33 protein-coding genes (2 of these 33 running past the window's edge) are annotated in these 57,671 nt (G+C 52.8%); 25 read left to right on the top strand and 8 right to left on the bottom strand.

What is annotated here, in order from left to right:
• On the bottom strand, positions 1-641 hold the 5' end (the start) of the coding sequence (locus FH871_RS01700) for a PAS domain-containing sensor histidine kinase (protein WP_138989601.1). It extends 688 nt beyond the left edge of the window; the window shows 641 of its 1,329 coding nt (coding positions 1-641); the start codon lies at positions 639-641; its stop codon lies beyond the left edge, outside the window.
• Positions 642-644: 3 nt separating this feature from the next.
• Entirely contained in the window at positions 645-2,030 is a 1,386-nt protein-coding gene (locus FH871_RS01705) for a sigma-54 dependent transcriptional regulator (RefSeq protein WP_138989602.1), read from the bottom strand.
• Positions 2,031-2,372: 342 nt separating this feature from the next.
• Between FH871_RS01705 and FH871_RS01710 the strand changes: the two genes are divergently transcribed.
• The 12 genes from FH871_RS01710 (at position 2,373) to FH871_RS01765 (ending at position 27,143) form a co-directional block, all read left to right on the top strand.
• A complete protein-coding gene (locus tag FH871_RS01710; protein WP_138989603.1) occupies positions 2,373-3,620 on the top strand; it encodes an efflux RND transporter periplasmic adaptor subunit in 1,248 nt (415 codons plus the stop codon).
• Between the two features lie 128 nt (positions 3,621-3,748).
• On the top strand, positions 3,749-4,426 hold the full coding sequence (locus FH871_RS01715) for an ABC transporter ATP-binding protein (RefSeq protein WP_114403935.1): 678 nt from the start codon (positions 3,749-3,751) through the stop codon (positions 4,424-4,426).
• A 71-nt stretch (positions 4,427-4,497) separates the two neighbouring features.
• Positions 4,498-4,692, top strand: coding sequence for a hypothetical protein (locus FH871_RS01720; RefSeq protein ID WP_138989604.1), 195 nt, complete (start codon positions 4,498-4,500; stop codon positions 4,690-4,692).
• 33 nt (positions 4,693-4,725) lie between these two features.
• Positions 4,726-7,146: an ABC transporter permease gene (locus tag FH871_RS01725; protein ID WP_138989605.1), complete on the top strand. Its 2,421-nt coding sequence runs from the start codon at positions 4,726-4,728 to the stop codon at positions 7,144-7,146.
• Between the two features lie 89 nt (positions 7,147-7,235).
• A complete protein-coding gene (locus FH871_RS01730) occupies positions 7,236-9,653 on the top strand; it encodes an ABC transporter permease (protein ID WP_138989606.1) in 2,418 nt (805 codons plus the stop codon).
• A 69-nt stretch (positions 9,654-9,722) separates the two neighbouring features.
• A complete protein-coding gene (locus FH871_RS01735; protein ID WP_138989607.1) occupies positions 9,723-12,101 on the top strand; it encodes an ABC transporter permease in 2,379 nt (792 codons plus the stop codon).
• A 21-nt stretch (positions 12,102-12,122) separates the two neighbouring features.
• Positions 12,123-14,573, top strand: coding sequence for an ABC transporter permease (locus tag FH871_RS01740; protein WP_138989608.1), 2,451 nt, complete (start codon positions 12,123-12,125; stop codon positions 14,571-14,573).
• A gap of 84 nt (positions 14,574-14,657) precedes the next feature.
• Positions 14,658-17,075 (top strand): ABC transporter permease, encoded by a 2,418-nt coding sequence (locus FH871_RS01745; protein ID WP_138989609.1) that lies wholly within the window; start codon positions 14,658-14,660, stop codon positions 17,073-17,075.
• A gap of 98 nt (positions 17,076-17,173) precedes the next feature.
• Positions 17,174-19,582, top strand: coding sequence for an ABC transporter permease (locus FH871_RS01750; RefSeq protein WP_138989610.1), 2,409 nt, complete (start codon positions 17,174-17,176; stop codon positions 19,580-19,582).
• Positions 19,583-19,698: 116 nt separating this feature from the next.
• Complete coding sequence (locus tag FH871_RS01755; RefSeq protein WP_138989611.1) at positions 19,699-22,107, top strand: ABC transporter permease; 2,409 nt, start codon at positions 19,699-19,701, stop codon at positions 22,105-22,107.
• A gap of 80 nt (positions 22,108-22,187) precedes the next feature.
• A complete protein-coding gene (locus FH871_RS01760; protein WP_138989612.1) occupies positions 22,188-24,563 on the top strand; it encodes an ABC transporter permease in 2,376 nt (791 codons plus the stop codon).
• Between the two features lie 120 nt (positions 24,564-24,683).
• Positions 24,684-27,143, top strand: coding sequence for an ABC transporter permease (locus FH871_RS01765; protein WP_138989613.1), 2,460 nt, complete (start codon positions 24,684-24,686; stop codon positions 27,141-27,143).
• Positions 27,144-27,415: 272 nt separating this feature from the next.
• Here FH871_RS01765 and tnpA read toward each other — a convergent pair whose 3' ends face one another.
• The 3 genes from tnpA to FH871_RS01780 all read right to left on the bottom strand — a co-directional run bounded on the left by tnpA (position 27,416) and on the right by FH871_RS01780 (position 29,603).
• On the bottom strand, positions 27,416-27,886 hold the full coding sequence (gene tnpA / locus FH871_RS01770; protein WP_306439224.1) for an IS200/IS605 family transposase: 471 nt from the start codon (positions 27,884-27,886) through the stop codon (positions 27,416-27,418).
• A gap of 256 nt (positions 27,887-28,142) precedes the next feature.
• Positions 28,143-28,559, bottom strand: a complete 417-nt coding sequence (locus FH871_RS01775) for a hypothetical protein (protein ID WP_138989615.1) — start codon at positions 28,557-28,559, stop codon at positions 28,143-28,145.
• 126 nt (positions 28,560-28,685) lie between these two features.
• Complete coding sequence (locus FH871_RS01780) at positions 28,686-29,603, bottom strand: AraC family transcriptional regulator (protein WP_229316940.1); 918 nt, start codon at positions 29,601-29,603, stop codon at positions 28,686-28,688.
• Between the two features lie 184 nt (positions 29,604-29,787).
• On the opposite strand from FH871_RS01780, the gene FH871_RS01785 reads away from it, so the two are divergent.
• From FH871_RS01785 to FH871_RS01820, 8 genes are all read left to right on the top strand, one after another.
• On the top strand, positions 29,788-30,198 hold the full coding sequence (locus tag FH871_RS01785) for a heme-binding protein (protein WP_138989616.1): 411 nt from the start codon (positions 29,788-29,790) through the stop codon (positions 30,196-30,198).
• 43 nt (positions 30,199-30,241) lie between these two features.
• Positions 30,242-31,432 (top strand): formaldehyde dehydrogenase, glutathione-independent, encoded by a 1,191-nt coding sequence (fdhA, locus tag FH871_RS01790; protein WP_138989617.1) that lies wholly within the window; start codon positions 30,242-30,244, stop codon positions 31,430-31,432.
• Positions 31,433-31,618: 186 nt separating this feature from the next.
• A complete protein-coding gene (locus tag FH871_RS01795) occupies positions 31,619-33,994 on the top strand; it encodes an ABC transporter permease (protein ID WP_138989618.1) in 2,376 nt (791 codons plus the stop codon).
• A gap of 90 nt (positions 33,995-34,084) precedes the next feature.
• Positions 34,085-36,508, top strand: a complete 2,424-nt coding sequence (locus FH871_RS01800; protein WP_138989619.1) for an ABC transporter permease — start codon at positions 34,085-34,087, stop codon at positions 36,506-36,508.
• A gap of 29 nt (positions 36,509-36,537) precedes the next feature.
• Positions 36,538-38,988: an ABC transporter permease gene (locus tag FH871_RS01805; RefSeq protein WP_138989620.1), complete on the top strand. Its 2,451-nt coding sequence runs from the start codon at positions 36,538-36,540 to the stop codon at positions 38,986-38,988.
• Positions 38,989-38,992: 4 nt separating this feature from the next.
• The gene (locus FH871_RS01810; RefSeq protein ID WP_138989621.1) at positions 38,993-41,416 is read left to right on the top strand and encodes an ABC transporter permease; all 2,424 of its coding nucleotides are present in this window, start codon (positions 38,993-38,995) and stop codon (positions 41,414-41,416) included.
• A gap of 84 nt (positions 41,417-41,500) precedes the next feature.
• Positions 41,501-43,933 carry an ABC transporter permease gene (locus FH871_RS01815; RefSeq protein WP_138989622.1) on the top strand — a complete coding sequence of 811 codons (2,433 nt, stop codon included), beginning with the start codon at positions 41,501-41,503 and terminating at the stop codon, positions 43,931-43,933.
• Between the two features lie 25 nt (positions 43,934-43,958).
• Complete coding sequence (locus FH871_RS01820; protein WP_138989623.1) at positions 43,959-44,252, top strand: hypothetical protein; 294 nt, start codon at positions 43,959-43,961, stop codon at positions 44,250-44,252.
• A gap of 109 nt (positions 44,253-44,361) precedes the next feature.
• Here FH871_RS01820 and FH871_RS01825 read toward each other — a convergent pair whose 3' ends face one another.
• Together FH871_RS01825 and FH871_RS01830 are read right to left on the bottom strand one after the other, a co-directional pair.
• Positions 44,362-45,942 (bottom strand): SusD/RagB family nutrient-binding outer membrane lipoprotein, encoded by a 1,581-nt coding sequence (locus FH871_RS01825; protein ID WP_138989624.1) that lies wholly within the window; start codon positions 45,940-45,942, stop codon positions 44,362-44,364.
• Between the two features lie 50 nt (positions 45,943-45,992).
• Complete coding sequence (locus FH871_RS01830; RefSeq protein ID WP_138989625.1) at positions 45,993-49,112, bottom strand: SusC/RagA family TonB-linked outer membrane protein; 3,120 nt, start codon at positions 49,110-49,112, stop codon at positions 45,993-45,995.
• Between the two features lie 404 nt (positions 49,113-49,516).
• Between FH871_RS01830 and FH871_RS01835 the strand changes: the two genes are divergently transcribed.
• From FH871_RS01835 to FH871_RS01845, 3 genes are read left to right on the top strand one after another with little or no spacing between them, the layout of a single operon-like run.
• Positions 49,517-50,017, top strand: coding sequence for a hypothetical protein (locus FH871_RS01835; protein ID WP_138989626.1), 501 nt, complete (start codon positions 49,517-49,519; stop codon positions 50,015-50,017).
• A gap of 17 nt (positions 50,018-50,034) precedes the next feature.
• Positions 50,035-51,198: a serine protease gene (locus tag FH871_RS01840; RefSeq protein WP_171062728.1), complete on the top strand. Its 1,164-nt coding sequence runs from the start codon at positions 50,035-50,037 to the stop codon at positions 51,196-51,198.
• Positions 51,199-51,210: 12 nt separating this feature from the next.
• Positions 51,211-52,110, top strand: a complete 900-nt coding sequence (locus tag FH871_RS01845; RefSeq protein ID WP_138989628.1) for a winged helix-turn-helix domain-containing protein — start codon at positions 51,211-51,213, stop codon at positions 52,108-52,110.
• On the opposite strand, the gene FH871_RS01850 is transcribed toward FH871_RS01845, so the two are convergent.
• A complete protein-coding gene (locus FH871_RS01850; protein WP_138989629.1) occupies positions 52,103-52,579 on the bottom strand; it encodes a Uma2 family endonuclease in 477 nt (158 codons plus the stop codon). The genes FH871_RS01845 and FH871_RS01850 overlap by 8 nt on opposite strands.
• A gap of 59 nt (positions 52,580-52,638) precedes the next feature.
• Between FH871_RS01850 and FH871_RS01855 the strand changes: the two genes are divergently transcribed.
• Positions 52,639-55,059 carry an ABC transporter permease gene (locus FH871_RS01855; protein WP_138989630.1) on the top strand — a complete coding sequence of 807 codons (2,421 nt, stop codon included), beginning with the start codon at positions 52,639-52,641 and terminating at the stop codon, positions 55,057-55,059.
• Between the two features lie 238 nt (positions 55,060-55,297).
• Positions 55,298-57,671, top strand: the 5' portion of a protein-coding gene (locus FH871_RS01860; protein ID WP_138989631.1) for an ABC transporter permease. Its footprint extends 35 nt past the window's final position; only the first 2,374 of its 2,409 coding nucleotides appear in the window; its start codon is at positions 55,298-55,300; the stop codon falls past the right edge of the window.

The raw sequence follows: 57,671 nt of genomic DNA on the forward strand, positions 1-57,671 counted from the left end.
AGTTCGGAGCGGATGTTCTGAATCGACGCCACCGTGACCGGACGACCCCGCAGGCTAACCGTGGCACAGCGCACCGAAAGCTCCTGCTCGAAGCTGGTCTGGTAAATGGCGGGTGTACTGCTGGGTGTTCCGGTCAGAATATCGTATAAACCGGCATGAACCGACTGTAAATCAGAAAGGTTACGGAGCCGGTAAATACCCAGCAAACGCAAAGCGGCCTGATTCGTCATCTCGACGTTGCCGACCATATCGAACGAAATCAGCCCTACGCTCACCTGCTGAACGATGGTGTTGAGGTAATGCAGATTCGCTTCTTTCTCGGCCCGCGCCTGCCGGAAAGCTTCCAGCACTTCGTTGAACTGCTGGTTCAATTCCTTAAAACTGGGACCCAACTCACTATCGGCTTTGAAGGCCACAGCAAAATCCGAATACCGTACCGACTCCATAAATCGGGTCAGCTTGCGGTTCAGGCTGGTGATGTAGCGGTGTAGGTTGGCCGTTTGTATCGTCAATAGAATAATCCCCACCCCCACCAGCAGCGACCGGCTGGCCGGAACCGTCCACCACGCATACGCGATTAGCAGACAGGTAGCCAGGATAATGGTAATTCGAATAAAAAGGCCGGTGGCAAATCGTTTCATAAATTAGAGTCCGTATTTCTCCAGACGGCGGTACAGGGCCTGCCGCGACAGACCCAGTTCCCGGGCGATGTCGGTGATGTTGCCGTGGTACTTCTGCATGGCCTGCTGAATCATTTTCTTCTCCATGTCTTCAATCTGAAGATTTTCCTGAAACGGCAAATCCTTGTCCGTCGGAATGGCCGCCGGGGTGCTGGTGCCGAAGTAAAAATCTTCCGGTTCGAGCACATTGCCTTGGGCCAGAATAACCGCCCGCTCAATGGCGTGCTGCAATTCCCGGATGTTTCCCGGCCAGCGGTACTGCTGCAACTGCCGCGTCAAGGCCGGACTGATCGAAGCTACTTTGCGGTTATATTGTTTGCGGTATTGCTTCAGAAAATGCTCAGCCAGCGGCACAATGTCTTCGGGCCGTTCGCGCAGGGGCGGAATGTGAATCTCGATGGTATTGATCCGATACAGCAAATCCTGCCGGAATGACCGGTCGCTGACGTGCTGGTAAATCGGTGAATTCGTAGCGCAAATCAGGCGGACATCGATGTTTTTGGGTTTGTTCGTTCCCAGGCGGGTCACCACCCGCTGTTGCAAAACCGTCAGCAGTTTGGCTTGCTGGGGCAGTGAAATATTGCCGATTTCGTCCAGAAAAATCGTTCCGCCCTGGGCTTCTTCAAACCGCCCGGTGCGGTCTTCGCGGGCATCGGTAAAGGCGCCTTTCACGTGGCCGAACAATTCACTCTCGAACAAACTGTCGCTCAAAGCACCCAGATCTACGCTCACAAACGGTTTGTCACGCCGGAGCGAGCGCTGGTGTAACGCTCTGGCTACCACGTCCTTCCCGGTTCCGTTCTCGCCCAGAATCAGCACATTGGCATCCGTTTCGGCCACGCGTTCCACGGTGGCAAACACCTGCCGCATGGAGGGACTGACGGCTATGTAGCTGGATTGGTTCTGCGACTTGCCGCCCACCGACGCCGATCCGGCCGGGCTACCGGTTTTCGACAGGCCGTTGCTGTCGTCCTTCCGCCCGTCCAGCGCGCTTTGCAGGGTGGCCAGCAATTTATCGTTTTCCCAGGGTTTCAACACAAAATCCCGGGCACCGGATTTAATGGCCCGCACCGCCATTTCAACGTCACCGTAGGCCGTGATCAACACAACCGCCGTGGTGGGTTTAATGTCGAGAATCCGGTCGAGCCACAGAAAACCCTCGCGGCCACTGCTGTTGTCGCGCTGGAAATTCATGTCGAGCAGCACGAGATCGTAGCTTCCATTGGTGATCAGGAACGGAATTCTCTCAGGATTTTTTTCAATATCAACCTGGGGATAATGGCGTTTGAGCAACAATTTGGCTGCGCTCAACACATCGACGTCGTCGTCGATAATCAGAAGTTTCGACATAGAATTTTCAGGACGGTGCTAGAAACAGTGCGGTTTTTCCAGTCAGGATGCCCGTTTACCGCCTAAAGATAGGCAGTCTGTTGGTTCGCTGCAAAACAGCTTGTCAGGAAGCCCTGACACGACAATATTCAGCGGTTTTACCCGTGTCCGCTTTCGGACAAAACTTGTCCGCATGTGGACAGGAATTAGCCTTCAAAACCACCATAACCTACTGTCTATCAGCACATGTAAATTACTGGCACGTCAATTGGCATTAGACTGTCCAAGTGGATGATGCTGAAAAATCATTTTATTGCAGCCTTATTCAAGAATCAATTAGTCAACCAATCAATCAACGAATTAATGGATCGCGTATTACCTAAACGATTTTGGACAAGCCAGCGGATTGCCATTGCAATTGGCGGAGTAGCCGTAATCGGATTACTGGCTTACAACTTTCTATGGGCCGATCACCGTTCGAAACTGAACGTCGAAAAGGATAAAATTACGATTTCAACCGTTTCAACCGGCACTTTCGACGATTTCATTGTCGTAACCGGTGTGGTTCAGCCTCTGAAAACCATCCGGCTCGATGCCATCGCCGGGGGGTATGTGACGGAGAAACTCGTAGAAGGTGGGGCAATGGTGAAACAGGGCGAAGTATTGCTGAAGCTGGAAAACCAGAACCTGCGACTCAACTTCCTCCAGTCGGAAACCGAAGCCAACCGATTGGTCAACGATTTGCAAAATACCCGTCAACGCCTGCGGGTGGAACGCTATACGCTGCAAAAAACACTCTCTGATCTTGATTTTCAGCTCGATAAGGCCAAAGATGCGTATGATCGCCAGGCGAAATTGTTTAAAGACAAAGCCATTCCTGAACAGGATTACCTGACGGCCAAACGGGATTATGACCGGCTGGTGGAGCAACGCAAAATTGAAGTGGAATCGCAGAAATACCAGCAGGAAAACTCCCTGATTCAGATCAAGCAACTGGAGGAAACGCTGGCCCGGACCCAGAAAAACGTGGCCCTCTGGCAGCAAACACTGAATAACCTGGTGGTCAAAGCACCGGTTTCGGGTCAGTTATCGTCGATGGACGTGGAAGTCGGTTCCAACATCAACCAGGGCCAGAACATTGGCCAGATCGATGACCTCAACGGGTTTAAAATGCGGGTCGGCATCGACGAACACTACAACAGCCGCATCTTCGCCGGTTTGAACGGAACGTTTGAATACAGCGGCACCAACAACGCACTCCAGATTACCCGGGTTTATCCCGAAGTGCGGAACGGACGGTTTGAGGTGGACATGATTTTCCCGAAAGGTGCTCCGGCGGGGATCAAACGTGGCCAGTCGACGCCCATTCAACTCGAACTGGGCAAAGCTTCGAAAGCGACGTTGTTGCCCGTGGGCGGTTTCTTCTCAGATACAGGTGGCAACTGGGTCTATGTGGTAGACAAAGTGGGCAACCGGGCGGTGAAACGGAGCATTACACTGGGTCGTAAAAACCCCGAATATTTCGAAGTGCTGACCGGCCTCGAACCGGGCGAACAGGTCATTACGTCATCCTACGAGAACTTTGGTGATAACGAAGTATTAGAATTTTAACTCCGCTCAACTCTGCTATTCTCTGCTTAACTCCGCGAAATAGCTTTTTTGTATCGCGGAGTCAAGCAGAGAATAGTTGAGTTAAGCGAAGACTATCAGAGTTGTAAATCAGAAACCAGTCAGACAATATGATACGTACCGTAAACCTACAAAAAGTTTTTGCGACTGAAGAAGTCGAAACCACCGCGCTGCACGGCATTTCCATGGATGTCAAGGACGGCGAATTTGTGGCTATGATGGGTCCGTCGGGCTGTGGAAAGTCCACGCTGCTCAACATCCTCGGCCTGCTGGACAACCCGTCGGAAGGCGAATACCACTTCTACGGCACCGAGGTGTCGAAGATGTCGGAACGCCAGCGGGCGCAGTTGCGGAAAGGCTCCATCGGCTTTGTGTTTCAGAGCTTTAACCTCATCGACGAGCTAACGGTTTACGAAAACGTCGAACTGCCGCTGCTGTATCTGAAAACCCCCGCCGAAGATCGCAAAAAGGCGGTCGAGGAGGTGCTCGAACGGATGAACATCATGCACCGTCGCAACCACTTTCCGCAGCAGCTATCGGGTGGTCAGCAGCAACGGACGGCCATCGCCCGCGCGGTGGTTGCCAAGCCCAAGATGATCCTGGCCGATGAGCCGACCGGTAACCTTGACTCCACCAACGGGGAGGAAGTGATGAAATTGCTGAACCAGTTGAACACGGAAGGAACGACCATCATCATGGTGACGCACTCACCCTACGATGCCGGTTTCGCCCACCGCATCGTCAACCTGTTCGATGGCAAGATTGTGACGGAGAATTTCCACGTGTAATACATCCGAACCGGCATTAAGCTGAGTTCACTGATTAGAACTCAGCTTAATACCGGTTCGGAAACCTTTTTATGAAAACGCTGATCCTTTTGTTTCTCATGGTGTGCATCGGCCAGTCGGCTTCGGCCATTGGTCATCCACACAACCTTTTTTCGGCCCACCGGAAGGTGAAACAGTACGTCCCAAAGACGAAGGATAGCCAGCGAACTCCTTGCCAGTTATCCCAACCAATGCTGGTGAAGTTCGTGCGGACTCTGGCACAGTAGTACGACGGCTCACCGACGATTCCGCTTTTTCTTATGCTTCTCAACTACACTAAAATAGCGCTGCGTAACCTGTGGAAACACAAAACGTTTGCGCTGGTCAATGTCATTGGCATGTCGGTAGCGTTTGCGAGCTGCCTTTTGCTGTTTCTGGCGGCCTGGTCGCACCTGACGTTCGATAATTTCCACACCAACGGCAAGCAATTGTTCATGGTGTATGAGCAGTCGGGACCCACGAACAAATCGGCGACGATGCCCGCTCCCCTGGCACCGTCGCTCCGGAAAGAACTCCTGCCCGAGATTGCGCACATTACGCGGGTGGTTGATGGCGGTGGAGCGGTTCGGTACGGCGATCAGGAATTTGACAAGAGCGTCCGCTTTGTCGATCCCGATTTTTTCGAAATGTTTTCGTTCCCGATGCGGAAGGGCAATTCCCTCACCGTTCTGAACAGCCTGAGTAACATCGTCATCAGCGAAAAAACCGCCCAGTCGATTTTCGGTTCCACCGACCCCATCGGAAAAACCCTGTCGCTGCGGTTAAACGAAACCTGGAAACCGTTCGTGGTGTCGGGCGTGGTTGCCGATGCGCCCACCAATTCCAGCCTGAAGTTCGATCTGCTGGCCCGGTTTGAAGCCTACCCGGAATACCAGCAGAACAAAGACCAGTGGGACAACCGGTTTCATTCGGTATTCGTCCAGGTCGACCCGAAAATCAGCGAAGCCACGTTCGAACAACGACTCCGGCCTTTCGTCACCAAATACCTCGCCAATTCGATTCTGAACCTTAAACGCGACGGCGGTCAACCCGACGAAAACGGCGACCTGACCAGCCTGCGGTTGTTGCCGATGACCGATATGCACTTCGACACCGAGGTGGGCGGAGGCAATGGTTCACCCGTCAAACGCTCCTACCCGATTCTGCTGCTGGTGGTGGCCGGTTTTATCGTGCTGATTGCCTGCATCAACTTCATCAATCTTTCTACGGCCCGGTCCATGACGCGCTCCCGCGAAGTTGGTATGCGCAAGGTGCTGGGGGCCTTAAAACAACAACTGGTCTTTCAATTCTGGGGCGAAGCCTTCATTCTTTGCCTGATTTCGCTGGTCCTGGGCGGTTTGCTGGTCACGGCTCTGGTCGCCGAGTTGAACAGCATTCTACGAACCAAAGCGTCCCTCTCCTCCCTCGCCGACCCTACCGTAATCATCTCCATGCTGACGGCTTTCCTGGTGATCACCTTCGTGGCTGGCGGCTATCCGGCGCTGTTTGTGGCCCGCCTGAACACCACACAGATTCTGAAAGGAAAAGTTTCGCTGGGGAAAACCGGAGCGGTTCGCAACACCCTGCTCATCGTTCAGTTTGCCATTGCCACGTTCCTGATGGCGTGTACGCTCATTGCCTGGCAACAAGTCAACTTCCTGCGCACGATGCCGCTGGGATTCAATGAAAATCAGGTCATTAGCATTCCCATTGGCAGTTCGATCAATGGACGGCAGGCGTTAAACCTCTTCCGGGATAAGCTGGCGCAACAGCCCCGGGTGCTGAGTGTGACGGGCGCGTACAAGAACTTTGGCCGTGGTCTGGATGGTTCCAGCGTGACGTCGATTGTGGGCTTTGACCACAAAAACCGGACGATTCGGAGCCACTGGCAACCCGTCGATTACGACTATCTGAAAACCCTGGACATCAAACTATTGGCCGGGCGCGATTTCTCCCGCCAGTACGCGACCGATACCACCACCAGCGTCATCATCAACGAAACGATGGCAAAAGAACTGGGCGAGAAAAACCCGGTCGGCACCTTGCTGAACGTGAACGATGGCGAACCTCCGCTGGTAGTCATCGGTGTGGTAAAAGACTACCACCACGAATCGCTCAAGAAAACCGTGCAGCCCAATACCCTTCTGATGAGCCACGACTGGCCGATTGGCTACGTGCTGGTCAAAATTGCTCCGGACAACGTGCCGGCCACGATGGCGGTTTTGAAAAAAGCGTGGGAGGAAGTTTCTCCAAAATCTGAATTTGAAGGCAGTTTCCTCGACGAAAATACCGACCGGCAATACCAGTCGGAAGAACAAATGGCGAAACTATTCATTACGGCCGCCGGGGTGGCCATCGTGCTGTCGTGCATGGGCCTGTTTGCCATTGCCATCATGATCATGGCGCAGCGGATCAAAGAAATTGGCGTGCGTAAAGTGCTGGGTGCCAGCGTCACCAGCATCGTCATCCTGTTGTCGAAAGATTTCCTGAAACTGGTCCTGATCGGGATTGTCATTGCGTCTCCGCTGGCGTGGTGGCTGATGAGCCAGTGGTTGCAGGAATACGCCTTCAAGATCGAACTGGCGTGGTGGATGTTCGCCGTCGCGGGCTTGCTCGCCATTCTGATCGCCTTTGCCACGGTCAGTTTTCAGAGCATCAAAGCGGCTTTGACCAATCCGGTATCCTCACTTCGTTCGGAGTGAAGAGTTATGAATTATGAGTGAAGAGTTAAAATGGATGTCTGCATTTCTAACTCTTCACTCATAATTCATAACTCATAATTTCATACAACATGCTAACGAACTATTTCAAAATCGCGTTTCGGAACCTGGTGCGCCATAAGGTTTTTTCGGCCATCAACATCGTCGGGCTGTCCATCGGGATTGCGGCTTGTCTCCTGATTCTGCAATACGTGGATTTTGAGCTGAGCTACGACCAGTTTCACACGAAGGGCGATCGGATTTACCGCGTCAAACAGGACCGGTATGATAAAGGCAAACTGAGCACGCAATGGGCCGGGGGTGCTCAAGCGGCTGGCAACTCGTTCAAAGCGACGTTTCCGGAGGTGGAAGATTACGTCAAAGTGCTGAAACGCCGGGCGTTGATTGCCGATTATGGCGAAAAAAGCCTGAAAGTCGAGAAAGTCTTTGTGGCCAGTCAATCGTTCTTCAAAATCTTCTCCTATCCCCTGTTGGCCGGTGATCCTACCACCGTGCTGGCCGAACCCAATACCGTCGTTCTATCCGAAACCGTTGCGAAAAAGCTGTTTGGGAACGAACAACCGATGGGCAAAACCATCCGGTTCAACCAGCGGAAGGCGGTTAAAGTAACGGGCGTTTACAAGGATATGCCGGCCAATACACACCTGCACGCGGATCTGCTGATTCCGCACGTGACGTTTGTGAAAGAGATGGGGCCGGACAACAACCCGGACAATGCCTGGATGTGGGACGGGGCGCTGTCGTATTTGCTGCTCCGCCCCGACGCGAATCCCAAAGCCCTCGAAGCCAAATTTGTGCCGTATATCGAAAAAACCATTGGGGCCGAACTGAAAAAATACGATGCCGGTGCGGTCTATACGCTGCAACCCCTGAAAGACATTCACCTCTACTCGCACCTGATGGAGGAAGCCGAACCCAATGGCGACGGCAACACGGTGTATCTGCTACTGGCGATTGCGTTTTTCATCGTCGTCATTGCCTGGGTCAACTACATCAATCTGGCCACGGCGCGGGCCATCAACCGGGCCAAGGAGGTTGGAATTCGCAAAGCCGTCGGTTCGCAGCGCGGGCAGTTGATCCGGCAATTTCTGATCGAATCGGTGTTGCTGAATGGCCTGGCGGTGGTTCTGGCGCTGGGGTTTGTCGTGGCCGTGATGCCGCTGTTCAACGCACTGTCGGGCCAGCACCTGACGTTATCGCTGCTGGGAAACGGGTCGTTCTGGCTGGCCTTAACCGCGTTGTTCGTCATCGGAACCTTCTTTTCGGGTTTATACCCGGCTTTTGTTTTGTCCGGTTTCCGGCCCGTAACGGTATTGAAAGGCAAGATGGTGACATCGCGGCAGGGCATCATTCTGCGGAAATCGCTGGTCATTTTTCAGTTTGCGGCTTCGCTGTTTCTGCTCGTCGGCACGCTGGCGGTTTTTCGGCAGATCAGCTTCATGCAGGAACAAAGTCTGGGCATCAACATCGATCAGACGCTGGTGGTCAATCCGCCCATCATCCGGCTGGATTCCACGTTCATGCGGCAGATGGTGGCTTTTAAAGAGGAATTGCTGCGCCAGCCCGCCATTCGGCACGTGGCCGCGTCGTCGGTGGTGCCGGGTCAGGCGTCGGACTGGAATGCGGGCGGCATTCGATTGAAAGGCACCGACGAAAGCAAGGGAAGTCAATACCGGGTGATTGCCGTCGATTACGATTTTCTGAAAACCTTCGACCTGAAACTGCTGGCCGGGCGCGACTTCTCGAAAGAATACGGACTGGAAAAGAAAGCCGTCATTTTTAACAAGATGGCAATCAAACAACTGGGTTTCAACAACCCGGAAGAGTCGATTGGCAAAGAAATTGATTTCTGGGGTGAAACGTTTACCATCGTGGGCGTCACCGACAATTTCCACCAGCAATCGCTGCGGGATGCTTTTGAGCCCTTGATTCTCCGACTCATTCCGGACGCAGGCGGTTATTTTTCGATCAAAATGGCGTCCAGTCAACTGAACACCACGATTGCTACCGTCCGGAGCGAATGGAACCGGTTTTTCCCCGGCAATCCGTTTGAATATTTCTTTCTGGACGAACACTTCAATGCGCAATACCAGGCCGATCAGCGGTTTGGGCAGGTGTTCGGGCTGTTCACCGGTTTAGCCATTCTGGTGGCCTGTCTGGGCTTGTTCGGTCTGGCGTCGTTCACCACGGCCCAGCGGACCAAAGAAATCGGTATTCGCAAGGTGCTGGGGGCGACGGTGCCCGAGATCGTGCGGATGCTGTATAAAGAATTTGCGATTTTGATTCTGATTGCCTGCGTGGTAGCGACTCCGCTGGCGTGGCTGGCCGTGAGCCAGTGGCTCAACACGTATGCGTTCCGGGCCGATATAAACTGGTGGCTTTTTGCACTCCCGTTCGTGCTGGTGCTGGCGATTGCGTTGCTGACGGTTTCGTTTCAGTCCGTAAAAGCGGCTCTAATGAATCCAGTTACTTCGCTGCGGTCGGAATAATGAGTGAAGAGTTGGCTGATACATTCAACTCTTCACTCTTAATTCTTCACTCTTAACTAAAAAAAGGGTATGATTCGCAATTACTTCAAAACCGCCTGGCGGGGTCTGCTCAACAACAAAGGCTACTCGGCCATCAACATTGGCGGGCTCGCCGTGGCGTTGGGAATCGGTATTCTACTGCTCTGGTGGGTGAAAGACGAAACGAGTTTCGACCGTTTTCATGCGAATGCGGATCGGATCTACCGCGTCAACGGCGGTTTTGGCTCCGGCACGGCGCAGCAGTTTTCGGGCCAGATCGTGGCTCCCGTGGCGGCTCATGCCAAACAGCAAATGCCGTCGGTGGAAGACGCCGTGCGCATCGTCGGGAATTACGACGTTTCACCTTTCAAGGTGCAGGACAAAACGCTGGTGGAAGAAAAAGCCGTCTACGTCGATCCGGGTTTCTTCACGTTTTTTAGCTTCGACTGGGTGAAAGGCAACCGCGAGCGTCCTTTCCCCGACCTGCAATCGGTCGTTCTGACGGAGTCGGCGGCTTTGAAATACTTTGGCTCGGCGGAACCGGTCGGGAAGGTGCTGTATTCCGTTCCGAAAAAGCAGAACTTCGTCGTGAGTGGCGTCATTCGTGACTTTCCCGACAACTCCAGCATCCGGTGCAATATGCTGTTTCCGTTGCAGCTTCTGGCGAATCAATACAGTGGTGCCCCCGGTGATTACTGGAAAACCATGGATTCGGATTGGGGCAACTGGTTCGCCCAAACGTATTTCCGGGTCGATCCGCACGCCAATCTGGACAAGATCGTAAAAACCCTGAACGACGTTCACCATGCCAGCAACAAATATGATCAGGTGACGGTGTACCGCCTGCAACCGCTGACCGACATCCACCTCTACCGGCCCGACGGCACACCCGGCGCCATGCAGGAAGTGAAAATGATGGGCATCGTCGCGCTCATTCTGCTGGCCATCGGCTGCATCAACTACGTCAACCTGGCCACGGCGCGGGCCACACAACGGGCCAAGGAAGTGAGTGTCCGGAAGGTGGTCGGTGCGGGTCGCGAACACCTGATTGGCCAGTTTCTGGCCGAATCGCTCCTGATTTTTGTCGTCGCGCTGCTGCTGGCCATCGGGCTGATCAAAGGACTGGAATCGACCTATCAGGAACTAACCGGCAAAACCCAGCCCTTCTCGCTGGCCGATCCGCAGACCTGGCTGGTGCTGGTGGGCGCTTTGGTATTTACCCTGGCCGTTGCAGGCATCTATCCGGCGTTGGTTCTGTCGTCGTTCGAACCCTTGAAAGTGTTGCGCGGAAAAATGGCAACGGGCGGCAAAGGTGTTACGTTCCGGCAAACGCTGGTGATCACCCAGTTTGCCTTTTCGACGGCTTTGATTGTGGGAACCCTGGTCATCGGTAACCAACTGCGGTTTATGCGCGAGCGAAATCTGGGCTATGACCGGGAAAATGTCTTCGCGTTCTGGATGACCGGCGATATGTTAAAGCATTTCGATGCGATCAAGGCCGAGTTGTCGCGCCAGCCCAGCGTCCGGAGCGTAACTGCTTCGAATGGAAATCTGCTCAATTTAGGCAATTCAACCGGCGATACGGACTGGGACGGAAAGCCCAAGAACAGCATGTTTATCATTAACCGGATGCAGGTCGAGAAAGATTTCATTTCCACCTTCGGCCTGAAAATGGTGCAGGGCGAAACCTTTACCGGCTCCCCCGCGGACTCGATGCACGTCATCCTGAACGAAACCGCCGTAAAAAATACGGGCATTAAAAATCCCATCGGCAAAAGTTTTACGCTCGGTCAGACGAAGGGAATCATCATTGGTGTCGTGAAAGATTTCCATTTTGCCTCCCTGCGTCAGAAAGTGGAACCGGCGGTTTTCTTTTACCGGAACAACACCAATTTGGGGCGGCTTTACGTCAAAACCACGGGCCGGGATGCGTCTAAAGCCGTTGCGGCCACTGAAAAACTCTGGAAAAAGTACAGCCCCGATTATCCGTTCGACTACCAGTTTATGGACGTGCAATACAACGAGATGTATAAATCGGAACAGCGGACGGGGCAGTTATTCAACTTCTTTGCGGGCATCGCCATTCTGGTTTCCTGCCTTGGTTTATTCGGGTTAGCAACTTTTACGGCCCAGCAACGTACCAAAGAAATCGGCATTCGCAAGGTCCTCGGCGCGTCAATTACGGGCATTGTCGCGCTGCTTTCCAAAGATTTCCTGAAGCTGGTGCTGATCGGAATTCTGATTGCCTCACCGATTGCCTGGTGGACAATGAGTCAGTGGCTGACCGCCTTTGCCTATAAGATCGACCTGGCGTGGTGGGTGTTTGCGCTGGCGGGTCTGCTGGCCGTTCTAATTGCCTTTGCCACCGTCAGTTTTCAAAGTATCAAAGCCGCGTTGATGAATCCGGTGAAGTCACTGCGTTCGGAATGAAAAAGTTAAGAATGTAAAGTTATGCTAGCGAACTACTTAAAAATCGCCATCCGGAACCTACTGCGAAGCAAGACGTTCTCGGCCATCAACATTCTCGGTCTGTCGGTTGGCATGACATGCTGTCTGTTGCTGTTGCTCTACATCCGGAGCGAGTTATCGTTCGATCAGCACCACCAGCACGCGAAGCAATTGTATTTGATGTCGAGCGCCGTCAAATCGCCTGGATTAAATGAAGAATACCCCCGCCTTTCGGGGCCGATGGCAGCCGCGATTCAATCGGAATTTCCGGAGGTCGAAAAAGTCGCGCGGCTTTACGTCAACATCATGGATGACAAAACGTTGCTGCAGGTGCAGGAAACCGGCAAACCCATGAAGTCATTTTACGAAACCCAGGGCTATCAGGTCGACTCGACGTTCTTTGATCTTTTTTCCTACGAATTCACGGAAGGCAATTCTAAAAAAGCCCTGTTTCAGCCCAACTCGATTGTGTTATCCGAAGAGGTTGCCCATAAACTTTTCGGAAATGCACCCGCCTTGAACAAAACCGTCCGGATTAGCGGATCGACAGGCAACGGCGACAATTTCCGGGTGTCGGGCGTTTACCGCGATGAAAGTTCGCGTTCCCACATCGATGCCCGTTTTTTTGTACCGATGTATGTCGGCATGATCGGCAATTACCTTCGGCAACCCAATCTGGATTATACCAATAACAACCTCTTTACTACTTACCTCCGGTTAAGACCGGATGCCGACGCACAGCAGTTGGAACAGAAAATACCGGCATTTGTCGAAAAATACATGCGCAGTGAGCTGAAACGGTACGGTTACGATAAACGACTCTTCCTGATTCCGGTTCCGGAGCTTCATTTATACAGCCAGATTCAGGCTATTGTGACGCCGACCAACAGCACAACCTACCTGTACATCCTGGCATCGATTGCGGTTTTCACACTGTTGATTGCCTGTATTAATTTCATGAATCTTTCAACGGCCCGGTCGGCCAAAAGGGCGGCTGAAGTCGGTATTCGGAAGGTGATGGGCGCGGAACGGGGTTCACTAATCGGGCAGTTTCTGGGCGAGTCGATGATCCTGTCGTTGCTGGGGCTTGTCATTGCATTGGGGCTGATTGCCCTGCTTCTGCCGGTATTCAATCAACTGGCCGGCAAATCCTTGCAGGTGTCGGAATTGCTGGAACCGTCAATTGCCCTATCCTTCATTGGGTTGACGCTGCTGACGGGCTTGATCGCGGGCAGTTACCCGGCGTTTTTCCTGTCGATGTTCAATCCGGCTCAGGTGCTGAAGGGCAAGTTTGTCAACAGCCTGTCGGCGGTGGCTTTGCGTCGCGGGCTGGTGGTTTTTCAGTTTGTGGTCGCCATCGGGCTGGTGCTGGCCACGTTCGTGATTCAGGAACAGATGCGGTTTTTACGGAATCAGTCGCTGGGTTTTACGCAGGATCAGCAAATTGCCATTCCGTTGCGGAGCAGTGAGTCGCGCGGGATGTATACGGCGTTTCGGAATGAGATTTTACGGAATAACCAGGTGGTTTCGGCGGCCGGAACCCAGTATTATCCCGGCATTATGAACCCCACGGATTTTGGTTTGTATCGCCCGGATCAAACCGTCAATGAAATGCAGAATGTCAAAAACAGCGAGGTCGATTTTGAGTACCTGCAAACGATGGGTTTCAAACTGGTAGCCGGACGGCTATTCTCACGGCAATTTCCCGGCGATACCAATAACCGGCTCGTTGTCAATGAATCAACCCTGCGAAAACTTCAGATTCCACTCCGCAAAGCCATTGGGCAAAAACTGAATTTTAATTGGCACGGGCAGACGTACCAGTACGAAGTGATTGGTGTCTTGAAAGACTTTCACCACGAAAACCTGCATCAACCCATTGAGCCCTATGCTTTTATGCTGATGACCCGCCCGAATTTCAACTACATCATTGCGCACGTCAATTCAGACAACATGGAAAACGTGCTGGGTTTTCTGGAACGGAAATGGAAAGCCCTGCGCCCCGACGAACCGTTTGAATATTCGTTTTTGAACGAAGATTTCCAGAAAAATTACCAGGCCGAAGTCCGTACGTCGCGCATCGTGACTTATTTCACCGCCATTTCCATCCTGATTTCCTGCCTCGGGCTGTTCGGATTAGCGGCTTTTGCGGCTCAGCAACGCACCAAGGAAATTGGCGTTCGGAAGGTGCTGGGCGCTTCCATATCCCACATCGTGCTGCTACTTTCCACCGATTTTTTAAAGCTGGTCGTCATCGCCATTCTGATTGCGTCACCGATGGCGTGGTGGGCCATGAATCGATGGCTGCAAAACTTTGCGTACAAGATCACAATTCCGTGGTGGATTTTCGTAGCCGCTGGCGGTTTGGCGTTACTGATCGCGTTCATCACCGTCAGTTTCCAGAGCATCAAAGCCGCCCTGATGAACCCGGTGAAATCACTGCGTTCGGAATGAAGAAGGAAGAGTTATAAGTGAAGAGTGGAGAATTAAAGTATTAACTCTTCACTCTTCATTCTTAACTCGTAACTAAAGAAGGATATGCTGCGTAACTATTTCAAAATCGCCTGGCGGAACCTGTTGAAGCACCCGACCACCACGAGCATTCACCTGATCGGACTGACGCTCGGCCTGACGACCTGTCTGTTGATCCTGCTCTTTGTGCAGAACGAATGGGGGTATGACCGACACCTGAAGCAGGGCGACCGGATCTACCGCGTGAACCTCATCCGGACGACGGGTGCCGAAGTCGAGAAGTCGGGCATTACCCCCTATCCGCTGGCACCGGCGATGCGAACCGACTTTGCCGACTGGCCGAAAGTGACCCGCATTCATGCCGACCGCGACCTTTCCGTGCTGGTTTCGCCCCAGAAGATTCTGAAAGAAGACAATGTCGTTTTTGCGGAACCCGACTTCATCGACCTGTTTGAGGTCGAAATGCTTGAAGGAAACGGAAAAACCGTTCTCGCCGAACCCAATAAAGTCATCTTGACCCAGAAAACCGCCCAAAAGTATTTCGGCTCGGCTTCGGCCCTCGGCAAAACGCTGCGAATCAGCAACGACCTGAAGGTGCAGGTGGCGGGTGTCATGCGGGACATGCCTTCCCAAACGAATTTTCCGGTGTCCATGCTGGTGTCTTTTGGGTCGATGAAAACCTTCTTCTCGTTCGGCATCGATCAGTGGGGACTTCGCTCTGGCGGGAGTGTGTTTGCGGTTTTGCCCGAGGGCAAGTCGCCGGAGCAGTATGCCGCCCGGCTTCGACAGGCTGAGAAAAAATACTTTTCTACCCGCGACGGCGAAACCAGCACGTTGGTTCTCCAGCCGCTCCACGACATTCATTTCAACCCCGACTATGAAGGCACCATCCTGACGGCGGCCATTTCGCCCACCTATCTCTACGTTTTCGGTGCCGTCGGCTTGTTTGTTTTGCTGATTGCCTGCGTGAATTTCATCAACATGTCGACAGCCCGCGCCATGACACGCGCCAAAGAAGTGGGCGTCCGGAAGGTAATCGGTGCCACGCAAAGCCAGTTGGTCTGGCAGTTTTTGAGCGAAGCTCTGTGGCTGACCGGCATTTCGGCCCTGTTGTCGCTGCTGCTGTCCAACGCCTTACTACCAGTTGTCAACGATTTTTTACAGAAACAGATCACCTCAGAATGGCTCCAGACCAGCGGTATTCTGGTGGCGCTGGCGTTGTTCACGGCCTTGCTGGCGGGTTTGTATCCGGCGTTTTTCCTGGCCCGCTTCCGACCCATCCGCGCATTGAAAACCGCCACGGAAGCAGGTGGTCTTCGCTCCGGGCGCGTCTGGCTGCGGCAGGGACTGGTCGTTTTCCAGTTTTCCATATCCCTCATTCTGGCCGTAGGCGTCCTGATCATTTACCGGCAGATGAATTATTTCCGGCAGAAAGACCTGGGTTTCAAACGGGACGCCATTGTCACGGTTGCCATCCCGGATTCGAAAAAAATGGCCGTTTTGGGGCAGTCACTGCGGCAGATTCCGGGGGTCGAGCACCTCTCATTCGCGCTGGGAGCGCCGACATCACCCAACAATTTCGGCACTGACATGCGCCCCGACCCCGCCAATCCAACGAAAAAAATAAACATCTCGCTCAAACTGGCCGACGCCGATTACCTCAAGACGTACGGCTTAAAACTGGTCGCCGGACGGTTCCTCGAACACCGCGATACGCTGGCGATTTCGGGGGCCATACCGGAAGAAAAGCGCCGGTATGCGTTTGTGGTGAACGAAAATACCGTCAAAGCACTGGGCTATGCCAAACCCGAACAGGCATTAGGGCGTAAAATTCGGGTGGGCCTCAATGACGTTGACGCCGAAATCGTGGGCGTGGTGAAGGATTTTCATACCAGTTCACTCCACAATCCCATCGAGCCGATGGTGCTGATGAACCTGCCGGAGTTTTACTATTCCGTTGGACTCAACTTGCGGACGAGCAACTACACGACCACAATGGCGGCCGTTGAAACCGCCTGGAAAGAAATGTATCCGGAAAGCCTGTTTGATGCCAAGTTCCTGGACGACAGCCTGCAGGAACTCTACGAAGACGAACAGCGGCAATTTTCGCTTCTGCGCGTTTTTGCCGGTATTGCACTGGTAATCTGCTGCCTCGGTTTGTGGGGACTCGCCACGTTCACCATCGAACGGCGGACCAAAGAAATTGGCGTCCGGAAAGTGTTGGGAGCCTCGGTCGCGGGAATTGTCGCCCTGATTTCCAAAGACTTCCTGAAACTGGTGCTGCTGGCGCTCGTCATTGCCACCCCGATTGCATGGTACGCGATGGAAAGCTGGCTCAGGGAATTCAGTTACCGCATCGACGTGGAATGGTGGGTGTTTGCGCTGGTCGGCGCGGTTTCCATCCTGATCGCATTTGCCACGGTTTCGTTCCAGAGCATCAAAGCGGCTTTGATGAACCCGGTTACCTCTCTTCGTTCGGAATGAAAATGAAGCGTTATGACGGGGCCGCCCGCACGGCTGGCTGACGCCTATAACCGCGCGGGCGGCCCCGTCTTCATTCATAACTCATAACTAAAAAATGTATGCTACAAAACTACTTCAAAATCGCCTTTCGCAATCTGTGGAGAAACAAGGTTTTTTCCGGGATCAACGTGTTCGGACTAGCCGTCGGGCTGGCGTCCTGTTTGCTCCTGTATCTGTACATCTCGCACGAATTGAGTTACGATTCCTTTCAGCAAAAGGCCGACCGGACGGTGCGGGTCGTGATGGAATACAGCATGGAAGGGCAGGTCAACAAAGTCCCGCAAACCGGAACGAAGGTGGCGCCGGAATTCGGGCGGCAGTTTCCCGAAGTAGAATCGGGCGTCCGGATGGAAAACCGGCAGGCTGTGGTCAGTTATGCCGACCGGAAATTCAGTGAGAAAAAAGTGGTCTACGCCGATTCCGCTTTGTTCCACATCTTCTCATTCCGGTTGAAACAGGGCAATCCGAAAACCGCCCTGGCCGGTCCCAACCTGGTCGTCCTGTCGGAATCCTCGGCCAAAAAGTACTTCGGGAACGAAAACCCGGTCGGCAAAACCGTCCGGATCAACGCCGGGGGTGGGGATAAAGACTATGCCGTAACGGGTGTGGTGGAAGACTGCCCGGACAATTCCCAAATCAAATACGACCTGCTGGCTTCGTTTACGACCCTCTCCGCGTCGAAAGAAGAGCAGTGGTTTTCGGCCAATTATGCCACCTACTTGCTACTGCGCAAACCGGAGTCGATTGCCACGCTGCAGGCCAAGATCCCGGCTTTCATGAAAACGCAGTTCAGCAAGGAAGAGATGTCGGGCGGTAATTACCTGACCTACCACCTCGAACCACTGCGAAAGGTGCATCTTCACTCCGACGTTGAGGGCAATTTTGAACCCAACGGCGATCTGGTTTATCTCTACATTTTCGGCTCCGTGGCGGTGTTGATTCTGATCATTGCCTGCGTCAATTACATCAACCTGGCCACCTCGCGGGCCGTGGAGCGGGCGCAGGAAGTCGGCGTTCGGAAGGTGATGGGCGCGTTGCAGGGGCAATTGTTCGGGCAGTTCATTGGCGAGTCGGTGATCGTCACTTTTGCGGCCCTGGGGCTGGGCCTGTTGCTGGTTTACCTGGGTCTTCCGCTTTTCAACGACTTGTCCGACCGGGAATTTTCGTTCGACGTTCTGATGGAATCCCGGAATTTGTTGCTTCTGTTGGGGATTGTGCTGCTGGTCAGTTTCATCGCGGGCGGTTATCCGGCCCTGGTGCTGGCCCGCTATGAACCCGTTCACGTTCTGAAGGGGCATTTGAAAACCGCCGGAGCCGGACAATTCCGCCGGGCACTGATCGTGTTTCAATTCGCCATTACGGCCTTTCTGATTGTCTGTACGATGCTGGTTCGCAACCAGTTGTCCTACATCCAGGATAAAAAACTGGGTTATAGCAAAGATCATGTCCTGGTGCTGCCCGCCGACCGGCAGGTGAACGAAAAAATCCGGGCCTTAAAATCTGAATTCAAACGGAACGCCGATGTGCAGCAGGTGACCCGGGCCTATGAATCACCGGTTTACATCAACGGCGGCTACGGCATGCACCGAACCGGCACCCCGGACGACCAGTATAAATCAGTAACGGCACTGCCCGCCGATGAAGATTTCGTCAAAACGATGGGCCTGCGGATTGTGGCGGGTCGCGACTGGATGCCGACCGATCTGGAACAGGCGACCACGCCCGGCAGCGACAGCCTGCGTCATTTTCATTTCATTCTGAACGAAGCCGCCGTGAAAGAAATGGGCTGGAAGTCGCCCCGGGAAGCGGTTGGGCAAAAAATGGATATGGGCAACCAAAGACCCGGCGTTGTCGGTGCGGTGGTCGAAGATTTCCACTTTGCCTCCATGAAGCAGAAAATCAGTTCGCTGGTCATTTTTCCGGAAGCCAGTGGCAATGTCCTGCTGGTCAAATTGTCGGGAAGCCGGTTGCCCGCTACGCTTCAGTTTCTGGAAGAAAAGTGGAAAGCAGTCGTTCCCGCCCGCCCGTTCGAATACGAGTTTCTGGATCAAGAGTTTTCCAGACTCTATTTCGCCGAAACCCGCACGGGCCAGATTTTCAGCGTATTTGCGTTTCTATCGATCTTGCTGGCCTGCCTGGGACTGTTCGGCCTGTCGGCCTATACAACTGCGCAGCGCACCAAGGAGATCGGCATCCGGAAAGTGCTGGGCGCGTCGGTGCCGAACATTGTTCTGTTGCTTTCCAAAGATTTCTTGAAGCTGGTTCTGATCGCAATCGTGCTGGCTTCGCCCCTGGCGTGGTGGGCCATGAACCGGTGGTTGCAGGATTTCGCCTACAAAATCGACGTAGAGTGGTGGGTGTTTGTCATCGCCGGAGTCATTGCCGTTGCCATTGCGTTCCTGACGGTTTCGCTCCAAAGTGTTAAAGCGGCTTTGATGAATCCGGTTAACTCACTGCGTTCGGAATGATGAGTTAAGAATGAAGAGTGATAAGTTACAACGTGGTGGCATCAGCCGTCCGTAGGGTTGGCTGGCGCTTTTTTTAATTCTCAACTCATCACTCTTAACTCTTAACTAAAAAGCTTGTGATCTGGAACTACTTCAAAATATCCTGGCGGACATTCTGGAAAAACCGCACCATCAGCCTGGTCAATGTGTTGGGGCTGGCCATTGGCCTGGTCGTGACCTTGCTGATCGTGCTGTATGTTGCCCATGAGTACAGCTACGACCGGTTTCATGCCAATGGCCGCCGGATCGTAAAGGTGGAACTCCGGCACGAGGAGGGCGAGCGGTCGTATTCAGCCCCCACGATGTCATACCGGTTTGGCGAAACGGTCAAAGCAGCTTGCCCCGGTGTTGACGACTTTGCCCGTTTGACGGAAAAAGGCTTTAACAGCAAACTGATTCAGAGCGATGCAGACCACAAAGCCTTTGAATCGGACTTCCGGTTTGCCGACCCCGGTATTCTGCGGTTGTTTTCTTTTCAACTCCTGACAGGTGATCCCAAAACCGTGTTGACCCGCCCGGCAACAGTGGTGCTGACCGAGCGCATGGCCCGCAAGTATTTCGGTGATGCGGACCCGCTGGGAAAAACGATCCTGTACGACAAAGTCCACCGGTTACAAGTGGTCGGTGTGGTAAAAAATCCGCCGTTCAACTCGTCCATCCAGTTTGATTTTCTGGGCGATATGACAACCCATCGCGCGATTGAACGGAACTGGCATGCCGGTTTTCTGGGCGAGAAGAAAGCCGACGAAATTCAGGAGAGCGTGGGAACCGGCGGAAGTTATGAAACGTATTTTCTGCTCAGTGCCCAAGCCATCACGCACGACATTGAACAGAAAATACCGTCGCTGCTGAGTAAAGAAGAAACGATTAAAGATGGAAGAGATCGTTACCGGCTCTATCCGCTTTTCGATTATCATTTTCGCTTCCAGAACCTAACCTACAAACGGGTCGGGATCTTTTCAGTGGTCGGTGGGCTCATTCTGCTGCTGGCACTCATCAATTACGTGAGTCTGACCACGGCCCGTTCCACAATTCGCGCGAAGGAAATATCGATTCGGAAGGTGGTGGGAGCCGCCCGCAAAGCACTCGTCGTTCAGTTTTACCTCGAATCAGCGCTGTATGTAACGCTGGCGTTCTGTTTTGCCATGCTGATTTTCACCGTATTGCAGCCCGTCTTTTGCAATACACTCCAAATTACCATCGATCCGAACTTTCTGACAAGCCCCTTCTTCCTGATTCCAACGGCTGGATTTTTTGTCCTGAGCATTTTGCTTTCGGGAAGTTACCCGGCTTTGCTGCTTTCCGGTTTTTCACCAATTCAGTCGTTGAAGGGCAAATTCAGCGCAGCGGGTAGTGCGCTCTGGATTCGGAAAGGGCTGACGGTTTTTCAGTTTACGGTTTCCATTGCGCTGATGATCGGTTCCATTCTGATTAAAAACCAGTTGGATCTGTTCCTGCAGAAAGATCTCGGAATTGATCGCGAGCGGGTGGTGACGGTACATCTGGACCCGGAAGACGGCTTGGATAAATACGGCAAAGCCATTCGGGCCGAGATCAATCAGTTGAAAGGCGTTGAATCGGTTGCGGCTTCAACCCTGCTGATGTATGGCCCCTTTTCAAGTAGCTGGCAGTTGAAACGAATGGATGGCAAAAAAAAAGTGATCGCTACCACGTACACGGTAGATGGCGAATTTATCGAAACCATGAACATCAAGTGGGCCATCGCTTCCCAAAAAGGACTTAACTGGGCGAACACTAACCAGATCGTCCTCAATGAAAGTGCAGCGAAACAACTGGGAGTCAACTCAAAAAACTACGAACAACGCCTTGATTTAGGGCGGGGAATGACAAAAACCGTAGTGGGCGTTGTGAAGGATTTTAATTTCATGACGATGGCTTATGGCATTGCACCAATGGCTTTGTTTGTCGGGAGTGACACGACTTTCCGGGATTATTTGTACATAAAGCTGGCAAAAGGGGCACCCACTTCGGAGACGCTGGCGTCCATTCAGCAGGTGTATGATCGCTATAAAACGGCCAAACCGTTTGCGTATGCGTTTCTGGATCACACCTACCGCCAACTGTACGTCAATGAGCTGAGTATGGGCAAAATCATTCTGGCTCTCACCGGCTTTGCCATCCTGATTGCCTGCCTCGGTCTGTTCGGGCTGGCGACTTTTACAGCGGAACAACGGACCAAGGAAATCGGCGTTCGGAAGGTATTAGGAGCCAGTGTTACCAACATTGTCCGGTTGCTTTCTGTAGATTTTCTGAAACTGGTTCTGATTTCCATCGGAATAGCCACGCCCATTGCGGGCTATGTGATGAAAAACTGGTTGCAGGATTTTGCGTACAAAGTGGAATTGTCGTGGTGGGTTTTCGCGCTGGCGGGGTCGCTGGCGGTTTTCATTGCCTTGCTAACGGTCGGTTTTCAAAGCATCCGGGCGGCTTTGATGAATCCGGTTACCTCACTGCGTTCGGAATGAAGAGTTAAGGCCGTCCGACGCCCGTAGGGTTGCCAACGCTTTTTTAAATTCTTAACTCATCACTCTTAACTAAAAAGCTTATGATCCGGAACTACGTCAAAACCGCTCTTCGCCAATTGCGATACAATCCGTTGTTCAGCTTCCTGAACATCCTCGGCTTAACCGTCGGACTGGCCGTCAGCACATTCATTGCCCTGTATGTCTGGCACGAATTCCATTACGACCGCCATCATCCGTTTGCCGAGCGGACGTATCGCCTGTTGGCGGTTGCCAACTACGGAGGTGATGATTTTATGATGGCCGGTTTGCACGAGTCGTTCGGTACGGCCATCAAACAACAGATTCCGGAAGCGGAAGAGGTGGTGCGGTTATCCGAAGGATTTGGCGATGTTGTGTTGCAATCGGATGAAAAACACCGGTTTAAAGAAGAAAAGATCGGCGTTGCCGACAGCCCGGCCTTGTCGGTTCTGGGCGTTCGCCTGCTCAGCGGGAATCCAAAAACCGCACTCAGCGAACCGGGGCGGATCGTGCTGACCCGCGCGATGGCGGAAAAATATTTCGGAAACCAGTATCCCATCGGACGTCCGTTGGTGTACGACAAACACTACACGCTCACCGTTTCGGGCGTGCTGGACGACCTGCCGACCAACTCGGTGATCCAGTTCAACGCGCTGGTGTCGTTGAGTTCGATGCCGACGCTGGGAGCAACGGCGCAAAACGTTTATAAATCAGCCGGTTTTCTAACCCATTACCTGGTGCTGCGTCCGGGAGCCCAGGTAGCCCAGGTTGAAGCCAAGCTCAAAAAAGTAAAAGCCGGGATTCAGTTTGTGGGTATGAGTTCCAACTACATTTTGGAAGCCATGCCCTCGCTGCACCTCGACAGCCGGATGGCGCCCAAAACCGGTCGACAGTCGCTTTACATTCTCCTGACCGTCGCCCTGGTCATTCTGGCGTTGGCAGTCATCAATTACGTGAGCCTGACCACCGCCCGCGCCACCAAACGTGCCCGCGAAGTAGGGGTTCGGAAAGCCGTTGGCGGGCAACGCGGGGAACTGATCGGCCAGTTTTTTACGGAATCGTTCCTGACCACCACGCTGGCCTTTGCGCTGTCGCTCGGCATTTTGCAGGCGCTGTTTCCGTGGGCCAATCAGGCGCTGGACCTGCACATGGACAACCGGGTCTTGCAACAGGGTTCCTACTGGATCTTGCTGCTGACCCTGTGGCTGGGCTGTTCGCTGCTGGCGGGTAGTTATCCGGCTCTGCTGTTGTCGCGGTTTCGGCCTCAGGAAGTGCTGAAAGGCACGATGAGTTCGGGGCGGAGCGGGGCCGCGGTTCGGCGGGTGTTCACCACCGTGCAGTTTGCCACCTCGATTGGCCTGCTGATTTGCAGCATCGTGTTGTATACCCAAATGCGGTTTTTACGCACCAAAAACCTGGGCATCAACCGGTCGCAAGTTGTAGCGATGAAAGTCGATGCCGAAATGGCCGCCCAGTTCCCGGCCCTGCGCGACGCCGTCCGGCAATGGGCGGGTTCCGAAAACGTGGCGGTTTCCAACACGGCTTTGTTTACCGACAACATTTCTACCTGGTTTATGAAGACGGAAAAAACCAAAAAACAGGTGATGGTGAATGTGCTGTCGGTGGACAAAACGTTCTTCAAAATGATGGGCATTCGCTGGTTGTATGCGCCCGTCGGCTGGGAACAAAAACCGGTGACAAACGAGCTGACGGTTTTCAACCAGACGCTGATGAAAGAAGCCGGGATCAAGGGCAATCCGCAGCAACAGACCCCGCCGTTTAAAGGGTCGAAAACCGCCGGTGTGTTCGCCGATTTCCACGTGCGGAGCCTGCACGGGCCGGTGTCGCCCATGCAACTGAGTGTCGTGAGTGATTCGGCCCGGGCGCTGGTTGCCAACGGCGGTTTTCTGCTGGTCCGGCTGAATCCCCACACGGACGTGGTAAAATCGCTGGACAAACTCAAAGCCCTTTACGACGCCAGCAAGCCCCTTGTGCCGTTCGATTATTATTTCCTCGACGACGCCTACGACAGACTGTATGCCAAAGAACAGCAACTGATGCGCTTGTTCAACGGGTTTACGGGCCTGACGTTGCTGGTGGCCAGTCTGGGCTTGCTCGGCCTGATTACCTTCTCGGTAGAAGCCCGTACCAAGGAGATCGGCATCCGGAAAGTGCTGGGAGCTTCCGTTTCCGGTATTGTCACACTACTGTCGAAAGACTTCCTGAAACTCGTGCTGCTGTCGATGCTCATTGCATCGCCCGTTGCCTGGTATGCGATGGACAAATGGTTGCAGGATTTTGAATACAAAGTGGACATTCAATGGTGGATGTTCGCGCTGGCGGGCGGTTCAGCCCTGGTCATTGCCGGCCTGACCGTCAGCTTTCAAAGCATTAAAGCCGCGCTGATGAATCCGGTTAACTCACTTCGTTCGGAATAACAAAGAGTTAAGAGTGAAGAGTTAAGAATTAAGAGTTGGCTGACGCACGTGTTTTCAGCTTGCGTCAGCCAACTCTTAATTCTTAACTCTTAATTCCTAACTCATAACTCTTCACTAAAAATGCTACGTAACTACTTTAAAATCGCCTGGCGGACGTTGTGGAAAAACCGCTCGTACAGCCTGATCAACGTCCTCGGTTTGTCGTTGGGAATCACCTGCTGTCTCGTCATTTATGTGTTCATCCGGTATGAACTGAGCTTCGACCATTTCCATTCAAACGCCGATCGAACCTACCGGATCGTGGAACACAACCGGAAAGCCGACGGGGTTCAATACTGGTCGAGCACCGCCTACCCCCTGGCCGAAGCCATTCGCCGGGAGATTCCGGGGGTGGGCGTGACGCAAACCGCCGGCCCCGATTCACGCATCATCAGTTCGACGGATGAACATGGAACGGTGTACCGGTTTGATGAAAAACGGGTGCTGTTTGCCGACGCAGAATACCTGAAAACGTTCGATTTTAAAGCGATTGCGCCGGACGGAATCTGGCTGGCGGGGAATGCAACGACGGCTTTTCAGCAACCCAACGCCGTGGTGCTGACCCAGAAAATGGCCGAACGGTATTTTGCCGGAGCCGCCCATCCCTACGAAAGGTTGCTTGGTAAAACGCTGACCATCAACAATTCAGACCCGCTGGTGGTGTCGGGAATCATTCAGGACCCGCCCCGGAACACCAATCTTTTGTTTGATATCCTGATCAATTACCAGTTCTACAAAGCCAATAACCCGTATTACGCTTCAAACTGGTCGGGCAACTACCAGGGTACCACCTACGTCACACTGCCGGTTGGTGCTGATCCGCAGGCGTTTGAGCGAAAACTGGTGGCCTTGCAGAAAAAATACATGAATGCCGAAGATATTCGCCGTAAAACCTACGTGCTGCAACCGCTGGCCGATGTGCATACCGAAACGCGTTATGGCGAGAATATTGGCAGTTACGTCATCAGCCGCACGGTTTTGGCCGGGCTGGCGAGTCTGGCGGTTTTTCTGATTCTGATCGGCGCTTTTAATTTCATCAACCTCAGCGTTGCACAGGCCATTCAACGGCGGAAGGAAGTGGGTGTCCGGAAGGTGGTGGGCAGTTCGCAGCGGCAATTGTTCGTTCAGTTCATTGGCGAAAGTCTGGTGATCACGGTAATTGCGGGAGTCCTGTCGCTGGGTGCGCTGAACGGATTGCTGGCGGTGATCAATCAATCCATGACCCTCATCGAACTCGACCTGCACGCCGATCACACAGTCTGGTGGTTTGGGGCGGGTCTGGTGGGAGTCGTTGCGGTTTTAGCGGGTGCCTATCCGGCGGTTGTGTTGTCGAGGTTCCAGCCCATCAAAGCCCTGAAAAATACGTTTTCGGCACCCCAAAAAGGGTTTTCGCTACGCCAGGGACTGATTGTTCTCCAGTTTTGCATTACCTACGGCTTGCTGGTTGGCACGCTGGTGGTTTCGCGGCAGATGGCATTTTTCCAGCAAAAGGAATTGGGTTTTACGAAGGACGCGGTGATGACCATCAATAGTCCGCGCAACCAGCAGGACAGCAAGCTGGCCGTATTTCGGGAACAGTTGCGCCAAAACCCGGCCGTCAAAAACGTGAGTTTTTCGTCGGGCGCCCCGCTGACCGAAAACCACTACGGAACGGATTTCCGCCTGAAATCGGAGTCGGAGCAAATGAAACGGCAGGCCGAATTAAAAGTAGTGGATCTGAACTATCAATCTCTTTTTGACCTTCAGCTAGTCAGCGGCCGTTGGTTCACGCCCTCGAATATCGTACCCAATGGCCAGCCTTTTAACGGGTTTATCATCAACGAAACGTTGGTCAAGATGCTGGGACTCACACCCGAGACCGCCATTGGTCAAACCGTTGTCATCAACGAAGGCGAAGCCCCGATTCTGGGTGTGGTAAAGAATTTTCACAACCGCTCGTTGCAAAATGCGATCGAACCCTGTGTCATGACCTGCTGGAACAGCGGATTTTACGGACAGATTCACCTGCGACTCGCTCCGCACACCGGCCATGAACCGAACCTGCGCCAAGCTCTCCAGGCGATTGAACGAACCTGGAAACAGACTTTCCCGGACGATGTCTACCGGTACACGTTCCTCGACGAAGACCTGGCGAGAAATTACCTGATCGAGCAACTCGTATTCGACGCCTTCCGGATTTTTGCCGCCATCTCCATTTTCATTTCCTGCCTGGGTCTGTTTGGCCTGATTACGTTTGCCGCCAACCAGCGGACGAAAGAAATTGGCGTTCGCAAGGTGCTGGGCGCGTCGGTGGGCAGCATCGTCGGGTTGTTATCGAAAGACTTCCTGAAACTGATTTTCGTCTCCATTCTGATTGCGACGCCCATCGCCTGGTACGGCATGAACCAGTGGTTGCAGGATTTTGCCTACAAAATCGATGTGGAATGGTGGATGTTCGCCCTCGCCGGTTTTGCCGCCGTCGTCATTGCCTTTGCCACGGTTTCATTTCAAAGCATCAAAGCCGCGTTGATGAATCCGGTGAAGAGTTTGCGGTCGGAATAAAACCAGAGGCTAATCATTCCGACGGTTCCAACAAAATGGAGCATCCCTACGGGATTGGTTTGATCCAATTCGTGGATCGATCCCTACAATATGGGGCATCCCTACGGGATTGGTTGGTTTGTCTTCGAGAACCAGATTGCGCCATCCGTCCCGTAGGGATGCCCCATATTGTAGAAAACATGCCCACATTCATGGGGATGAATCCCGTAGGGATGGACCATTTTGTAGAACCACATCACAAAACATCAAACCAATCCCGTAGGGATGGGCCCTTAGACCGGCTCTTTAAAAATATACCGTACATCATACGGCACTTCAAATTTTTTCAAAAATTTCAAATATTCTTCCTGAAACGTCTGGCTTCGATGGTGTTCCGCCTGATTTTGAATGTAGCGGAACACCCCTTCCACCTGCGAGCGGCTGTAGGAAAAGACGCCATAACCTTCCTGCCATTCGAAACGGGACGGAGTGAGTCGATGGTCATTGACCCATTTTGAAGACCCGGCTTTGACGGTTTGCATCACCTCCGAAATCGCGCGGCTGGGGTTCAGACTGATAAAACAATGCACATGGTCATGAACGCCATTGACAATGAGCGTTTTGCAGGTAGTTTCATTGATCAGATTGCCAATGACACCAAATAAATCGGTTTGCCAATCTTTGTGAATCAGAGCGGCCCGGTATTTCACTGAAAAAACGGTTTGGATATAGACTTGATGATACGTGTTTGCCATATTGGTCATTCCAATGGAATTATTTGGTGTTCCATTGAGACCGGTTGCGGCAAGATTGGTCATCCCTACGAGATTGTTTTTGGTTTTTCATGCGACACGGTTTCTACTACAAAATGGACCATCCCTACGGGATTCATCCTCCGTAGAATCGCACGTGTTTCTACAAAATGAACCATCCCTACGGGATTCATTTCCGGATAAGCGCACGTGTTTCTACAAAATAGGCCATTCCTACGGGATTCATCTCCGGATAAGCACGCGATTTCTACAAAATGGGCCGTCTTAATGGGACGGATGGCGTAACCGATTTCCTACATGAAATCCAAAAACAATCCCGTAGGGATGAGCCATTTTGTAGAAACCGTATCGCGCGAAAAACCAAAAACAATCCCGTAGGGATGGCCCATTTTGTAGAAAACATGCCCACCAGAAAACCATCAAATCCCGTAGGGATGCCCCATTTTGTAGAAACCGTATCGCGCGAAAAACCAAAAACAATCCCGTAGGGATGGCCCATTTTGTAGAAACCGTATCGCGCGAAAAACCAAAACAATCCCGTAGGGATGGCCCATTTTGTAGAAAACATGCCCACCAGAAAACCATCCAATCCCGTAGGGATGCCCCATTTTGTAGAAACCGTGCCCACCAGAAAACCAAAAACAATCCCGTAGGGATGGGCCATTTTGTAGAAACCGTATCGCGCGAAAAACCAAAAACAATCCCGTAGGGATGGCTCATATAGCGATTTCTACAAGGTAGTCCATTCAGCCGTGATTGTTCTTGGAACGCCCCTGCAACCACTCTTCCGTCACGCCCCCACCGTCTGGCGATAGGCTGTTGGCGTCACGCCTTCCAGCATTTTGAATAAGCGGGAAAAATAATGCAGGTTGTTGAACCCCACTTGAAAACACACTTCGGTGACCGTAGCCGCCGGATTGGCCAGCAGGCGTTTGGCCAATCCGATCCGTTCGCGGATGATAAACTCCACCGGCGACAGGCCAAAGGCTTCTTTAAAGGTTCGGAAAAAACCGGATTTGCTCATGCAGGCTTTCTGACACAGAACCTCGATGCTGATTTTCGCCGTCAGGTTTTCGCGGATGTACTCGACCACGGCTGCAAACCGATTGTTCGTCGCCAGCCCGTCTTCAATCAGGGCCATGTTCTGCGTCTGAATCACCCGGATCAGCAGGGATTTAAGCGTCAGGTCAGCCAGGGCGTCTTTGGCCAGATCGTCTTCCATGCTGATGTTGATCAGCTTGTTCATGACGTTGGCCAGTTCCCGGTTGTTGTAAAAGTGATACTGACTGAAATTCAGCTTCCACTCCCCTATCTCATCTTTCCGGGGATAACGCTCGTTCAGAAAATCCAGCAACTCCGTCACCACATGCCAGTCGAGGGCAATGGTGGCGCATTGTACCGGGTGTTTGTCGTCAGCTTCCGGGAAGTCCACTTTCATCGAAATGCCTTCCGGCAAAATGACGGTTTCGCCGGGCAGAAAATCAAAACCGGGTTTCTGGGATAAATGCATCACTTTTTTCCCGCGCAACATACTGGTAATAACCAGTCCGTTGTACGACAATACCACGTCGGAACATTGCCGGTAAGTCTCGAAAATGTTCAATTCGCAGTGATTCAGGGTAAAAACCCGGCGGTGTTCGACCAGCGAATCCAGCGCTCTGGCGTCCGACAAATTGATGGTTTGTAAAGGAAATCCGTTGGTCATCATGTTTCAGGGTAAGCCCTATAAATGTTTTTCGATAAGAAAATTTACTGATCACTACGATAGAATTGGATAATAGTAGTATTTGTTGGTATTATCGTGTAACTAGAAGCTTTTCTGAATACCTAGTTTTGCTCAGGTTCACCGAATGAACCAACAGATTGATCACTTTATCCAAAAGAACGAAATCATGAGCACAACTGGCATCACATTAGAACAAGCTGAGGTTGCGGTAAAAGCCGCTAAAGCCAAAGCCGCAGAATTGGGAACCGTCATGAACATCACCGTCGTCGACGCAGGGGCCAACCTGACGGCTTTTGCCCGCATGGATGGCGCCTGGCTGGGATCGGTCGATATTTCGCAGAAGAAAGCGAAAACCGCCCGCTTTTTTGATATGAACACGGGGGAACTCGGAAAGTTATCGCAACCGGGTGGCTCGTTGTTCAACATCGAACACGCGAACGGCGGACTGATTACCTTTCCGGGCGGAATTCCGATCAAGAATGCCGACGGCGACGTGATTGGAGCCATCGGCGTATCCGGCAGCACCGTCGAAAACGACCATGCCGTCGCCAAAGCGGGAGCCGAAGCGGTTCATTAATAATGCTTTATTTGAATATCTAAACCCTCTAAACCCTAGAAGTATGTGTCAAAACCACGGTGTTGCGTACATTAAACCCGGTGTGGTGGAAGTACAGTCCATTGAATACCCCAAACTGGCGATCGGTGATCGAATGTGCCACCACGGCGTCATCCTGCAAATCGTTTCAACCAACATCTGCGGCAGCGACCAGCACATGGTGCGGGGCCGGACCACTGCCCCGGCGGGCCTGGTACTGGGCCACGAAATCACGGGCCTGGTCATCGAAGCCGGGCGTGATGTCGAGTTTGTCAAAGTCGGGGATCTGGTGTCGGTTCCGTTCAACATTGCCTGCGGACGTTGCCGGAATTGCAAAGTGGGCCAAACCGGTATTTGCCTGAATGTCAATCCCGCCCGGCCCGGCGCAGCCTACGGTTACGTCGACATGGGCGGCTGGGTTGGCGGTCAGGCCGAATATGTGATGGTTCCCTACGCTGATTTTAACCTGTTGAAATTTCCGGACAAAGACCAGGCAATGGCTAAAATCCGGGATCTGACGCTGCTGTCGGACATTTTCCCGACGGGTTATCACGGTGCCGTGACGGCGGGCGTAGGGCCGGGTTCCATTGTGTATGTGGCCGGAGCCGGGCCGGTTGGGCTGGCTTGTGCGGCTTCGTGCCATTTGCTGGGAGCCGCCGTCGTCATTGTCGGCGACATGATTCCCGAACGGCTGGAGCAGGCCAAAAGCTTTGGGTGCGAAATTGTCGATTTGCGGAAAGACACGCCACTGGCCGATCAGATTGCCGCTATTATTGGCGTTCCGGAAGTCGATTGCGCCGTCGATTGCGTCGGTTTTGAAGCCCGGGGCCACGGTTCGGATGCCGGTACGGAACGGCCAGCCACGGTTTTGAATGCCATCATGAGCGTTACCCGAGCCGGGGGCGCGCTGGGCATTCCGGGGCTGTACGTAACGGGCGATCCGGGAGCCGCCGACGATGCCGCCAAGGAAGGAAGCCTGAGCATCCGGATTGGTTTGGGCTGGGCCAAGTCGCACTCGTTCTATACAGGTCAGTGCCCGGTGATGAAATACCACCGGCAATTGATGAACGCCATTCTGTACGACAAAATCCAGATTGCCAAAGCCGTGAATGTGGAAGTGATCAGCCTGGATAAAGCGCCGAAAGGCTACCAGGATTTTGACAAAGGTGCGGCCAAGAAATTCGTCATCGATCCGCACGGAATGATTCCGAATTAAGGGACTATCGGTTCGCAACTACCGCCCCAACCAACCTGTCCGTAAATGTACGCACCGCGTCCGTTTACGGACATTTTATTTCATTTTCATTCCATATAAAATTGATTATCAGAACATTAAAAATCTGGTATATCATTTGGGCAGGCTAGATCGGTACCTCTCTCATTTTCTTTGATCCGGCCGATTATGCTACGCAACTACTTCAAGATCGCCCTCCGAAACCTGGCTAAAAACAAGGTTTTTTCGTTCATCAACATCCTCGGTTTAGCGGTAGGAATGGCCGTGGCCATGATGATCGGGCTGTGGATTTATGACGAGGTATCGTTCAATACATTCCACCGGAACTACGACCGGCTGGCGCAGTTATACGTCAACCAGACGTTCAACGGCAGCACGGGCAGCAGCCGGGCGATTTCCATTCCGTCGGCAACCGAAATCAAAACCAAGTACGGAGCCAACTTCAAATCCGTATCGCTGGCGTCCTGGAGTTACGGCCATCTGCTGGTTCATGGCGAAAAGAAAATCAACAAAAACGGGATGTACGTCGAGCCGTCTTTCCCGCAGATGCTCTCCCTGAACCTGCTCAAAGGCAATTACACCACCGTGCTGAAAGAACCCCGTTCCATTCTGCTGTCGGAGTCGATGGCCAAAGCGCTTTTCGGAGAAGCCGATCCGCTCAACAAAACCGTCAAAATCGATTCCAAGAACAGCGCCAAAGTGACGGGCGTATACGAAAATCTGCCGTTCAATTCCGAATTCTACCGGGTCGAGTTCTACATGCCCTGGAGTGACTATCTGGCCGATCAGTCGTGGGTGAAGGAATCCCAACAGCAATGGGGCAATCACTCGTTTCAGTGTTTTGCCCAAATCGCCGACCAGGCCGATATGGATAAGGTATCGGCAAAAATTCGCGATGTGGAGAAAAAACACACCACGGCGCGCGACAACCCCGAATATTTCCTGCATCCGATGAGCCGGTGGCATTTGTATTCCGATTTTAAAGAAGGGAAAAACGTCGGTGGTGGCATTCAGTTTGTCTGGCTATTCAGCATCATCGGCGTCTTTGTGTTGCTGCTGGCGTGCATCAACTTCATGAACCTGAGTACGGCAAGAAGCGAAAAACGCGCCAAAGAAGTGGGCATTCGCAAAGCCGTGGGTTCGCAACGGCGGCAGTTGATTTCCCAATTCATCAGCGAGTCGATGCTGGTCGTTTTCTTCGCTCTGTTGGTGGCGGTTTTGCTGGTATTGCTGTCGCTATCGCCCTTCAACGAACTGGCCGGAAAGAAGGTGAGTTTCCCGTATCAAAATCCTGTTTTCTGGCTGCTTCTGCTCTCTTTTTCGCTGCTCACCGGTCTTTTGGCCGGCAGTTATCCGGCCTTTTACCTGTCGTCTTTCAATCCGTTGAAGGTTCTGAAAGGCACCTTCAAAGTGGGCCGCTGGGCCACAGTTCCCCGCAAAGTGCTGGTGGTGACGCAGTTTACAGTTTCCATTACGCTCATCATTGGTACCCTTATCGTTTTCCGGCAAATTCAGCACGCCAAAAACCGCCCCGTTGGCTACAACCGTGAGGGCTTGCTGCAAATTTATATCAGCAGTTCTCTGTACGACAAATACGATCCACTTCGGGATGATCTGCTGAAATCGGGTGCGGTTTTCGAAATGAGCAAATCGTCGAGCCCCACCACCTACGTGAGCTCCAACCAGATCGGTTTTGAGTGGGAAGGCAAAGATCCGAAGTCGGTTCCGCTGTTTGGCGTGGTGGCCTGCTCCCATGAGTTCGGAAAAACCATCGGCTGGCAAATCAAGGAAGGGCGTGATTTCTCCCGCGATTTCTCCACGGATAGTTCCGCGTTTATTCTGAACGAAGCGGCCGTCAAACTGACCGGGCTTAAAAACATTGTGGGCAAGATTATCCGGTACAATGACCAGGCGTGTCAGGTCGTGGGCGTGGTCAAAGACATGGTGATGGAGTCGCCCTATACGCCCATCAAACCCACCATTTTCATGATCAATACCAATTGGGCCAGTGTCTTCAACGTCAAATTGATGCCAAATATGCCGGTTGAAACGGCCCTCAAAAAAGTCGAAACCGTTTTTAAGAAACACGATCCCGACAGTCCGTTCGATTTTCAATTTGCCGACGACGAATACAACGCCAAGTTCCGAACCGAAGAACGCGTGGGGAAACTGGCGCGGATTTTTGCGACACTCGCCATTTTCATCAGTTGCCTCGGCCTGTTTGGACTAGCGTCGTTTGTTGCCGAACAGCGAACCAAAGAAATTGGCGTCCGGAAAGTGCTGGGTGCTTCGGTCTTCAGCCTGTGGGGATTGCTTTCCAAAGACTTCATACGACTGGTTCTGCTTTCGTTCCTGATTGCCGCGCCCCTGGCCTGGTATTTCCTGAGCGACTGGCTGAAGCAGTACGAATACCGAACCGATATTTCCTGGTGGATCTTCGCCCTGTCCGGACTGGGAGCGGCTGTGATTACGGTTGCAACCGTCAGTTTCCAGGCGATCAAAGCCGCTTTAATGAACCCGGTTAACTCACTCCGTTCCGAATAAGGAGTTAAAAGTTATGAATTGTCAGATGCATTAACGCTTGATTCTTAACTCATAACCGCACGGGCGGCCCCGTCTTAATTCAAAAAGGGTATGCTACAGAACTATTTCAAAATCGCCTGGCGGAACCTGGTCAAGAACAAGGTGTTTTCGCTCATCAACATCGTCGGTTTATCGGTCGGATTAACCTGCTGCATCCTCATCACGGCGTTCGTCGTTGATGAACTCAGCTACGACCGGCATCCGGCACAAGCCGACCAGATTTACCGCGTTGGTCTGCATCTGACGGTCAACGACGGCATCACCGACTTTCCCAACGTCGATGTTGCCGTGGGGCAGGGCATCAAAAATGCGTTCCCTGAGGTCGAGGCATCGACCCGGCTGCTGCGGTGGAACCAGGTCTTTATTCGCTACAAAGAGAAGCAGATCAAAGAAAAATCGATTGCGGTAGTGGACTCCAATTTCCTGGCTATTTTTTCCATACCGTTTCTGGAAGGTGACTCAAAAACCGCCCTGAAAGAGCCAAATTCCGTGGTGGTAACGAAGGAATTGGCCACACGTTTTTTTGGCCATGAACCCGCGCTCGGCCAACTGCTGACCTTCGGCAACGGCGATGTTCGCAAGATCACGGGTGTCATCCGCGAAATTCCGAAGAATTCGCATTTTCACTTCAATCTGTTTTTCAGCACTGCCGACGTAAAATACGCCCAGAACCAGACCTGGAGCAACGTGGGTTGCTACACCTATCTGGTGCTTAAAAAAGGAGCCGATCCGCAGAAGCTGGAAGCGAAATTCCCGCAACTGGTTGCCAAACACGTCGTCCCCGAGATCCAGCACGACATGGGCGTTAGCCGGGCCAAAGCGCAGAAATCGGTCAATACCTTCCGGTTTTTCCTCCAGCCGCTGACCGACATTCATTTGCACTCGGCCACGAAATACGAACTGGAACCCAACGGCAACATCAACTACGTGTATATTTTCAGCATTCTGGCGGTTTTTATCCTGCTGCTGGCCATCGTCAATTTCACCAACCTGTCTACGGCGGGGGCCGCCAAACGCTCCAAGGAAATCGGCATCCGGAAGGTGATGGGGTCGATCAAGGCCCAGTTGATGGGGCAGTTTCTGCTCGAATCGGTCATCATTACGTTTCTGGCCCTGCTGCTTTCGGTGGGGCTGGTGACGGTGCTCCTCCCTTTTTTCAATGACCTGGCCGGGAAACAAATCGAAGGGTCGGCGGTATTCAACCCGAAAAGCATCGCCGGTTTTCTGGCATTCGGTGTCGTCGTCGGTATTCTGGCGGGCATCTACCCGGCTTTTTTCCTCGCTTTCTCCAAAATCACCGCCGTTCTCAAAGGCGGTTCGGTGCTCCAGAACGCCGGTCGCGGTGGCTTGCGAAGCGGGCTGGTGGTTTTTCAGTTCGCCATTTCCGGGGCGCTCATCATTGCCACCCTGGTGTCGTACCAGCAACTGAAATTCATGCAAACCAAAACGCAGGGCTTTGATAAAGAGCAGGTTCTGGTCATTCACGACACCTACATGCTGGGAACGAACGAAACCGCCTTTAAAGATCAGTTGCGGCAGGACAGCCGGGTGGATCAGGCGAGTCTTTCCCGCAGCATTCCGCTCAGTACTGAGACACAGGAAGGCACGCAGATTTTCGGAAAAGATCCGGTCAAAAAGGCCAATACCAACGAAATTCAGGCTACGGTTTTTCGCATCGACGACGCGTATCTGCCCACGCTGGGCATTGCGTTGCGGTCGGGGCGGAATTTCTCGAAGGCATTTGCAACCGATTCTGCCGCCGTGATCATCAACGAAGCCACGGTTCGGGATTTGGGCTGGGGGCGCAGCAATCCGATTGGCAAAACCATCGTCCGTTCCGGGCGTCGGGAATTTACGGTAATCGGCGTCGTCAAGGATTTTCATTATGCCTCCGCCCGGCAAAAAATTGCTCCGCTCATGATGATTCTGGGCGGCAATTCGGGCGCCATTCAGGTGAAAGTGAAGGCGGATGATGCTTCCGCTGTTGTCGAATCGTTCAAGCAAAAGTGGGCCGCCCTGAGTCCTCCCGCCCCTTTTACCTACACGTTTCTGGATGATCGCTTTGCGGTTTTGTACGAAGCAGAGCAAAAAACCGGTCGGCTCTTCACGGTTTTTGCCGGTATTTCCATCGTCATCGCCTGTCTGGGCCTGTTCGGGCTGGCCACGTTCACCGCCGAACAGCGCACGAAGGAAATTGGCGTCCGGAAGGTCATGGGGGCTACCTCGTCCAGCATCGTTGTGCTGCTCTCGAAAGACTTCCTGAAACTGGTTTTCATTTCCGTTCTCATCGCCTTCCCCATCGCGGGCTGGACGATGAATTACTGGTTACAGGATTTTGCGTACCGCATCGAAATCGCCTGGTGGATCTACATCCTGGCGGCTTTTCTGGCGGTCGGCATTGCGTTGCTAACGGTTTCGTTCCAGTCGATCAGGGCGTCGTTGATGAATCCCGTGAAGAGTTTAAAGCGTGAGTAAAGTGCTCATTACCAAACCTATCCTATGAGATGATTAAAAATTACTTCAAAATCGCCTACCGGAACCTGCTGCGGCAGAAGACATTTTCCATCATCAACATCGTCGGTTTAACCGTCGGCCTGACGTGCTGTTTCCTGATTCTGCTCTTCGTGCGGCACGAATTGAGCTACGACATCTTTCAGCAGAAATTCGACCGGATTTACCGGATCAGCTATCTGCCCAAATTCGCGGGGCTGGAAGAACCACTGGCCCTGACTCCGCCCACGGTTTCGCCCTTGTTGGCTTCCAACTTTTCGGAAATCGAGAAATCAGCCCGGGTCTACCGCAGCAGTGCGACTATCGAGCTGATGGACAACCGGCAGTCGCAACCCGTCAAATTTGACGAGGAACGGTTCTTCTTCAGCGATTCGACCCTGCTCGACATCTTCTCTTTCAAGTTTCTGCAAGGCGATCCGCGTACGGCCCTGAAAGATAAATTCACGGTGGTGATTACCGATGAAATGGCCGCGAAGTATTTCGGCAAAACCAGTCCGCTCGGCAAAACCCTGCTTTACGAAGGCCAGCATCCGCTGCGGGTGACGGGTGTGGTAGAAAAATTTCCGGACAATTCGCACATTCACATCGACCTGCTGTCGAATTACGAAACCATGTTTGCGACTGAAAGTGAGAACGTTCGGCAAAACCTTCCGCAAAACTGGGTCATTTCCCACGGCTACACCTACGTATTGCTGCGCCCCGGAACCTCGCCGGAGTCGGTCAACGCCCGGTTTCCGAAGTTTCTGCTGACACACGCCGACAAGCAGTTCGCCAAAGACATTGTCTATGCACTGGACCCGATGCGGGATTTCCACCTGCGTTCGCGGGCGCAGGGTGCCCCGGAGGCTCCCGGCAGCATGACCTACATCTACGTTTTTCTCGGCATTGCGGTGATCACCCTACTAATTGCCTGCATCAATTTTGTAAACCTCTCGACGGCCCGCTCCCTCAAGCGGGCGAAGGAGGTCGGTATTCGGAAAGTCTTAGGCAGTGAAAAACCACAACTGATTGCGCAATTTCTGGGCGAATCCCTCCTGCTGAGCGTCATCGCCCTGCTGATTTCCTTCGTTCTGATTGCGGTTTTGCTACCGGTTCTTAACAACCTGACCGGCAAGGAACTGACCATTCGCTACTTCCTGTCCGACGCCGGGTTGCTGGTGCTGTTTGTCGGCATTGCGTTACTAACCGGCTTATTATCAGGCAGTTACCCCGCTTTCTTCGTGTCCGGTTTTCAGCCGATTGCGACCCTGAAAGGCAGTTTTGTCAGTGGCAAAGCCCGGGGTGGGCGGTTACGGCAGGTGTTGCTGGGCGCACAGTTTGTGGCCTCAATTGCGCTGATCATCGGAGCATTGGTGGCTTTTCAGCAACTGGAATACATGAAAAACCGCCCGCTTGGGTTTGAAAAGGACTTCATCATCACGGCCAATACGCGCAACGAAAAGATTACCAACGTTTTCGCCAACCGCTCCGACAGTACGTATTCCCGGTTGCGGACGTTCCGGGACATTCTGCTCAAAAACCCGCAGATCAGGCAGGTCACGCTGTCGACCCAGCAGATGGGTTCCGGTTCGGTCCGGCGGAATGTCGTCGCCGAGGGCCATTCGCCGGATGAGAACGTTTTTATCGGAACGATGGGGGTCGATCACAACTTTGCCCAAACTTACGGTCTGAAATTTGTTGCCGGACGGGATTTTTCGGAGTCGTTTCCCACCGATAAAACGGCGGCTTTTCTGATCAACGAAACCGGAGTGAAGCAACTGGGCTGGAAATCGGCTACCGAAGCCGTCGGCAAGTCGGTCAATCTGGAAGGCAAACAGGGTAAGATTGTCGGCGTCCTGAAAGATTTCCACAACCAGTCGCTGCAACGCCCCATTGAAGGCATGCTGATGACGATTGACCAGCCGTTGCTGCGGCTTTTCTCGATCAAAATTCAGTCGCAAAACCGGGCCGAAACGCTGAAGTTCATTCAGCAGGAATGGGACCGGTATTTTCCCGAAAAAGGATTCGCTTCGCAGTTTCTGGACGATAACCTCGCCCGGCTGTATGAAAACGAGCAACGGCTGAGCCAACTCATTGGCTACTTTGCCGGGCTGGCGGTCCTCATTTCGTGCCTGGGTTTATACGGTCTGGTTTCGCTCGTAACGCAGCAGAAAACCAAGGAAATCGGCATTCGCAAAGTGCTGGGTGCCACCGTCAGCAGCATTGTCGGGCTGGTTTCCCGTGATTTTGTGATTCTGGTGGTCATCTCGCTGGTGATTGCCTCACCGCTGGCGTGGTGGGCCATGACGAAATGGCTGGCGGAGTTTGCCTATAAAATTGACATCGAATGGTGGATGTTCGCGCTGGCGGGCATTCTGGCGGTTTTGGTAACCCTGATCACAGTGAGTTTCCAAAGCATCAAAGCGGCCCTGAAAAATCCGGTAACCTCATTGCGTTCGGAATAATCTCATGTTCAAAAGCTACCTCAAAATCGCCTGGCGAAATTTCCGCAATCAGCGGTTTTTCTCGCTCATCAACCTGCTGGGGCTTTCCGTTGGGATGGCTGCCTGCATGGTCATCGGACTGTATGTGACGTTCGAGAAAAGTTACGACAATTTTCACACCGATGCCGACCGAATTTACCGCATCCAGCTCGACGCCTATCAGTCGGAAGGAAAACTGGCCTGGCGGTCGGCCACGTCGTATCCGGCTATCGCGCCGACGATGAAAAAAGACTATCCCGAAGTCGAGGATTTCACCCGGCTTTACGACGCCAACAACGGGGTGGTCAGTTTTGGTGACCGACATTTCCGGGAAACGAATTTCTTCTACGCCGATTCCAACGCCCTGTCGTTTTTTAACATCGGTTTAGTAAAAGGCGACCCGAAAACGGCTTTGATCGGCACCAGAAAGGTGGTTTTGTCGGAATCGACCGCCCGTAAATACTTCGGCGATACCGACCCGCTCAACAAAACCGTGAAGCTGGATACCAGCCCGTATCTGGTCACGGGCGTGTTTAAGGATTATCCTAAAAACTCCCACCTCGAAATCGACTTGCTGTTCTCGTACCTCGCCGACCCAGACGCGCAGACCAGTTGGGGCTGGTACGACTTCTTCTCCTACGTCAAACTCCGGCCCACTCGCAACGGCGAACCGACCAACCCGCAGCAACTGGAAGCCAAACTACCGGCCATGCTGATGAAATACAACGGTGACTGGTACCGGCGCTCGGGCAAAAAGAACGTTTTGCTGCTGCAACCGCTGCGCGATATTCACCTGGAATCGCATCTGAATCAGGAAGCTGAAGTGAATGGCGACGGCCAAACCGTGCAGTTTCTGGTGTGGGTCGCCTTTGCCATCCTGATCATTGCCTGGATCAACTACATCAACCTCTCCACCTCCCGTGCGCTCGACCGGGCCAAAGAAGTCGGAATCCGCAAGGTGGTGGGTGCGCTGCGCTCGGGGCTGATCCGGCAGTTTATCCTGGAATCCCTGCTGCTGAATCTGCTGGCTTTCGGGCTGGCCGTCGGGCTGGTCTGGGCCTTGCTGCCGTCGTTCAATTCGCTAACCGGAAAACCGCTGGATTTCTCCCAATTCTTCACGAACGGCCTGTGGGTGAACGGCCTGCTCGTGTTCTTTACGGGAACGGTTTTGTCCAGCCTGTATCCGGCTTTTGTTCTTTCCGACTATGAGCCAGTTGCGGTTTTGAAAGGCCGTTTCGCGCAAACCACGCAGGGAATGGGACTGCGACAAACCCTGATTGTGGTGCAGTTTGCGGCTTCGGTTGCGCTCATAATCGGAACGTTGACGGTTTACAAACAACTGCGGTTTATGCAACAACAGGCGTTGGGCTTCGACAAAGAACAGACGCTGGTGTTGCAGGCGCCCCGCGTAACCGATGCCAGTTTTCCGACGCGTTCGGAGACGTTTAAACAAATGCTGTTGCAACAGAATCTGGCCGAAAGCGCAACGGGTTCGGCCTATGTGCCGGGTATCGAGATTCTGTGGACCAACAGTTTCCGGCGAAAAGACGAGAACCGGGAAAACTTCAGTACGATGTTTCTCACCTCGATTGACAACGACTTTCTGGATAGTTATAAAATCGGTCTGATGGCGGGTCGGAACTTCAATCGTAGCTTTGGCACCGACTCGATGGCCGTTCTGCTGAATGAAACGGCCGTCAGCACATTGGGTTTCCAATCGCCGGAAGATGCGTTGAATAAAGAGATTATGTCGGGCGACAACCCGCTAAAGATTATTGGTGTCGTAAAGGATTTTCATCAGCAGGGACTGAAACGGGTCAAAGATCCGATGGTTTTTCTGTCGGTGTATCGCCGTCCTGACCGATTACGCAATTTGAACTATTACTCACTGAAAATTCGGACGGGCGATTTACCCACCACGATTGCCGCCGTGGAGCGCCAGTTTGCGCAGGCTTTTCCCGGAAATCCGTTCGAATATTTCTTTCTGGACGAATTCTTTAACCAGCAATACAAGTCGGATCAGCAATTCGGTACGGTTTTCGGTTTGTTTGCCGGACTCGCCATCTTCATTGCCTCACTGGGCCTGCTGGGCCTGATTTCTTTTACCGTAGCCCGCCGAACCCGCGAGATCGGTATCCGCAAAGTCCTGGGGGCCGATGTTTCGACCATTGTCTTTTTACTGACGAAAGATTTCATCCGGCTGGTGCTGTTCTCCATCGTCATTGCGGTGCCACTCGCCTGGTATTTGATGACCGGCTGGCTGGCCGGGTTTGCCTACCGCACCTCGATTGGTGTCGGAATTATCGTCGTTGCCGGTTTACTGGCGCTGGCGATTGCCGTACTAACGGTTTCATTTCAATCCATCAAGGCCGCTTTTATGAATCCGGTATCCTCACTTCGTTCGGAGTGAAGAGTTAAAAGTTAAGAGTTGCTGACGCATTTTTTAACCCTTAACTCATCACTCTTAATTCTTAACTCATATTTCTTTATTAAAATGTTTAAGAACTACCTCACAACCACCCTCCGTCACCTCTGGCGAAACCGTCTGTTCACCGCCCTTAACATCCTGGGCCTGGCCATTGGCATCAGCGGGTGCTGGGTCATTTACCGGATTGTCAGTTATGAATTCAGCTTCGACACCCAACAGCCCAACCGCGAGCGGATCTACCGGGTGGTCAGTCATTTTAAGTCGGAGGGAAATGAAGGAAAAAATGCCGGGGTGCCGATGCCGATGGCCGAAGCGATCAACGAGCAGGTGCCGGGTCTGGAGAAAGTGGTACCGGTTTGGGATCACTGGAAACAGAGCGTTCGGATACCGGGCGGAAAAGCCGGTTCCAATCAGTTTTCGGAACCGGAAAAGCTCATCGTCACCAACAACGACTACTTTGAAATGGTGCCGCACCGATGGCTGGCCGGCAACCTGGCTACGGCTCTGGACGCGCCCAATAAGGTGGTGCTGACGCAAAGCCGCGCGGAAAAATATTTTCCGGGCATTCCCGTGGCGAAGGTGCTGGGCCGGACGCTGGTTTATGACGACACGGTGGCCGTGCGGGTTTCCGGCGTGGTGGCCGACCTCGATTTTCCGAGCAGCTTCGATGCCAAAGAGTTCTTTCCGATAAAGGGAACGACCAACCGAAACCCGAGCTGGGGCGGGGTCAGTTCCAACAATAGGCTGTATATCCAGCTCGTACCGAATGCGGTTCCGGCGAAGGTGTTGAAGCAGATTAATGCCATTTCCGCCCTGAACGGTGCGGAAAATATGAAAAAGTACCACTTCAAACGCTGGCATGAACTGCTTCCGCTGGCGCAGGTGCATTTTTCGACCGAATACGGCGAAAACATGCGCAAGGCCAACCGCAATGTGCTGTACGGTTTGATGGGAATTGCGGCTTTTCTGCTGCTGCTGGCCTGCATCAATTACATCAACCTTACCACAGCGCAGATGCCGCAGCGGGCGAAAGAAGTCGGCATCCGCAAAACACTGGGCAGTTCGCGCTGGCACCTGATCCGGCAGTTTCTGGGCGAAACGGTGGTGATCACAATCCTGGCGGTTTTGCTTTCGGCTTTCCTGTCGCAGTGGGTGCTGACGTATTTTGAGAAGTTGATTCCGGACGGCATGAATGCCTATACGGATTACGGAAAGATGGCCCTTTTTCTGGTGGTATTGGTGGTGGGGGTGACCGGTTTTTCCGGCCTGTATCCCGGCTGGCTCGTTACGCGGGTTCAGGCCGTGAGCATGATGCGCGGACAGGTCACGGCGGAAGTCGGAAAAGGCGGTTTGACCCTGCGTAAAAGCCTGATCGTCTTTCAGTTTGTGATCGCCCAACTGTTCATTGTCGGAACGATGCTGGTGGGTCGTCAACTGAATTACCTGCTCCATAAAGACCTGGGCTTTAACCGGGAAGCAGTTCTGCTGGTCAACGTTCCCTGGAAACTGAGCGACAAACCCGCTTACAAGCACCGCCAGTTTACGATGCAGCAGGAACTGGCCAAACAACCCGGTATTGCGGGCGTTGCGCTGGGCAATCCTCCCATGAACCAGTCGTTCAGCAGCAACAGTTATCAGTATAAAACGAAGAAAGGCGAGATTATTGAGAAGGGAATGTATCTCAAACACATCGATACGACCCTGCTGGCGATGTATAAAATTCCGCTGCTGGCCGGCCGGAATCTGACGGCATCCGACACGACTCGCGAATACATCATCAACGAAACCGCCCTGCACGAATTCGGGATTTCGTCGCCCCAGGAAGCGATTGGCAAATACATTCAGGAGGTTGATGGACATCCGATCCCGATTGTCGGCGTGGTGAAAGATTTTCACATCGGCTCGTTTTACCAGAAAATTGATCCGGTTTTGCTGATGACGAACAAAAATAGCCTGATGACCTTCAACATCAAACTCAGTACGTCGAATCCGGAACAGTGGCAGACATCCATCCAGCAGATCGGAAAAATCTGGAAAAACTTCTACCCGACCGAACCGTTTGAGTACAAATTTTACGACAGCACACTGGAAGAAATCTACGCCAGTGAGCGAAATATGTCTCAGGTCATTCACCTGGCAACGGCGGTGGCCGTGGTCATCAGTTGCCTGGGCCTCTTCGGATTGTCAACCCTGATTGCGTATCAGCGGATAAAAGAGGTGGGGGTCCGTAAGGTATTGGGAGCCACGGTCGTTAATATTGTGGGATTGCTGACCCGTGATTTTCTGAAGCTGGTGTTGGTCGCCATCCTGATTGCGTCGCCGATTGCGTACTACTTTACCGACAAGTGGTTGCAGGATTTTGCGTATAAAGCTGGTATTGAATGGTGGATTTTTGGCGCCGGGGCCGTTCTCGCCCTAGTCATCGCTTTTGCAACCGTCAGTTTTCAGAGCATCAAAGCGGCTTTGACCAACCCGGTAAAAAGTCTTCGGAGTGAATAACTGAACTTTCCCATCTCCTATAACTATGGCACATATCGCTATTCCCATCCCCATGATGCCCGGCAAACAGGACATCGAAATCGAAGTCACCATCAACGGCAAGCGGCAGGAATTGCACTACCGCGTGGAGCTGTTTTACTGGGAAGACTGCCACATTCCGACCATCGACCGCGTGGATTGCATCCGGCAGATGCTGGCGGGTTATGATCAGGACTGGACGCTCTACTACATCGGCTCGCCCACCGACCAGTTTGTGCCGATCACCTTCGTAAAGCGGGAGGATCTGGTGAAACAACGGCGGATGCTGGTGGAGTCTTGACGTAAAGTATTTCGCGGAGTTGAGCGGAGAAAAAAGAGGAGTTAAGCAGAGATGTATAAACCTCCGCTTAACTCCCTTTTTTCTCCGCTCAACTCCGCGAAATAATCTCTTATTTATTCTTATCCCACCACAACGGGGTTGCCGCGTTGTCCGGGCCGCCTAACAGCGCAACAGCCGCTTTAACCGCTGCCGTGTTGGAGGTTTCTTCCAGCAGCAGGAACGGAATCCGGCGGGGATAGGCCGTCGTCGGAACGTCGGTGTTGACCGAGTTGACCACCGGATACAGTTTCGGAAACCGGGTCCGGCGAACTTCCGCCCATGCTTCGATGCCATCGGGATACAAGGCCAGCCATTTCTGCGTACCAATCTGCTCCCGCTGAATCGCTTCCGTCGCGCCCCATTTGACCGGGATCGTCGACAAAGCCGGTGATTTCTGTTGATCCTGCGGAGCAACCGGGGTTTTGGTGCTGACAATATACGCATCGGTCAGGGCGCTGCTGATTCCCCAGCCGTCCATTGAGGCCCGGATGCCTTTTTCGTAGGCCTGTTGCGCCGTCGTTCCACCCACATTCCAGCCATTCAGAGCCGCTTCGGCCACCAGGAAATAGGCTTCAGCCGTGTGCATAATGTCCTGTTTGGTAGCGTATTGCTGCGCCCAGGCCGATCCGGCACCGGTATTTTTCACCCAACGTTCTCCAATGTTGGAGTTGTTGTCGTTGTTGTTGAGCGGATCGGTCAACTCGACCGAACCCAGACCGTTGCGGACGCCTTCATACGTTTTGGTGTTGAAAGCCGGCTGGAAGTAAATCCCAATCCGGGGGTCATCATAGCCTTTCAGGATCGACTCCATCGACGCACTCATCCGAAACTCACCCCAGCCCGAAATCGTCGCCAGACCGTTGTAATCACTTCCCACCTGGTTTTTGGTCATCAGCGCATTGTCGGCAACGTCGGTCAGCAAGCCACCCGCGATGGCAGCCTCCGCTTCGGTTTTAGCCCGGGCCGGGTCTACTTTCGAAATCCGCATCGCCAGCCGCAACCGCAGCGTGTTGGCAAATTTGATCCATTTGTTGACATCGCCCGCGTAGATGATATCGTAGCTCCCATACGGTTTTTCCGCCGTTTTGCCTTTCAAAACCGTCGTTGCAGCCGCCAGTCGTTTGAAGAAGTCGTCGTAAATTTTGTCCTGCGGATCATATTTAACGCTGTTGGCCGGAATACCCGCGTCGAAATACGGTACCGGGCCGTAGTAATCCGTCAGGCGGTGAAACGCAAACACCCACCAGATGCTGGCCAGTGCATACTGCGACGAAGTCGGGTCGGTCTGGTCGAACAAGGTTTTCAACTGCGGCACCACCTGCGTATAAATCGGGTTCCAGTGCGAGTTGATCCAGGTCCGGTGCATAAAGTACCGGTCCGACTGGAAGTTCGGTGTCGTCGTCGCGTAGTATTGGGCGTACAGATCCGCAAACAGGTTCTGGGCCGTCTGGTACGTCCCGGCGGCATACGACGCCTGCTGCTGCGCCCGCGAGAACAAATACGGAAGTTCGGTAGCACTCAGCGTGGTCAGAGCGGTTTTGCTGGTATTGATTTCGTCAAAATCGCTCGTACAGCCACTCCAAATGCCGGCCGCTCCGGCAATCAGGCCGATGGCGGATAATCTTATTACTTTAGTACCTACTATTTTCATGGTGAGTTCTGTGTTGATTGTTGATCCCAAAAAGACGTTCGGTTCAGTTTTTAGAATCCTAATTTTAGGTTAAGACCAACGGTCCGGGTCGATGGCAGCGCGCCATATTCGGAACCCTGGTAGTTGGCCGCACTCAGGTTCACATCGGGGTCAAACGGCAGCTTGCGGGTTTTCAAACCGGGAATGTCCATCGTGGCGTTGCCCCGGTAGAAGAAAAACAGGTTGCGTGCCGTGAGCGACAGCCGGGCATTTTTGATGAAAAAACCTTGCGGGAACGGAATGTTGTAGCCCAAAGTTGCTTCTCTTAACCGCACATTCGTGGTTGAATACGAGAAAAACTCACCCCAGGTATAACGTCCCTGCGATACGGTTTGCCAGAATTGCTCGGAAGTAATGGCCTTCGTGTTGGTTTCGCCCGTTGCCGTTACACCTGGCAGTACCCAGCCTCCCTCGCGTTTTTCAAGTGTGTACTCGGCCGTTCCGTCATAGGCCAGGTTGCCATCCGTTCCGGAAACCATGATGCCGCCCACCCGACCGTCGACCAGGAAGCTCATCACAAAGTTCTTGTAGGAGAACGTGTTGCTGAAACCAAACGTAAATTTGGGGTTGAAGTTACCGATAATACCAAAAGCACTAACAACCGGAAGACCATTGGCATTTACCAACAAACGCCCCTGGGCATCTTTGGCCCATCCGTAGGCTTCCAGATCGCCGTAAGAGCCGCCTTCAACCACCACGGCGGTGGTCGTACGCGTGTTACCGCCGAGGGTAGCCCGCTTGATGTTCGGGTGGAGTTCGACGATGGTATTGACGTTCCGGGCAAAGTTCAGCGAGGCATCCCAGGTAAAGCGATTGCCTTTCAATGGCGATGCGCTCAAAGTCAGTTCAAAGCCTTTGTTGTTGATTTTCCCAGCATTGACAAACTGGCTGGCAAAACCCGATGCCGGAGCCAGACCCAGCGAAAGCAACTGGTTGACCGTATTGCTGTTGTAATAGGTAAAATCAACGCCTAAACGGCCGCCCAGAAACCGGACATCGGCCCCAAATTCGGTGGATGACGAGATTTCAGGTTTCAGGTTTTCAGCCGGGCGGGTCGTGCTGCGGGAAATATAACCGCCCGTTCCACCCTGTGAGAACGCGTACGTCTGCAGCAGGCTATACGGCGCGGCATCGTTCCCCACCTGCGCCCACGAACCGCGCAGTTTGGCAAAACTGATCCAGCTCGGCAGTTTTACCGCATCGGAAAGAATAAGGTTAGCCCCGAACGACGAGTAGATGTAGGAATACGGTTTGGGCAGCGTAGACGACCAGTCGTTCCGCACCGAAGCATCGACCGTCAGGTAATCGCGGAACGAAACGGAAGCGGTTCCGAACACATATTGCAGTTCTTTTTCGCTAAAGCCGGTAATCTGGGTCAGGTTCGACGCAAAAGACAGGTCGAAGCGGTTGGCAACCGACAGACCGTTGGTGCTGGCTCCCACCTGTGAGAAACGGTTGTAGGTAGACCCCGCTCCCACGTTGTATGTCACCGCGAAGTCTTTCCCGACGTTGTTGTTGCCGGAAATGATCACGTCCATGTTGCGCTCCAGTTGCTCACCCGTGTAATCCGAATAGGACCCACCCGCTCCGGCAAACAGCAGCGTGTTGTTCGCATACCCGAAGTTGTAGCGATCGGCATACCAGTCATAACTGAGCCGTCCCTGCACGTTCAGCCAGTCGGTCAACTGGTATTTAGCCGAACCGAGGGCAATCACCCGGTTCCGTTTTTCGAGCGCAAACGTTTTGTTGAGCGTCCAATAGGGGTTCATATAAATCCCTGAGCTGGTCCAGTAGGTCGGTTTGCCGTTGGCATCTTCATACGTATTGTAGACGTTGTTCAGATCCACACTGCGCGGCACCTTGTAGAGGTTCATCGTCACCGAGCTTTCCTCGCCGGAGCGTGGCTTGTTGTCAATCTTCTGGTTGACGTAGGTAATCTTGGCGTCGGTCGAAAACCGCTTCGTAATCTGCGAGGTGAGCCGGAGGTTCAGCGTGTGACGCATCAGCTCGTTGTTCGGCAGAATGCCCTGGTTGTAGTTATTGGTGTAGGACGTATAGGTCTGCACCTTTTCGCTACCAGCCGCAATACCCACCGAATTGTTGGTCGAAACGGCATCCCGGAAAAAGTCCTTGATGTTGTCGGGATAGGTCGTGGCAGCGGCTCCCCAGCTATACGGCGAGTTGGCGCTGGTTTTGCCACCGGCACCCTGTCCAAACGTATTCTGCAGTTTGGGCAATACGAACGGTGATTCCATCACCACGCCCGAATTGACATCTACCGAGACTTTCCCGGCTTTCCCTTTTTTTGTTGTAATCATGATGACCCCGTTGGCGGCACGGCTGCCGTAGAGGGCCGAGGCTGCCGGGCCTTTCAGCACGTTCATCGACTCGATGTCGTCGGGGTTGATGTTGTTGGCACCGTCGCTGCCGTTGATGCCACCGAAGTCGCCGGTGACCTGGCCACGAACGGTGTTGTCGACCGGAACGCCGTCGATCACAAACAGGGCGTTGTTGTTACCGGTAATGGAGCGGTTTCCGCGCAACACGACCCGCGTAGCCGAGCCCGGACCCGAAGAGGCTTGCGTCACGACCATCCCGGCCACTTTTCCGGAAAGGGTGTTGACAAAGTTAGCATCCCGGACATCGACCAGTTTTTTGCCGTCGATCTGCTGGGTAGCATACGTCAGGGTTTTCGCGTTCCGTTCGATGCCGAGGGCCGTCACGACGATTTCGTTCAACTGCTTGGCATCTTCCTGAAGCGTCACATCGACCACCGAACGATCGCCCACGGTAACCTCCTGCGACAAGGCACCGATGAACGAGAAAATCAAAACCGTAGCGTCGCTGTCGACCATCAGTGTATACTTTCCGACACTGTTGGTGGTCGTGCCTTTGGTCGTGCCTTTGATGACGACGTTAACCCCCGGCAGCGCATTGCCATTGTTATCCTTGACCGTTCCGGTTACTTCTTTTTCAAGGGTAACCACCGCTCCGGCTTTGGCCGGGTTGGCATAGGTTGAAGCCGGCGGAGCAGACAATGCCATTCCGATGGCCAGCAGAACAAGAGTGTAGGACCGAGACCGGCGGTTGAATGGCGCTTTCCGGTTCAAAAAAAGTACTGGTTTTCGCATGGGGGAAATGAAGTTAGAAATGGTAAAAGAGAATTATAGGTGGGTTGTTGAGTACGATCGGAAAACGAACAATTGTTTTGCTGAATAGTGACATTACTCTATTTAATTTCCCATTATGGCGGTAATTTAATAGGAAATTGGGGATTTTCCGCCAATCCCTATCCCAGAAATTATTTCTGCCGTTTTTGGATTATTCTCCTTTAAAAGATTTTTAAAGAATTAGAAGCGATTTCTTAAAAAAAGTTTGGCTCTTCCCAATCCAACGGTAACCATCGGATAGAAAGCCTTTTAATGACGGAATAGAAAGCTTTTACATTTCGTTTACAATGTTTTACGGGCATTGATTGGCTGCGTTTGGAATGGACCATACATTTGGTTCATTGTCCACTAAACGAAAAACCACCATGTCAAAAAAATGGATTTTTCTCGCCTTCTTGTTCGGTACGTGTTTGCAGCCATCCGTTTTTAGTAGTTCCGTGCTATTGACGGAAAACCGGGTAACCGATGCTTACGAAAGCAGTAAGTCAACTGCGGAGAAAAAAACGAAAGAATTTTCCGACAATCCCTTGCTCTTAGATGGCATTCCGCTGGATTATTCCTTTTTCTCACTCAATAGCCGGGGCAAATTGGCTGTTGTGGCCGGCGACCCCTATTCGCCCGATGCCATCAAAATACCATTCCGGGTTTATCTGAGACGGGACGGAAAACCGCTCAATATGCCAAAAGCGGATGGGCGTTGCGAAAAGGCTGAAATTGAGCTATCAGACGTGCTGGCCTACGCGCACGCCGGCGACGATCTGGTGATTGAACCGATCCGGAAAGAAGACGCCGTAGCCCGACGGATCATCCGATTGAAGCTTTTCTGGTTTCTTAAACTCCCATTCAGAAAAGGGGACGGATGTTGACCAGGCCTCTGATCGCGATGAGAAAAATCTTAATTTGGGTGCTTGCACTACCGGTCTTTGGATTTGCCCAAGGTCCCGAAAAATGGATTCAAAAACCGGTCGGGCAGTGGCCGCCAATTGCCCTGGTCAATGAGGTGTCCTATAAAAACGGGGATCGATACGAGGACCCGACGATCACCTATGCCGCCAGCGGTTTTTTGCTCGATACCGGAAAAGACACACTGGCGGTAACGGCCAAGCACATTTTGTGGGTCGCCCGCAACAAAGCGACGAAGCGGGTGGTGATCAACGACCAGCTTAAAACGTGGAAGATGTACCCGAAACACCACCCCGCCGATTCGGTGGTCATCGATCGGTTGATGAACGAAGATTCCACCGCAAAACTGTGGGATGGTTTTGATAACGGGGTGTTGCAGCGGGATTGGCTTGTTTTCTCAACCAAGTCAGTTTCATCAAAAATTCAGCCGGTCAGGTTGCGGGAGAAGGCGGTTTCGGTCGGAGAAAATGTGTATCTGACGGGTAACCCCTACCGGTTTCAACAAACGCTGACGGCAAAGGGGACGGTTGTCAAAACGGAAGGACCCGTCTTTTATGTCCAGTTTGAAGGCGCGGGTATGGATACGTTTTTTCTGGGAGGAGCCAGCGGATCGCCAATTATCGACACCAACGGGCGGCTGGTCGGCATCTATTCCAACGGGCGCACGGATGCGGAAACGGGTCGGCGGGTTAATGTCATCAATTCAACGGCTTATCTCAAAAAAATACTTGCCCGCGAAAAACCGCTTAATGTCAACCGAAAACCGGTTTCGGTGTACCTGGATTCTTTGCTTCAGACGATGCCGGTTGAAAAAGCGTTGCCGGTATTCGATCGTTTTCTACAAAATGAGCCGTTGTATTATACGTACGAATTGACGTATTTTAATCACGATAACCTCATCAAAACCGGCGAGAAACTGATCGAATCCAATCGGAAAGCAGAAGCCGTTCCGTATTTCGAGTATTTTTTTGCGAAGTATGGCTACCACGTCTATCTGCTGTCGTTGGCAAAGTCTTTGCTCCGGGTCAATCAAAAACCGGAAGCCATCAGCCGGCTGGAGAAGGAGCTTGGAAAAGAACGGATGGATCCCTACGTCAAAGACGAATTGCAGAAATTTCTGACGGAGGTCAAACGCACGGAATAAAAAGAATGGGCTATGGGAAAAGCAAACCGCATCATCGCAATCATCCTCGTTCTGCTAACGGGACTGCTGTTTGTGCATTTCGTTCGGTCGACCCCCAACCCGGCGCAGGCCGACCAGAACCGTTTTGCGGAGAAGGCCAATCTCGCCCTTCGCCGGACAGCGCACCGGTTGCTGGCTGCCGCCGGTGATTCGACCTCCCGGATTTCGCCCGTCCAGCAAACTGATGCCAACACGTTCCTGATCCGGTTGAATCAGACCTTCGACTACAGTCAACTGCCCGGTGTTTTGCAGGCATCTCTCCGGCTGCATGGGGTTACGCGACCGTATGAGGTCGCCATCCTGAATTGTGCGAATGGCAAAATCGAGTTGGGTTATACGGTTTTGGATGTAACGGAAAAGCAGACCGTGGCCTGCACCGGTCGCCAACAGGGCAAAGGCTGCTACAACCTGCAGATTCGGTTTACGGCCTCCGAAACACCCCCCCAAACGGCTTCTGCCTGGTGGATGATGGCTTTCGGAAGTTTGCTGACGGCCCTGGTTTTCACGGTTTTGCGCCGGTCGGCTCCGACTAAGGAGCCCATACATCCGGATTCTGCTCCCCATGAAGACCACCAGCTTCATTTTGGAAACTCCAGCCTCGACACCGCCAATCTGACGCTGAATTCCGGGGGGCATGTCCACAACCTGACCTACCGTGAAGCCAAGCTGCTCCGCCTTTTTGCCAGCAACCCGAACCAACTGCTGGAACGCGATTTTATTCTCAAATCGGTCTGGGAAGACGAAGGCATCATTGTCGGGCGCAGTGTCGATGTGTTCGTATCGCGTCTGCGGAAACTGTTACAGGATGACCCGACGCTCAAGATCGTTGCCGTTCATGGCGTGGGGTATCGCATGGAATCCCGTCCTATTTAAACACGGTTTTCAGATCCAGTTCAATCCCGGTGGTAATGTCTTTAAAGATATTATCTCTAAAATATTGTATTGAGTCATTCGGCAAAAAAAGCTGAATCGTCTTAACCGACGGCATCACAATCCAGGCGGATTGAACCCCTGACGGAAAATACACCTTCCGGATTTTACTCGCCAAAACTTCATACGCCTGCCGGGGTGACAGAATTTCAATAGTTGTGATCGGTGGCGTTGTCATTTTGATGATGTCATCGTCTTCCCAGTTGAATTTCAATTTAGGATAGATGCAGATATCGGGAATGGCCGTGCCATAGGTGAGATCGAGATCCAGCTCGGTCAGGACATCAAAAGTAGACTCGTATTGATCCATTATCAGATGGCTGATACGGACTTCAAGAATGGAATGATTACGACTGGGCATAGGTTTGCCACGTAAAATTTCGGCTTCCGTTAATTCAATGACGTCATCCATAACCAGATCGGACCGCCGAAGCGGCTGTTTTTACAAAAATACAAAAAACTAATCAGTAAATGCTCCAAAATTACCTCAAAATCGCCTTCCGTCACCTGTGGCAGAACCGGCTGTATTCGGTCATTAACGTCGTTGGTCTGGCCGTCGGAATCACCTGCATGTTGCTGGCGATTCTCTACCTGAAAGATGAACGAAGCTATGACCGGTTTCACGAGAAAAACCCGAACCTCTACCGGATCACAACGACCGCGACCGAAACCCGGGGCGGAACCGGAGAGACGAACGGTGGCACGGGTCAGGTGCAGGGACCGGCCTTCAAAGCAGAGGTGCCCGAAGTACAGAACTACGTGCGGGTGATGGGCGGTGACATCCAGGGAATGTACGTGGCCAACCATAAATCGTTTGTGCTTCACCCCTTTTTTGTCGACTCTACTTTCTTCAACGTATTCTCATTCAGACTGTTGAGTGGCAACCCCAAAACCGCCTTGCGGGGCGCAGGCACGGTCGTCATCACCGAAAGGACGGCGCGGAAACTGTTCAACAGCCTCGATGTAATCGGGAAAACGCTGCTGGAAGACGGACCTTCCGGCAAGCGGGTGGGGGCATCGATCATCACCGGTGTGGTGCAGGACCCGCCCAAAAATTCCTCCCTCCAGTTCGACCTGCTGTTTCCGTTCCGGTTCATGCAGGTGTCGTTCGACGATACCAATTGGCTGAACTCCTATCTAAGCACCTTTGTCGTGCTGCATCCCCAGGCCGATCCGGGTTCGGTTGCCCGAAAATTTGGTTCTGTATATGCTGTACACGCCCGGCAGCAGGTGGCGGAAAACCGGAAAAACTACGGTTTTGATCCAGCGATTCGGTATGGATTACAACCCATGACCGACATTCACCTCAACCCGTTGTACCGCAGCGAAGGAAACCGGGAAGGGGGCATTACCAATGGCGGCAACCCGGTTTTTTCGCACCTTTTTTTGGGTATTTCGGCCTTTATTCTGTTGATGGCGTCCATTAATTTCATTAACATCAGTCTGGCAAACTCGCTGAAACGGACCAAAGAAATCGGGGTTCGAAAACTGACAGGGAGCAGTTCGCAACGCATTATGGCTCAATTCCTGGGGGAGTCTACGATCCTGTGTCTGGGTGCTTTCGGGGTGGCGGTTCTGCTGGCGCAGTTGACGCTACCGGTTTTTAACCAGTTGGCCGGCAAAGCCATCGTTTTTCGTGAAATTATGGACGGCGAGCTTCTGATTTATTTTATCATCCTACTGGTTTTCAATATTTTACTGGCGGGTCTTTATCCGGCGCTCGTTCTGTCCAATTTTAAACCCACCGACGTATTGTACCATAAACCGCGGCTTTCGGGGCGGAGCTGGTTGGGGCAAACGCTCGTCATGATTCAGTTTGCCCTATCGGTTTTTCTGGTGATTGCGACCACGGTTTTCTACCATCAGATGGATTATGTGCGGACGAAGGACCTGGGCTATGATCCGTATCAGGTCGTTGGAACGTACATTCCTTTCAGTACTGATTTGAAAGTCGATCAGGCTTTTTTACGAACCGAACTGGCGGGCGAACCGTTGATCCGAAACGTTTCGTTTAACAGTGATTTGGGCGGATCGTACGAAACCCGCGTGGGGAACCGGAAAATCGAAAGCCACTACCAGTACATTGACGAAAACTACCTGCCGGTGTTGGGCATTCGTCTGAAAGCGGGGCGCAATTTGTCACCCGCTTTCGTGTCTGACAAAACCGAAGCCGTTCTGGTCAATGAAACGTTCGTAAAGACCGCGGGGCTGGAGAAGCCGATTGGAAAAACCATTCGACTGCACGAGAATTTCAGCCAGAAACCGCTGACCATCGTTGGCGTGGTCAAGGATTTTCATGCCAGTTCATTGCGGGAGCGCATTCGGCCGATGGCCCTGTTCATGCGGGAAGACCAATCCAGCGGGATTTTGGTAAAAATTGACAAAAACCGCCAGAAAGAAGCCCTGGCCGTTTTGAAGAACGTATACCGGAAAGCCTACCCTTCATTTGAGATGGACTACAGTTTTCAGGATGAGTTGAACGCCAGAGCCTATGAATTGGAGCAGAAATGGCAGCGAATTATAAGCTATGCAACCCTGCTGGCCACCCTGATTTGCGGCCTCGGCGTATTCGGTCTGGCAAAACTGGCCACCCAACAGCGGACGCGGGAGATCGGTGTGCGGAAAGTGCTGGGTGCGACAGTTCTGGACATTGTCGCCCTGTTGTCGAAAGACTTCCTGAAACCGGTGCTGGTGGCCATTGCCGTAGCCTCGCCCGTAGCGGGTTGGGCAATGAGCCGCTGGTTGCAAAACTTCGTCTATCACGTTGAGATTCAAGGGTGGGTATTTGCCCTGGCCGGTTTGCTGGCCATCGGCATCACCTTGCTGACGGTTTCGCTCCAATCGGCAAGAACCGCCTTGGTGAATCCGGTGGAGAGTTTGAGGAGTGAGTGAGCTATTACACAGGTTTATCAGAGTTAAGCAGAGTATTACTTTTCTCTGATAACCTCTGGTTTCCTCTGATAAACCCTGTGTAATAGCTGTCCGCTCGTGTACAAAACACCGTCCGTAAACGGACAAAAAGGCTCACCATACGAATATAAAAACCTAAACGTCAATCTATTATAATTTATGGTATACAGTTTGAGCATGCTGAAAGCGTGCCTTGTACGGACAGTGAACGACGAACCTTATGCTGAGCAATTACCTGAAAATTGCGTTTCGCAATTTGCTGAAACACAAAACATTCGGCTTTATCAACATAGTCGGTGTGGCCATCGGACTGGCCTGTTTCCTGCTGATCGCCCTCTACGTGCGCGACGAGGTCAGTTTCGACCGTTTCAATACCAAAGCCGACCGAACCTACCGGGTTTTGCGGACCTTTCTCAATGCCAATGACGGCACTGTCGAGCTGAAACTCGGCACCGTGGCCCCTCCGTTCGGGCCACTGATCAAACAGGATTTTCCGCAGGCCGAAGAGGTCGTTCGGACCCTCAGCACCAGTTCGTTGCTCAAATACGGTGAGCACACCTACAACGAAAGTCGGGTGCTTTTTGCCGAGGAAGCAATTTTTAACGTACTGGATTTTAAGGTAATCAGCGGGAATCCGGCGCAGGCCCTGGCACAACCTTTTTCCATCATGCTGTCGCGGCCTATGGCCGAGAAATATTTCGGGAAGGAATCGCCGATGGGAAAAAGCCTGCGAAGCAACAACCAGTTTGAATTGATGGTGACGGGCGTTTTTGAACCGTTACCCACGCAGTCGCACATTCGTCCGGATTTTCTGATCTCGTTCAACACCCTGAACGACAACCGGGTTTATGGCGCCGAAGGACTGCGGACCAATTGGGGCAACAACTCGTTTCTGACGTATGTTTTGCTGGCCAAAGGCACCGATCCGGACAAATTGGTTAAGGCGTTTCCGGCCTTTCAAAACCGCCGGATCGAACCCAAGGCATCGACCTATTCGGTTCTGAATCTGCAAAAACTGACCGATATTCACCTGCGCTCCGACACGGACGATGCGCTGGAGGCCGATGGCGACATTCGCTATGTCTACATGTTTTCGGCCATTGGCCTGTTCATTCTGCTGATTGCCTGCATCAACTACATGAATCTGGCAACGGCACGCTCGGCGGGTCGGGCGAAGGAAGTCGGGATGCGGAAAGTGGTGGGCGCTCACCGGAGTCAACTCGTGGGCCAGTTTCTGAGCGAATCCATTATGCTGGTGATTTTTGCGTTGAGTCTGGCGGTGGTTCTGGTCGTTTTGTGTCTGCCTTTCCTGAACGATTTCACCCAAAAGCAACTGACGCTGGATCAATTGACGCACCCGGTTTTTCTGGGCATCGTGGCCGGTATCACGCTGTTAACGGGTTTGGTGTCGGGGAGTTACCCGGCTTTCTTCCTGACCTCGTTTCAGCCCATCAGCGTGTTGAAAGGGAAAATTGCATCGGCGATGCGAACGGGGCGGTTCCGGCAGGCGCTGGTGGTGACCCAATTTGCCATTGCGGTGGTGCTCATTATCAGCACGATGGTAGTCTATAACCAGATGGATTACATTCGAAATTATAAATTGGGATACCAGAAAGACCAGATCGTCTTGCTGCGGACGGTGGAGGATTCGACGGTCAATGCCGAAGCGCTGAAACAGGAATTGAAGAGCAATACGTCGGTTCTGGAAGTGGGACAGTCATCGCGGATTCCGTCGGGGCGACTGCTGGACTCCTGGGATGCCTACGTGGCCAAAGGCGATAGCATGGCTCCTTCAAAGGTGATTCTCAAAGCCTTATCGATCGATCACGATTTTATTCCCACCTACAATATGAAAATGGCGGCCGGGCGAAACTTCTCCCGCGCCTACACCACGGATGACACGGCGGCTTTTATTCTGAACGAAACTGCAGCCCGCATGCTGGGCTGGAAAAACCCCGAGCAAGCCATCGGAAAGGCGTTTGGCTACGGCCAACGGCGCGGTCAGGTGGTGGGCGTCACCAAAGATTTTCACTTTGAATCCCTCCGTCAGGCCATTCCGCCCATTGCGATGTTCATGCTGCCCGAGCGGAATAACTGGATTTCGGTTCACGTGGCGGGGGGAGCCGGTTTGCAGACGGCCCTGGCGCACATCGAATCCGTCTGGAAACGGCGTTTTCCCAGCCAGCCTTTTTCCTACGAATTTCTGGATCAGCGGTTTGGGCGGCTTTATACGACTGAGCAAACGCAGCAGCAGCTTTTCGGTATTTTCGCCGGGATTGCCATCCTGATTTCCTGCCTCGGTTTGTTCGGCTTATCGATGTTCATGGCCGAACAGCGCACGAAGGAAATTGGCATCCGCAAGGTGCTGGGAGCCTCGACACCTGGTCTGGTGACGCTGCTTTCCAAAGATCTGCTGAAGCTGGTTCTGATTGCCCTCGTGCTGGCGTCGCCGGTGGCGTGGTGGGTCATGAATCAATGGCTGGAAGGTTTTGTGTACCGAACCAGCATCAGCCCCTGGGTTTTCGTTCTGACGGCGGTCACCGCGATCGCAATTGCTTTTGCGACGGTTTCTTTCCAGAGTATCAAAGCCGCGT

The sequence above is a fragment of the Larkinella sp. C7 genome (assembly GCF_006149005.1).
Taxonomy (GTDB): Bacteria; Bacteroidota; Bacteroidia; order Cytophagales; family Spirosomataceae; genus Larkinella.

Coding starts and splice junctions, on each gene's coding strand:
- tnpA (WP_306439224.1), bottom strand. CDS start 27,886: ATGACCAATATGGCAAACACGTATCATCAAGTCTATATCCAAACCGTT.
- FH871_RS01825 (WP_138989624.1), bottom strand. CDS start 45,942: ATGAAAATAGTAGGTACTAAAGTAATAAGATTATCCGCCATCGGCCTG.
- FH871_RS01845 (WP_138989628.1), top strand. CDS start 51,211: ATGGGAAAAGCAAACCGCATCATCGCAATCATCCTCGTTCTGCTAACG.
- FH871_RS01725 (WP_138989605.1), top strand. CDS start 4,726: ATGCTTCTCAACTACACTAAAATAGCGCTGCGTAACCTGTGGAAACAC.
- FH871_RS01710 (WP_138989603.1), top strand. CDS start 2,373: ATGGATCGCGTATTACCTAAACGATTTTGGACAAGCCAGCGGATTGCC.
- FH871_RS01740 (WP_138989608.1), top strand. CDS start 12,123: ATGCTAGCGAACTACTTAAAAATCGCCATCCGGAACCTACTGCGAAGC.
- FH871_RS01760 (WP_138989612.1), top strand. CDS start 22,188: ATGATCCGGAACTACGTCAAAACCGCTCTTCGCCAATTGCGATACAAT.
- FH871_RS01855 (WP_138989630.1), top strand. CDS start 52,639: ATGCTCCAAAATTACCTCAAAATCGCCTTCCGTCACCTGTGGCAGAAC.
- FH871_RS01835 (WP_138989626.1), top strand. CDS start 49,517: ATGTCAAAAAAATGGATTTTTCTCGCCTTCTTGTTCGGTACGTGTTTG.
- FH871_RS01830 (WP_138989625.1), bottom strand. CDS start 49,112: ATGCGAAAACCAGTACTTTTTTTGAACCGGAAAGCGCCATTCAACCGC.
- FH871_RS01720 (WP_138989604.1), top strand. CDS start 4,498: ATGAAAACGCTGATCCTTTTGTTTCTCATGGTGTGCATCGGCCAGTCG.
- FH871_RS01745 (WP_138989609.1), top strand. CDS start 14,658: ATGCTGCGTAACTATTTCAAAATCGCCTGGCGGAACCTGTTGAAGCAC.
- FH871_RS01785 (WP_138989616.1), top strand. CDS start 29,788: ATGAGCACAACTGGCATCACATTAGAACAAGCTGAGGTTGCGGTAAAA.
- FH871_RS01735 (WP_138989607.1), top strand. CDS start 9,723: ATGATTCGCAATTACTTCAAAACCGCCTGGCGGGGTCTGCTCAACAAC.
- FH871_RS01715 (WP_114403935.1), top strand. CDS start 3,749: ATGATACGTACCGTAAACCTACAAAAAGTTTTTGCGACTGAAGAAGTC.
- FH871_RS01750 (WP_138989610.1), top strand. CDS start 17,174: ATGCTACAAAACTACTTCAAAATCGCCTTTCGCAATCTGTGGAGAAAC.
- FH871_RS01780 (WP_229316940.1), bottom strand. CDS start 29,603: ATGATGACCAACGGATTTCCTTTACAAACCATCAATTTGTCGGACGCC.
- FH871_RS01820 (WP_138989623.1), top strand. CDS start 43,959: ATGGCACATATCGCTATTCCCATCCCCATGATGCCCGGCAAACAGGAC.
- FH871_RS01730 (WP_138989606.1), top strand. CDS start 7,236: ATGCTAACGAACTATTTCAAAATCGCGTTTCGGAACCTGGTGCGCCAT.
- FH871_RS01765 (WP_138989613.1), top strand. CDS start 24,684: ATGCTACGTAACTACTTTAAAATCGCCTGGCGGACGTTGTGGAAAAAC.
- FH871_RS01840 (WP_171062728.1), top strand. CDS start 50,035: ATGAGAAAAATCTTAATTTGGGTGCTTGCACTACCGGTCTTTGGATTT.
- FH871_RS01775 (WP_138989615.1), bottom strand. CDS start 28,559: ATGGCCCATCCCTACGGGATTGTTTTTGGTTTTCTGGTGGGCACGGTT.
- FH871_RS01705 (WP_138989602.1), bottom strand. CDS start 2,030: ATGTCGAAACTTCTGATTATCGACGACGACGTCGATGTGTTGAGCGCA.
- FH871_RS01850 (WP_138989629.1), bottom strand. CDS start 52,579: ATGGATGACGTCATTGAATTAACGGAAGCCGAAATTTTACGTGGCAAA.
- FH871_RS01805 (WP_138989620.1), top strand. CDS start 36,538: ATGATTAAAAATTACTTCAAAATCGCCTACCGGAACCTGCTGCGGCAG.
- FH871_RS01815 (WP_138989622.1), top strand. CDS start 41,501: ATGTTTAAGAACTACCTCACAACCACCCTCCGTCACCTCTGGCGAAAC.
- fdhA (WP_138989617.1), top strand. CDS start 30,242: ATGTGTCAAAACCACGGTGTTGCGTACATTAAACCCGGTGTGGTGGAA.
- FH871_RS01810 (WP_138989621.1), top strand. CDS start 38,993: ATGTTCAAAAGCTACCTCAAAATCGCCTGGCGAAATTTCCGCAATCAG.
- FH871_RS01800 (WP_138989619.1), top strand. CDS start 34,085: ATGCTACAGAACTATTTCAAAATCGCCTGGCGGAACCTGGTCAAGAAC.
- FH871_RS01795 (WP_138989618.1), top strand. CDS start 31,619: ATGCTACGCAACTACTTCAAGATCGCCCTCCGAAACCTGGCTAAAAAC.